This window comes from Collimonas sp. OK412, assembly GCF_900112135.1.
GTDB lineage: Bacteria > Pseudomonadota > Gammaproteobacteria > Burkholderiales > Burkholderiaceae_D > Collimonas > Collimonas rhizosphaerae.
The window spans coordinates 115,344-162,755 of the sequence record NZ_FOLC01000014.1; the positions used below are offsets into that span (position 1 = coordinate 115,344).

41 protein-coding genes (1 of these 41 cut by a window edge) are annotated in these 47,412 nt (G+C 59.8%); 16 read left to right on the top strand and 25 right to left on the bottom strand.

Annotated elements, in window-relative coordinates; all coding sequences use genetic code 11:
- On the top strand, positions 1-2 hold a 2-nt sliver of the coding sequence (locus BM062_RS25620) for a hypothetical protein (RefSeq protein ID WP_175501026.1). The gene continues 157 nt to the left of window position 1, outside the view; just 2 of its 159 coding nucleotides fall inside the window; the start codon falls outside the window, past its left edge; only part of the stop codon is in view: it crosses the left edge, with 2 bases visible at positions 1-2.
- Positions 3-617: 615 nt separating this feature from the next.
- Here BM062_RS25620 and BM062_RS15750 read toward each other — a convergent pair.
- Positions 618-1,658: an oxidoreductase gene (locus BM062_RS15750; RefSeq protein WP_092398497.1), complete on the bottom strand. Its 1,041-nt coding sequence runs from the start codon at positions 1,656-1,658 to the stop codon at positions 618-620.
- A gap of 169 nt (positions 1,659-1,827) precedes the next feature.
- Positions 1,828-2,190, bottom strand: a complete 363-nt coding sequence (locus BM062_RS15755) for a hypothetical protein (protein WP_092398499.1) — start codon at positions 2,188-2,190, stop codon at positions 1,828-1,830.
- Between the two features lie 187 nt (positions 2,191-2,377).
- On the opposite strand from BM062_RS15755, the gene BM062_RS15760 reads away from it, so the two are divergent.
- Positions 2,378-2,599 (top strand): hypothetical protein, encoded by a 222-nt coding sequence (locus tag BM062_RS15760; RefSeq protein WP_092398501.1) that lies wholly within the window; start codon positions 2,378-2,380, stop codon positions 2,597-2,599.
- Between the two features lie 99 nt (positions 2,600-2,698).
- Here BM062_RS15760 and BM062_RS15765 read toward each other — a convergent pair whose 3' ends face one another.
- Together BM062_RS15765 and BM062_RS15770 are read right to left on the bottom strand one after the other, a co-directional pair.
- A complete protein-coding gene (locus BM062_RS15765) occupies positions 2,699-2,947 on the bottom strand; it encodes a hypothetical protein (protein ID WP_092398503.1) in 249 nt (82 codons plus the stop codon).
- Positions 2,948-3,023: 76 nt separating this feature from the next.
- On the bottom strand, positions 3,024-3,704 hold the full coding sequence (locus tag BM062_RS15770; protein ID WP_175501028.1) for a 4'-phosphopantetheinyl transferase family protein: 681 nt from the start codon (positions 3,702-3,704) through the stop codon (positions 3,024-3,026).
- 551 nt (positions 3,705-4,255) lie between these two features.
- On the opposite strand from BM062_RS15770, the gene BM062_RS15775 reads away from it, so the two are divergent.
- The 7 genes from BM062_RS15775 (at position 4,256) to BM062_RS15805 (ending at position 13,484) form a co-directional block, all read left to right on the top strand.
- Entirely contained in the window at positions 4,256-5,941 is a 1,686-nt protein-coding gene (locus BM062_RS15775) for an MFS transporter (protein ID WP_092398507.1), read from the top strand.
- Between the two features lie 244 nt (positions 5,942-6,185).
- Positions 6,186-7,397 (top strand): formate-dependent phosphoribosylglycinamide formyltransferase, encoded by a 1,212-nt coding sequence (gene purT / locus BM062_RS15780; RefSeq protein WP_092398509.1) that lies wholly within the window; start codon positions 6,186-6,188, stop codon positions 7,395-7,397.
- Positions 7,398-7,508: 111 nt separating this feature from the next.
- On the top strand, positions 7,509-9,110 hold the full coding sequence (gene nadB, locus BM062_RS15785) for an L-aspartate oxidase (protein ID WP_092398511.1): 1,602 nt from the start codon (positions 7,509-7,511) through the stop codon (positions 9,108-9,110).
- 96 nt (positions 9,111-9,206) lie between these two features.
- On the top strand, positions 9,207-10,439 hold the full coding sequence (locus BM062_RS15790; protein ID WP_092398513.1) for an MFS transporter: 1,233 nt from the start codon (positions 9,207-9,209) through the stop codon (positions 10,437-10,439).
- Between the two features lie 80 nt (positions 10,440-10,519).
- Positions 10,520-11,833, top strand: coding sequence for an MFS transporter (locus BM062_RS15795; RefSeq protein WP_092398515.1), 1,314 nt, complete (start codon positions 10,520-10,522; stop codon positions 11,831-11,833).
- 43 nt (positions 11,834-11,876) lie between these two features.
- Entirely contained in the window at positions 11,877-13,169 is a 1,293-nt protein-coding gene (locus tag BM062_RS15800) for a M20/M25/M40 family metallo-hydrolase (protein WP_371326594.1), read from the top strand.
- Between the two features lie 117 nt (positions 13,170-13,286).
- On the top strand, positions 13,287-13,484 hold the full coding sequence (locus BM062_RS15805) for a hypothetical protein (protein ID WP_092398517.1): 198 nt from the start codon (positions 13,287-13,289) through the stop codon (positions 13,482-13,484).
- A 55-nt stretch (positions 13,485-13,539) separates the two neighbouring features.
- On the opposite strand, the gene nadC is transcribed toward BM062_RS15805, so the two are convergent.
- On the bottom strand, positions 13,540-14,430 hold the full coding sequence (gene nadC / locus BM062_RS15810; RefSeq protein ID WP_092398519.1) for a carboxylating nicotinate-nucleotide diphosphorylase: 891 nt from the start codon (positions 14,428-14,430) through the stop codon (positions 13,540-13,542).
- Positions 14,427-15,578 carry a quinolinate synthase NadA gene (gene nadA / locus BM062_RS15815; protein ID WP_092398521.1) on the bottom strand — a complete coding sequence of 384 codons (1,152 nt, stop codon included), beginning with the start codon at positions 15,576-15,578 and terminating at the stop codon, positions 14,427-14,429. The genes nadC and nadA overlap by 4 nt, the downstream gene beginning before the upstream one ends.
- A gap of 264 nt (positions 15,579-15,842) precedes the next feature.
- On the opposite strand from nadA, the gene BM062_RS15820 reads away from it, so the two are divergent.
- Positions 15,843-16,400, top strand: coding sequence for a hypothetical protein (locus tag BM062_RS15820; protein WP_092398523.1), 558 nt, complete (start codon positions 15,843-15,845; stop codon positions 16,398-16,400).
- A gap of 95 nt (positions 16,401-16,495) precedes the next feature.
- On the opposite strand, the gene BM062_RS15825 is transcribed toward BM062_RS15820, so the two are convergent.
- Both BM062_RS15825 and bla read right to left on the bottom strand, forming a co-directional pair.
- A complete protein-coding gene (locus tag BM062_RS15825) occupies positions 16,496-18,097 on the bottom strand; it encodes an ABC-F family ATPase (protein ID WP_092398525.1) in 1,602 nt (533 codons plus the stop codon).
- 150 nt (positions 18,098-18,247) lie between these two features.
- A complete protein-coding gene (gene bla / locus BM062_RS15830; RefSeq protein WP_092398527.1) occupies positions 18,248-19,153 on the bottom strand; it encodes a class A beta-lactamase in 906 nt (301 codons plus the stop codon).
- 116 nt (positions 19,154-19,269) lie between these two features.
- Between bla and BM062_RS15835 the strand changes: the two genes are divergently transcribed.
- Positions 19,270-20,130, top strand: a complete 861-nt coding sequence (locus tag BM062_RS15835; RefSeq protein ID WP_092398529.1) for a LysR family transcriptional regulator — start codon at positions 19,270-19,272, stop codon at positions 20,128-20,130.
- A gap of 160 nt (positions 20,131-20,290) precedes the next feature.
- Here the strand turns inward: BM062_RS15835 and ldcA are convergent, their stop codons facing one another.
- From ldcA to BM062_RS15865, 6 genes are all read right to left on the bottom strand, one after another.
- On the bottom strand, positions 20,291-21,226 hold the full coding sequence (gene ldcA / locus BM062_RS15840; protein ID WP_092398531.1) for a muramoyltetrapeptide carboxypeptidase: 936 nt from the start codon (positions 21,224-21,226) through the stop codon (positions 20,291-20,293).
- Entirely contained in the window at positions 21,223-21,690 is a 468-nt protein-coding gene (gene tadA / locus BM062_RS15845) for a tRNA adenosine(34) deaminase TadA (protein ID WP_092398533.1), read from the bottom strand. The genes ldcA and tadA overlap by 4 nt, the downstream gene beginning before the upstream one ends.
- 24 nt (positions 21,691-21,714) lie before the next feature.
- Positions 21,715-22,164: a 6-carboxytetrahydropterin synthase QueD gene (gene queD / locus BM062_RS15850; RefSeq protein ID WP_092398535.1), complete on the bottom strand. Its 450-nt coding sequence runs from the start codon at positions 22,162-22,164 to the stop codon at positions 21,715-21,717.
- A gap of 28 nt (positions 22,165-22,192) precedes the next feature.
- Positions 22,193-22,828, bottom strand: coding sequence for a 7-carboxy-7-deazaguanine synthase (gene queE, locus BM062_RS15855; RefSeq protein WP_092398537.1), 636 nt, complete (start codon positions 22,826-22,828; stop codon positions 22,193-22,195).
- A 314-nt stretch (positions 22,829-23,142) separates the two neighbouring features.
- The gene (locus BM062_RS15860; RefSeq protein WP_092398539.1) at positions 23,143-23,742 is read right to left on the bottom strand and encodes a 2'-5' RNA ligase family protein; all 600 of its coding nucleotides are present in this window, start codon (positions 23,740-23,742) and stop codon (positions 23,143-23,145) included.
- Positions 23,743-23,818: 76 nt separating this feature from the next.
- Positions 23,819-24,862, bottom strand: coding sequence for a phospholipase A (locus tag BM062_RS15865; RefSeq protein WP_092398541.1), 1,044 nt, complete (start codon positions 24,860-24,862; stop codon positions 23,819-23,821).
- Between the two features lie 367 nt (positions 24,863-25,229).
- Between BM062_RS15865 and BM062_RS15870 the strand changes: the two genes are divergently transcribed.
- On the top strand, positions 25,230-25,955 hold the full coding sequence (locus BM062_RS15870; protein ID WP_092398543.1) for a DUF4386 domain-containing protein: 726 nt from the start codon (positions 25,230-25,232) through the stop codon (positions 25,953-25,955).
- Between the two features lie 6 nt (positions 25,956-25,961).
- On the opposite strand, the gene BM062_RS15875 is transcribed toward BM062_RS15870, so the two are convergent.
- The gene (locus BM062_RS15875) at positions 25,962-26,738 is read right to left on the bottom strand and encodes an NAD(P)H-dependent oxidoreductase (protein ID WP_092398545.1); all 777 of its coding nucleotides are present in this window, start codon (positions 26,736-26,738) and stop codon (positions 25,962-25,964) included.
- A gap of 86 nt (positions 26,739-26,824) precedes the next feature.
- Between BM062_RS15875 and BM062_RS15880 the strand changes: the two genes are divergently transcribed.
- Positions 26,825-27,718, top strand: coding sequence for a LysR family transcriptional regulator (locus BM062_RS15880; protein ID WP_092398547.1), 894 nt, complete (start codon positions 26,825-26,827; stop codon positions 27,716-27,718).
- 92 nt (positions 27,719-27,810) lie between these two features.
- Here the strand turns inward: BM062_RS15880 and BM062_RS15885 are convergent, their stop codons facing one another.
- The 4 genes from BM062_RS15885 to BM062_RS25945 all read right to left on the bottom strand — a co-directional run bounded on the left by BM062_RS15885 (position 27,811) and on the right by BM062_RS25945 (position 32,547).
- Positions 27,811-29,025 (bottom strand): DUF4382 domain-containing protein, encoded by a 1,215-nt coding sequence (locus BM062_RS15885; RefSeq protein ID WP_092398549.1) that lies wholly within the window; start codon positions 29,023-29,025, stop codon positions 27,811-27,813.
- Between the two features lie 190 nt (positions 29,026-29,215).
- The gene (locus BM062_RS15890; protein WP_254785098.1) at positions 29,216-29,554 is read right to left on the bottom strand and encodes a hypothetical protein; all 339 of its coding nucleotides are present in this window, start codon (positions 29,552-29,554) and stop codon (positions 29,216-29,218) included.
- 330 nt (positions 29,555-29,884) lie between these two features.
- Complete coding sequence (locus BM062_RS25625; protein ID WP_175501022.1) at positions 29,885-30,277, bottom strand: hypothetical protein; 393 nt, start codon at positions 30,275-30,277, stop codon at positions 29,885-29,887.
- 74 nt (positions 30,278-30,351) lie between these two features.
- Complete coding sequence (locus BM062_RS25945) at positions 30,352-32,547, bottom strand: beta strand repeat-containing protein (protein ID WP_092398551.1); 2,196 nt, start codon at positions 32,545-32,547, stop codon at positions 30,352-30,354.
- Here BM062_RS25945 and BM062_RS25150 point away from each other — a divergent pair.
- Entirely contained in the window at positions 32,524-32,865 is a 342-nt protein-coding gene (locus BM062_RS25150) for a hypothetical protein (RefSeq protein ID WP_139220070.1), read from the top strand. The genes BM062_RS25945 and BM062_RS25150 overlap by 24 nt on opposite strands.
- 211 nt (positions 32,866-33,076) lie before the next feature.
- Here BM062_RS25150 and BM062_RS15900 read toward each other — a convergent pair whose 3' ends face one another.
- Positions 33,077-34,792: a ShlB/FhaC/HecB family hemolysin secretion/activation protein gene (locus tag BM062_RS15900; protein ID WP_092398553.1), complete on the bottom strand. Its 1,716-nt coding sequence runs from the start codon at positions 34,790-34,792 to the stop codon at positions 33,077-33,079.
- Positions 34,785-40,082 carry a two-partner secretion domain-containing protein gene (locus BM062_RS15905; RefSeq protein ID WP_175501029.1) on the bottom strand — a complete coding sequence of 1,766 codons (5,298 nt, stop codon included), beginning with the start codon at positions 40,080-40,082 and terminating at the stop codon, positions 34,785-34,787. Before BM062_RS15905 ends, BM062_RS15900 begins: the two co-directional genes overlap by 8 nt.
- A 391-nt stretch (positions 40,083-40,473) precedes the next feature.
- On the opposite strand from BM062_RS15905, the gene BM062_RS15910 reads away from it, so the two are divergent.
- Positions 40,474-41,583, top strand: coding sequence for a helix-turn-helix domain-containing protein (locus BM062_RS15910; RefSeq protein ID WP_092398557.1), 1,110 nt, complete (start codon positions 40,474-40,476; stop codon positions 41,581-41,583).
- Between the two features lie 40 nt (positions 41,584-41,623).
- On the opposite strand, the gene BM062_RS15915 is transcribed toward BM062_RS15910, so the two are convergent.
- From BM062_RS15915 to guaB, 3 genes are all read right to left on the bottom strand, one after another.
- Positions 41,624-42,910 (bottom strand): MFS transporter, encoded by a 1,287-nt coding sequence (locus tag BM062_RS15915; RefSeq protein ID WP_092398559.1) that lies wholly within the window; start codon positions 42,908-42,910, stop codon positions 41,624-41,626.
- A gap of 245 nt (positions 42,911-43,155) precedes the next feature.
- The gene (guaA, locus tag BM062_RS15920; protein WP_092398561.1) at positions 43,156-44,736 is read right to left on the bottom strand and encodes a glutamine-hydrolyzing GMP synthase; all 1,581 of its coding nucleotides are present in this window, start codon (positions 44,734-44,736) and stop codon (positions 43,156-43,158) included.
- Between the two features lie 117 nt (positions 44,737-44,853).
- Positions 44,854-46,314 carry an IMP dehydrogenase gene (guaB, locus tag BM062_RS15925; RefSeq protein ID WP_092398563.1) on the bottom strand — a complete coding sequence of 487 codons (1,461 nt, stop codon included), beginning with the start codon at positions 46,312-46,314 and terminating at the stop codon, positions 44,854-44,856.
- A gap of 180 nt (positions 46,315-46,494) precedes the next feature.
- Here guaB and BM062_RS15930 point away from each other — a divergent pair, with 180 nt between their 5' ends.
- The gene (locus BM062_RS15930) at positions 46,495-47,028 is read left to right on the top strand and encodes a DUF4124 domain-containing protein (RefSeq protein WP_254785099.1); all 534 of its coding nucleotides are present in this window, start codon (positions 46,495-46,497) and stop codon (positions 47,026-47,028) included.
- Between the two features lie 104 nt (positions 47,029-47,132).
- On the opposite strand, the gene BM062_RS25950 is transcribed toward BM062_RS15930, so the two are convergent.
- Positions 47,133-47,412: transposase (locus tag BM062_RS25950; protein WP_254785100.1), on the bottom strand; the 280-nt coding region annotated here is incomplete at its 5' end.

Consider the following 47,412-nt stretch of genomic DNA (forward strand, 5'->3'; position numbering starts at 1 on the left):
GAGCCGCGGCAAGCTGTCACAGGCACGTGATAGTTAACGTCAAGAAGTGACAACAAATCGTCGCCGGCGCCTTGTCGTCAAGGGGCCGGGCTAGTCTCGCCTTTCTGATGGGCAAAAAAAAGCCCGCAGAGCCTTGCGGCGCGGGCTGAATCCAAACCATAGGGGGTTGGAGGAGACAAATCCACTATAAATTGAAATATGGCGCAGTGCAATATAGTAAAAATACGGTATCCAGACGCAAAAAACCTGCGACCGTGAGGTAAGCAGGCTTATTTATTCATACATTCATCAATACAGGAGAAGATTCCCGAAACCCAGTCCTATCTGGAAAGTGGCCCCGACGTGTAACGAATCTACTCTTGTATTGCCCCGTATCGCGTCAAGCGTTACAGGCAATTCATGGATTATACACAGATCTGCCAGTCAGCGCAAGCTAAAGTCTTATGCGGCGCATTTCCCACAAATGCAGCGGATAAAAAAAAGCCCGCTGACCTTTCGGTGCGGGCTTGAATCCAAACCTTAGGAGGTGTTGGAGGAGACAGGTGTAACTATATCCAGACGGTCCGCGGACAGCCAATTTATTTAACGCATATCAGTTATTCACATGGATGATAGCGTTACCATCCGGTCGCCACATAAGGCAGGCGACGCCCTTCCACAGCGCTTTGGCGCGCCAGTTCCAGGATTTCGGCAACGCTGACAGCCGCATCCGCCGTAACCGGAAACGGCACACCGTCCTGGATCGAGGCAGCCAGCGCGCGATAGAACTCGATATAAGCGCCGTCCAAGGTAGCCAGTTCGCCGCGCAGGTCAAGTTCACCTTCCACTTCCCTGATCAAGCCAGGCGGGTTTTGGGCCCAGCCCGGCTGCCCGGGACGCAAGCCGGCCTTGAGCTGGTCTTCCTGGCTGTCGAGCCCGGTTTTCAGGTAACTGCCGCGGCGGCCGTGGATCGTAAACCGCGGCGCCTCCAGGGCGCTCAGGGCACTGGCATGCAAGACTACCTGCTTGTCGGCATAGCCCAGCTGCAGGTGGACATAGTCCTCCGCCTTGGCCTGTTCGCGGTAGGCGCCGATAGTCGCGTTGACGCTTTGCGGAGCGCCAAACAAAGTCAGCGCCTGGTCGACCAAATGCGGCCCAAGGTCATACAACAGGCCGCCGCCATTCAAGGCATTCTCGCGCCAGCGTTGCCGTACCGCAGGCCGGAAACGATCGAAATGCGACTCGAAATGCGTGATCTGACCAAGCCGGCCGCTGGCGATCAGCGCTTGCACGGTGCGGAAATCGCCGTCCCAGCGCCGGTTATGGAACGGCGCCAGCAGCAGCTTGCTGTCGGCGGCCGTGCGCGCCAGGATGCGCGCCTCTTCTGCGCTCAGAGTGACCGGCTTGTCGACCACCACGTGCTTGCCGGCTGCCAGCGTACGCCGGGCGAATTCAAAATGGGTATCGTTCGGGGTAGCAATCACGATGCAGTCGAGCGCGCCATCGGCCAGCAAGGCGTCGAGATCGGCAACAATCCGCGCTTCCGGCCAGGCTTGGGCGGCAGCCTCGGCCTGGCTGCTGGCAATCGCGCTGACTGCGGTGCGGCCCGAGTGTCCGATCAGCGGCGCGTGGAAGGTGGCGCCGGCAAAGCCGTAGCCTAAAAGACCTATGTTCAGCATGGGTTTCTCTTTCAATTGCATGATGGACCGAAAGTTACCCACAGAAATTGTGGACAGTCCTGTGGATAACCATCAAGAATTTTAATCAAGTGTTTGATTTATATGATTTTTTGCTAAGCGCACAAACTTGATACCACGGGCATAACTTACGGCCCGCCGGTATCGCCGTTCAGGCCGCCGAAGAATCGATATCCGCCAGGGACTCCCGTCCTTTTTCGGTGATGTCGTAACCGTCGCCCGCCGGCCTGGCGCTGACATGCCCTTTCTTGCCGAGGAACATGGCGACGTCGGCCCCCAGCTTGGCGCCGGGATCGATGGCCACCGCGCGCAGGCCGTCTATGCAGTTCCTGATGAACAAGGTTTGCTGCCCTTTCTCGGTCAATGACAGGCCGCCGTTCTTTTCATATGCAATGTACTTCAGTCCCGCCAGGCGCTTGGTATTGCGTGCCACGCAAGCGCTCACCCTGCCGTGCGTTCCCTTGCGGATCTGCTCCAGGGCGTCATATTCATCTCTTGTCAAACCGTCGTTCATTACTGCTTCCTCTGTAGAATTTGCCATGCTGCGACCCTCATGGTACGCGCCGCAACGGATAGCGGCAATGGATAGCGGCCACGCGGGCGGACGCAGCGCCGGATGAACGCATCGATTGCTACAATCGTTAAATAAAATCTGGTATCGTTACCGCAGGTATTCCAACCTCGCGCACAAGGAGACATTTATGGATTTAACAGAAAAATTCGACGCCAAAGGCAAAGAAACAGGGAACGCCTATCATGTCGAGTGCTATAAAGACTCGATTGAAAGAGCCACCGCAAACGGCACCGTCGCCTCCCTGCCCGGGCGGGAAATCTACAAACTGGCGGATGGACGGGCGCTGACTCCGTACGCGGAAGGAAAATTTGTCATTGACCAGACTGGCGAAAAGATCGTGCGGGTCTGAGCCGCGTTAGCCGCTTGCCTTGATCGGCATCATGAAAGCCTGCGCACCGTGAGGACGCAGGCTTTTTCATTGGGCCAGCAGGATTGAATAGGAATCGCCCTACGCTCGTCCGCCCTCGCGCAGGGTCCGGATCAGCAGGTCCGCCATGATGTTGCCGTCGAACTCGCGGAAACCGCGCTGGTAAACCAGCGCGCCTATCGCGATCAGCCGGAACAACTCTTCCTCTGTCAGCTTGTAAGACAATTTTGCGATTTCGTTGGCAAACATCTGTACGATGTCGTCGTCGCTGGTGAGCGGTACCTGGCGACTTGCCCTACCCCACATCTCGATGATTTTCGCAGCCTTCATAGAAACCTCCGGAAGACTTTTTATTATAGATGCCGCGCCGCAAATATCCAGTACCGTGCGCCGGTTGCGGCAACTGTCAGAGCAGGCACAATGTGGCGATATTGCCGGGGAAATAACTATAGCGGATGCTGTACAGGCTGCCTTTGACGCATGAGGGCGACAAACTCGTCGCCAGTCTCAGCGTGAGACGGGATTGCTGTTGTTGCAACTCGCACACTTCCGCATCCAGGAAATCGAAATAACGGCCGACAAATGGATAGAGCGCCTTGAACAGGCTTTCCTTGGCCGAAAAAACCAGGCTCAGCCAATCTCCGAGAGCCAGGCCGGCGGCCTCGCCCATGGCCAGCTCCGGCGCTTTCATCAGGTGCTCATGCAACGGCTGCGCCGCCTCGTCGGTAAGGATCCGTTCAATATCGATTCCCAGTCCGCGCCAGTCCCGGGTACTGGCCGCCACCGCAATCGCCAGCCCGTCGCCATGGCTGATCGAACCCAGGTAGCCGGTTGGCCACAGCGGCGCCCGATGCTGGCCGACAGCGAGCGTCGCCTGGCTGTCGTGGCCGAGCTTTTGCAACGCTTCGCGAGCGCAAAACCTGCCGGCGGCGAACTCCACCTGGCGTTTCAGCACCGCGCGAGCCATGGTGTCGGGCAGGACTATGCCGCTGGCCTGCAGCCGCTCCAGCTGTCCGGCATCGACCGTATAGCGCAAGCCGGCCCGGCAAATGGAGTCCGGCATTTCCGGCAAAACAATCTCGGTCATTTCATCTGCTGGAATTTGCATGGGCTGGAGGGATTAAACGATTCTGGGCAGGCGGCAAAACATTATAGCGGCCGGAAAACGAAAAACCCGCGCACCTTGCGGCAGCGGGTTAATCCGGAGACAACAAAACTGGTGCCGGTGATCGAGGCTACCGGCCAACCTGCTGATGGCAAAACACTCTTCGAAAAACCCTGGCCGGGCTTTATAAGTGAGCACTAAATCAACACCTCGTATGCTACCCGCCTAAGATGACGGCGGTATGACTGCCCTATGACAATTGCCGGTTTTACCCATGCCAAGCAGCTGAAAAAAAAGCCCGTGAACCTTGCGGTCACGGGCTGAATCCAAACTCGGGGAGAGTTGTAGAAGACGTAGCCATTGTAGCGATTCCGGCAGGCCGGCACAGCTGTCATTGTTGACAGGTAGCAACTTTTCATTTCCAGCGTCCCTATCCCGTAAGTTTGTCGTAAGTTTCAAGCAAGTCCCGCGTAAGGTTTCGCCTGCACACTCCAAGACAGCTGTACCAAATATAAATAATCAAGGAGACCGGCATGGCCACAATACAACCTACCGCAGGCGGGCTGAAACCTGCTGCACGGGGCATCACACCGGAGGAGCGCAAAGTCATCTTTGCCTCGTCGCTGGGCACCGTATTCGAATGGTATGACTTTTACCTGTACGGCTCGCTGGCGGCCATCATCGCCAAGCAGTTCTTCTCCGGCACCGATCCAAACACCGGTTTCATCTTCGCCTTGCTGGCGTTTGCCGCGGGCTTTATCGTGCGTCCCTTCGGCGCGCTGGTGTTCGGCCGCCTGGGCGACATGATCGGCCGCAAATTCACCTTCCTGGTGACGATCCTGATCATGGGCGCCTCGACCTTCATTGTCGGCATCCTGCCAAACTACGCCACCATCGGCATTGCCGCCCCTATCATCCTGATCACCTTGCGCATCCTGCAAGGTCTGGCGCTGGGCGGCGAGTACGGTGGTGCGGCTACCTATGTCGCTGAACACGCGCCAGACGATAAGCGCGGCGCATTCACCTCCTGGATCCAGACTACCGCAACGCTGGGACTGTTCCTGTCGCTGCTGGTGATCCTGGGTGTCCGCAGCGCCGTCGGCGAAGAAGCATTTTCTTCATGGGGCTGGCGCATTCCTTTCCTGGTCTCGGTCATCTTGCTGGCGGTCTCGGTCTGGATCCGCCTGTCGATGAACGAATCGCCGGCTTTCGCCAAGATGAAGGCTGAAGGCAAGACTTCCAAGGCGCCGCTGACGGAAGCTTTCGGCCAATGGAAAAACCTGAAGCTGGTGATCCTGGCCCTGATCGGCCTGACTGCCGGCCAGGCCGTGGTCTGGTACACCGGCCAGTTCTATGCCCTGTTCTTCCTGACGCAGTCGCTGAAGGTCGACATGTCGACTGCCAACATCCTGATCGCGCTGGCCCTGCTGCTGGGCACACCGTTCTTCGTAATCTTCGGCACGCTGTCCGACAAGATCGGCCGCAAGCCGATCATCATGGCCGGCTGCCTGATTGCAGCGCTGACCTACTTCCCGATCTTTTCCGGCCTGACCCACTACGCCAACCCGGCGCTGGAAGCAGCGCTCAAGAGCGCACCGGTGATCGTCACTGCCGACCCTGCCACTTGCCAATTCCAGTTCAACCCTACCGGCACCAAGAAATTCACATCGTCTTGCGATATCGCCAAGGCCAAGCTGTCGGCGGCTTCGGTGAACTATGAAAACGTCGTCGGCGCTCCTGGTTCGGTTGCCACCATCAAGATCGGCGAAAAGATCCTGACTTCGTATGACGCCAAAGGCTTGTCGAAAGAAGATGCCGCGGCCAAGGACAAGGCATTCTCGGCGGAACTGGCCGGCGACATCAAAGGCGCAGGTTATCCAAGCAAAGCCGATCCGGATCAGATGAACAAGCCGATGGTGCTGTTGCTGCTGTTCATCCTGGTGCTCTACGTGACCATGGTGTACGGCCCGATTGCGGCGATGCTGGTGGAAATGTTCCCTACCCGCATCCGCTATACCTCGATGTCCATGCCTTACCACATCGGCAACGGCTGGTTCGGCGGTTTGCTGCCAACCACTGCCTTTGCGCTAGTGGCGTTCAAGGGCGACATCTACTACGGCCTGTGGTATCCGATCATCATCGCGGCAGCCACTTTCGTCATCGGCATGCTGTTTATCAAGGAAACCAAGGACTACGATATTTACCAAGCCGAGCGCTAATGAACGATATGGCATATGCTTACGGCTATGCCTGAGCAGCGCCGGAAGAGCCGCCAGATGATTCTGGCGGCTTTTTTCATTTTGCCAACTGTCCTTGCGTCCTGATATTTGCTATTGTCAGGCGCTGGCCAACGATAAAATATCCTCTTTGCGAATTTTTCACCGTCATCACCCACCTCACCCATCAACGACTAACAGCAAATTCGCGGCGCAGGGCAACCAGGCGCCGCAGCTCCTTTCCAATATGAAGACACCCACCAGAATCGGCACCCCGCTTTCCCCTTCCGCCACCAAGGTCATGCTGCTAGGCTCCGGCGAACTCGGCAAGGAAGTCATCATCTCGCTGCAGCGGCTCGGCGTCGAAGTGATTGCCGTTGACCGTTACCCGAACGCTCCCGGCCACCAGGTCGCGCACCGTTCACACGTGATCAACATGGCCGACGGCGCGGCGCTGGAAGCGTTGATTGCGCAAGAACAGCCTGACCTGGTCGTGCCGGAAATTGAAGCAATTGCCACCGAAACCCTGGTCGCGCTGGAAGCCGCCGGCAAGGTCACCGTGATACCCACCGCGCGCGCCGCCTGGCTGACCATGAACCGCGAAGGCATACGCCGCCTGGCTGGCGAGACGCTGGCGCTGGCGACTTCGCCCTACCGTTTCGCCAACAACCTGGACGAACTGAAAACCGCTTGCGCGGCGATCGGCTTTCCGTGCGTGATCAAGCCGGTCATGTCGTCCTCCGGCAAAGGCCAGTCGAAGCTCGACAGCGCCGATGAAATCGAAGCCGCCTGGGCTTATGCCGCCGCCGGCGGCCGGGTCGATTCGGGACGTGTCATCGTCGAGGGTTTCATCGATTTCGATTATGAGATCACGCTGCTGACGGTGCGCGCGCTGCAGCAGGACGGCAGCATCGCCACCCATTTCTGCGAACCGATCGGCCACATCCAGGTGCAAGGCGATTACGTCGAATCCTGGCAGCCGCATCCGATGCATCCGGAAGCGCTGCTCAAGGCGCGCGATATCGCCAAGAAAGTCACCGACAACCTGGGCGGCCTCGGCCTGTTCGGCGTCGAACTGTTCGTCAAGAACGAGATGGTCTGGTTCTCCGAAGTCAGCCCGCGTCCGCACGACACCGGCATGGTGACCATGGCCAGCCAGCAGCAAAGCGAATTCGAACTGCACGCCAAGGCGATCCTGGGCCTGCCGGTGAATGTCGCTTTGCGCAGCCCGGCGGCATCGGCGGTCATCTATGGCCAGCACGACGCCAAGGGCATCGCCTTTGAAGGCGTGGCCGATGCGCTGCGCGTGCCGGGCGTGGATATCCGCCTGTTCGGCAAGCCGGAATCTTTCGCCCGCCGGCGCATGGGCGTGGCGCTGGCCACCGCCGACGACGTCGAGACCGCGCGCATCAGGGCCAAACAGGCTGCCGCCAAAGTCAAACCGGTAATCGTGGAATAATTAACGGCACGGCAGCACGGTAGCAGAGGGTAGTAGAGACATCGCCCCAGATCCTGGGGCGATCCGGATTAAAACAATAAGGTCCCGTCAGGGCATAACCAAGCATCCACCATGAAATTCGATGTCGCCATCATCGGCAGCGGCCTGGCCGGCCTGTCGGTCGCGCTGCACCTTGCCGAGAACAACAAGGTTGCAGTCATCTCCAAACGCGCGCTGCTCGACGGCGCCAGCAACTGGGCCCAGGGCGGCATCGCCGCCGTGCTCGATTCCGGCGACAGCCACGAACAGCATATCAACGACACCCTGGTCGCCGGCGCCGGCCTGTGCGACGAAAGCGCCACCCGCTTCATCGTCGAAAACGGCCGCGCCGCCATCGAATGGCTGATAGAACAGGGCGTGCCCTTCACCCCCGATTCCAGCGCCGAGCTGGGCTTCCACCTGACGCGCGAAGGCGGCCACAGCCAGCGCCGCATCATCCATGCCGCCGATGCTACCGGCCATGCGGTGCAAGTGACGCTGGAACAAAAGGTGCGCGCCCATCCCAACATCACGCTGCTGGAAGATCACTACGCAATCGACCTGATCACCTCCAAGAAGGTAGCGACAGGCGATACGGCGCCGCGCTGCCTTGGCCTGTACGCCAAGAACGTCAAGACCGGCAAGGTGCTGACCCTGGCCGCCAACCACACGGTGCTGGCCACCGGCGGCGCCGGCAAGGTCTACCTGTACACCACCAATCCCGACAGCGCCACCGGCGACGGCATCGCCATGGCCTGGCGCGCCGGCTGCCGGGTCGCCAACATGGAATTCATCCAGTTCCATCCGACCTGCCTGTACCACCCGTACGCCAAATCGTTCCTGATCACCGAAGCGATACGCGGCGAAGGCGGCGTGCTCAAGCTGCCGGATACCGAAGGCGCCGACGCCGGCATGCGCTTCATGCCGGCCCACGACGAGCGTGCCGAACTGGCGCCGCGCGACGTGGTGGCGCGGGCGATCGACTTCGAGATGAAGAAGCGCGGCCTGGACCATGTCGACCTCGACATCACCCACAAGTCGCCGGAATTTCTGAAAGAACATTTCCCGACCATCTATGCGCGTTGCCTGGAACTCGGCATCGACATCACCAGGCAGGCGATCCCGGTGGTGCCGGCGGTCCACTTCACTTGCGGCGGCATCGTTACCGACCTGAACGGCCGCACCGACCTGCCCGGCTTGTATGCCGTTGGCGAAACCGCCTACACCGGCCTGCACGGCGCCAACCGCCTGGCCAGCAATTCACTGCTGGAATGCGTGGTGATCGGCCGCGCCACCGCCAAGTTCATCGCCCAGCAAGAAAAGCCGAAAGCTATCCCGCTGCCGGCCTGGGACGAAAGCCGCGTGACGGATGCCGACGAGGAAGTCGTGATCTCCCACAACTGGGACGAACTGCGCCGCTTCATGTGGAATTACGTCGGCATCGTGCGCACCAACAAACGCCTGGAGCGCGCCCAGCACCGGATCCGTTTGCTCAAGGAAGAAATCGATGAATACTATGCGCACTTCCGCATCAGCCGCGATTTGCTGGAGCTGCGCAACCTGGTGCAGGTGGCGTCGCTGATCGTCGAAAGCGCTTTGTCGCGCCATGAAAGCCGCGGCCTGCACTACAGCCAGGACTATCCGGAAACGCTGGCCAAGGCATTGCCTAGCGTGCTCACGCCGCAGCGCCGCTAGTCCATCCGCGCGCAGGCGAATTGCGCGCCAAGAAACGGGGTGTCCGCTGCCGGAAACGGCGCGACACTACCGTTCCCCAAGAAAACCACAAGAATCATGACGTCACCACTTCCGCACGCCCTTCCCCGTTCTTTGGTCGCCCTCACCTGGTCCAATCTTGCCGCGCAATCGGCCGAACAACTCAGCCTGGCGGCGACGCCCATCATGGCGGTGCTGATACTCGGCGCCGGACCGGGCGAAATCGGCACGCTGGCCGCGGTGCAATCGCTGCCGTTCCTGCTGCTGTCGATCCCGTTCGGCCTGCTGGCCGACCGCACCTCGCGCAAACGCCTGATGGTGACCGCCGAGGTGCTGCGCATGCTGGCCTTGCTGGGCGTGCTGGCGGCGCTCCTGTCGCATCACCTGTCGATCGGATTGCTGGCGGTGCTCGGCTTCATCGGCGCCGTCGGCACTGTCGGTTTCAGCGTCGCCGCCCCGGCCATCGTGCCGGCGCTGGTAGGACGCGAGCTGCTGGCGAAAGCCAACGGCCGGCTGGAACTGGCCCGCAGCGCTGCCTTTGCCGCCGGCCCCGCTCTCGGCGGCGCGCTGACTTCATGGGCCGGCGCCTCGACCGCGTTCGTGCTGGCGGCCATCCTGTCCGGCTCGGCCGTGGCGCTGCTGTTGCAGCTGCGCGAGCCGCAACGCGCACCGGCGGCGCCGCGCCATCCCCTGCTGGAGCTGCGCGACGGCGCCCACATGGTCTGGCGCGACAAGCTGCTGCGGCCGATCCTGCTGACCGCCGTGGCCTGGAACATCTCCTGGTTCGTGCTGCAGGCTGCCTATGTGCCCTATGCGGTACGCAAGCTCGGACTGAGCGCCAGCGCGGTCGGCATTACGCTTGGCGCGTATGGCGTCGGCATGATGGTGGGCGCCCTGCTGACGCCACGGATAGTGGCCAGGCTGCCGTTCGGCCGCGCAATCCAGATCGGCCCGGCGATCTCGGTGCTGGCCGCATCGACAATGGTGGCGACGCTTGCGGTTCCGAGCGGCATCCTGGCGGCCCTGTCGTTTTTCCTGTTCGGCGTTGGTCCGATCATCTGGGTCATCACCTCCACCACGCTGCGCCAGACAGTCACGCCGGGCGCCATGCTGGGACGGGTATCGGCGATTTTCCTGACGGTCAACACCGGCGCGCGGCCGATCGGCGCCGCTCTCGGCGGCCTGGTCGGCGCGCGCTGGGGCGAACCGGCCTGCCTGGTGCTGGCGCTGGCCGGCTTTGTGGTGCAGGCCTGGATCATTTTCGATTCCGAGGTGCGCGTGCTGGAGCGCCTGCCGGCGCCGCTGGCCTAGCTGGCCGAATCTGCAACAGTGTCGCTTCCGCCTCATCTCGGCTATGCTTGGATCTCAAACTAAAAAAATGAGGAGAAACGATGAGCGCAGCATCGCAGCAAATCACATCTGCCCCAGCACCGGCGCAGAACAGCGCCAGGCGCGTGATCTTCGCCAGTTTCATCGGCACCGCCATAGAATTCTACGATTTCTACGTCTACGCAACCGCGGCGGCGCTGGTCATCGGCCCGGTATTTTTCCCGCATGACTCGCCGACGGCGCAAGCGCTGTCAGCTTTCGTCACCTTCGGCATCGCGTTTATCGCACGGCCTGTCGGCGCTTTCCTGTTCGGCCATTTCGGCGACCGCATCGGACGCAAATCCACGCTGGTGCTTTCGCTGCTGGTGATGGGCGTCGCCACCACGCTGATCGGCTTCCTGCCGGGTTACGACTCTATCGGTGCGGCGGCGCCTGCCCTCCTGTGCGTGCTGCGTTTTGCCCAAGGCATAGGCTTGGGCGGCGAATGGGGCGGCGCGGCGCTGCTGGCGACCGAATATGCACCGCCGGGGAAACGCGGCAGGTACGGCATGTTCCCGCAGCTTGGCCCTTCCGTCGGTTTCCTGATGGCGAATGGCCTGTTCCTTGCCCTGGCCTTGAGCCTGTCGGATGAACAGTTCAAGAGCTGGGGCTGGCGCATCCCGTTCATTTTCAGCGCGGTGCTGGTGGTGCTGGGCTTGTATGTGCGGCTGAAGATCGCTGAAACGCCGGTATTTGCCGCGGCGCTGGAGAAGCGCGAACGCGTGAAGGTGCCGGCAGTCACCCTGTTCCGGCACCACTGGCGTCCGGTGATGCTGGGTTCGGTGGCAATGATTGTCTGCTACACCTTGTTCTATATTGCGACTGTGTTTTCGCTGTCTTACGGTGTCGGCACCCTGCATATCCCGCGCCAGGAATTCCTCGCGCTGCTGTGCCTGGCGGTAGTGTTCATGGCGCTGGCGACGCCATTCTCAGCCATCGCCAGCGACCGCTTCGGCCGGCGCCCAGTGCTGATCGCCGGCACGCTGGCAGCGATCGCCGCGGGCTTCACCATGCAGCCGCTGTTCGGCAGCGGCAACATGGTGGCGATCGCCTTGTTCCTGATCATCTTCCTGTTCCTGATGGGAGTGACCTTCGCGCCCATGGGAGCCTTGTTGCCGGAGCTGTTTCCCACCAGCGTACGGTATACCGGCGCCGGCGTGTCGTACAACATCGGCGGCATCCTGGGCGCATCGGTTGCACCTTATATCGCGCAACTGCTGGCGCAGCGCGGCGGCCTGGGGTATGTCGGCGCATACGTATCGGTGGCCGCGGCGCTCAGCCTGGGCGCGGTGCTGTGCATGCGCGAGACGCGCCACGACAGCCTGCAGCAGCCATAAAAAAACAAGCACGGATTTTCATTAAAACCAACGGAGACAGAAGTTGAAACAGCCATCCTTTTCCCTGAAAAAAAACTTGCTCGCCGCCGTGCTGTTCCCGGCGCTGGCCTTGAGCGCCGGCATGGCGCCGGCGGCCCCCGTGGCGCCGGTGTACGACCTGGCGCAAAAAGAAAAACCGGTAATGATGGACACCATGCGCGACCTGGTGAATATCGAATCGGGCAGCGGGGATCTTGAAGGTCTGGCCAAGATCGCCGCCCTGATCCGTGATCGCCTGACGAAACTGGGCGGCAAGGCTGAATTGCTGGACGCGCCGGAAATCTACCGGATGGGCGACACCCCGGAAAAGATCGGGCAGATCGTGCACGCGGTTTTCAAGGGCAACGGCAAGCGCAAGATCATGCTGATCGCGCACATGGACACGGTGTACCTGCGCGGCATGCTGAAAGACCAGCAATACCGGGTTGACGGCGATAAGGCTTACGGCCTCGGCATCGCCGACGACAAGCAAGGCGTCGCCACCATCCTGCATACCATCGCCATCCTGCAAAAAATCGGCTTCAAGGATTACGACACGCTGACGGTGCTGATTAACGGCGACGAGGAAATCAGTTCGCCCGGAGGCCGCAGCCTGCATACCAAGCTGGGCGCCGAACAGGACGCCGTGTTTTCCTACGAAGGCGGCGGCGCCCAAGGCCAGCTGCGGCTGGCGACCAGCGGCATCGCCGCGGCGTACCTGACGGTCGAGGGCAAGTCTTCACATGCCGGAGCGGCGCCGGAAAGAGGCGTCAACGCCTTGTATGAACTGTCTCACCAGGTGTTGCAGATGGATTCCTTGTCGCAACCGTGGCGCGGCTTGAAACTGAACTGGACCGTGGCGCAGGCCGGCACCAACCGCAACGTGATCCCGGCCAGCGCCAGCGCACAAGCCGATGCCCGCGCCTTGAAGATGAGCGACTTCGAGCAGTTGCAGGAACAGATGCAAGAACGCGTCAAGAAGCAGCTGATCCCGGACGCCAAGGTCCACCTGAAATTTGAAATGCGGCGGCCGCCGCTGGAAACCAATGCCGCTTCGCGCGCCGTTTCGGCTTACGGCCAAAAGATCTACCAGGAACTGGACTTGCCGATGACGATAGTAGATACGGCCAGCGGCGGCGGCACCGATGCCGCATTCGCCGCACTGAAATCGAAGGGAGCCGTAATTGAGGGAATGGGATTGACCGGCTATGGCGCGCATTCGAATGACGCCGAATACGTCTTGCTGAACAGCATCGTTCCGCGCCTGTACCTGTCGACGCGGCTGATCATGGATTTTGCCCAGGGTAAAGTCCAGTAGGACTGGCATACACGGCTGGGCAGGTTGTCCTGTCCAGCCATACGGCAATCACCTAAACGATACAAACCATGGATTGGAAGACTTGATCCTTGCACAAACTGGGATTACCATCTCGACATGGAAACAAGAGTCATCAAACTTGAAGAATTTGCCGGCGAAGCGCGTGATCGCCTGACGCGCATCGAAACACGCCTGGACCATATGGCCACCAAAGAAGATATGTCCAAGCTTGAGGCCACTCTTCTACGATGGTTTATCGGAACAGCCGTCTCTCTGACGGCCCTGGTGTTCGCTGCGGCAAAACTGATTCACTGAACGCAACGCTGCCGTTGCACGGCCAGTTCAATGCGTTTTATCCAATCTGGACGCTCTACCCAATAATCCGCAGCGAATAATCTGTCGCCCGGATATCCTTGGTCAGGCTGCCGATCGAAATCCGGTCGACGCCGGTTTCCGCGATAGCCCGCACCGTTTCCATATTGATGCCGCCGGAAGCTTCCAGCAGCGCCCTGCCGTCAGTCAGCTTGACGGCGTCGCGCATGGCGTCGAGGCTGAAGTTGTCGAGCAGGACCGAGTTGGCGCCCGCGCTCAATGCCTCGTCCAGCTGCACCAGGTTTTCCACCTCGATCTGGACCGTGACATCCGCATCCAGCTTGTGCGCCGCCTGCATCGCGGCGGAGATGCCGCCGGCTGCAGCGATATGGTTTTCCTTGATCAGGATGCCGTCGTACAGGGCCAGCCGCTGGTTATGGCCGCCGCCGACGCGCACCGCGTATTTCTGCGCCAGGCGCAGGCCGGGCAAGGTTTTACGGGTATCGAGGATATGCGCCTTGGTGTCGGCGATGGCATTGACGTAGATGCGCGTTGCGCTGGCTACGCCGGACAGCAGCTGCAGGAAATTCAAGGCGCCGCGCTCTGCGGTCAGCAAGGCCCGGGCCGGTGCATCGATCAGGCAGACCTGGCTGTCGGCGCTCATCAGGTCGCCTTCGGCATACGACCAGTCGATACGGATGCGTTCATCCAGCTGCCGCATTACTGCTTCGAACCATGGCGCGCCGCACAGCACAGCTTGCTCGCGCACGATCACGCGCGCCTTGACCATCTGTTGCTCCGGGACCAGCTTGCCGGTCAAGTCACCGCTGCCGACATCTTCGGCGATTGCAGTGCGGATGTTGTTATCGAACGCCGTTTGCAGCGCCGCATCAAACGGTGCGAAACGATTCTCTAAGTTGCTGACTGATTTGCTGTTGGAAGTACTCATGCGGGACCGATTCCTGAAAACAGTTTTTGTTCTTGCGCCAGATCGCCGGATGGGCGCACGTTGGCTTTGCGCTGGGCGGCGAAATCCAGCATGCGGTCGATGCAGACCACCGCCTTGCGGCCGGTTTCAGCGTCGACCTGGATTTCATTGCCGCCGAACTCCAGCACGTCGGCCAGGTTCTGCAAGCCGTTCATCGCCATCCATGGGCAATGCGCGCAGCTCTTGCAGGTCGCGCTGTTACCGGCGGTTGGCGCATCGATAAAGCGTTTGCCGGGCGCAGCCATGCGCATCTTGTGCAGGATGCCGTTGTCGGTGGCGACGATGAATTCGTCGGCGTCCAGGCTCTGGGCGGCGGCGATCAGCTGGGTGGTGGAGCCGACCACATCGGCCTGCGCCACCACGGCTTCCGGCGATTCGGGATGCACCAGTATCTTGGCGTTCGGATGCTGCTGGCGCAGCAGCGCCAGTTCGACGCCCTTGAACTCGTCGTGCACCAGGCACGAACCCTGCCACAGCAGCATGTCGGCGCCGGTCTGTTTCTGTATATAGCCGCCCAGATGCTTGTCCGGCGCCCACAGGATTTTTTTACCTTGCGCGTGCAGGTGGGCGACGATGTCGAGGCCGATGGACGAAGTCACCATCCAGTCGGCGCGCGCCTTGACCGCGGCACTCGTGTTGGCGTACACCACCACGGTACGGTCGGGATGCGCATCGCAAAAAGCGGAAAATTCGTCCGCCGGGCAGCCGAGGTCAAGCGAACAGGTGGCGTCCAGGTCAGGCATCAGCACGCGCTTGTGCGGGCTCAGGATTTTCGAGGTCTCGCCCATGAATTTGACGCCGGCCACTACCAGCGTCTTGGCTGGATGATCGCGGCCGAAGCGCGCCATTTCCAGCGAATCGGAAACGCAGCCACCTGTCTCTTCTGCCAGGTCCTGTAAATCGCCGTCGACGTAATAATGTGCGACCAGCACGGCTTGCCGTTCTTTCAGCAAGCGCTTGATGCGCTCCTTGAGCGCGATTTTCTGGTCAGGGGTGGGAGTTTCAGGGACGCGAGCCCAGGCATGAGCGGTACAACTGGTACCTGCGCTGCTGCCTAGGTCCATTTGCGGCCGCTCGAATTCAACGGTTTTGATGGCGTGGGTTTGCATGGCTACGATGGGTGTGAGAGGGTCATGAGCTGCGGTAATACGCAATGATACGACAGAAGGCGCAACAAGGCATTTTGCAGCAACGCGCTGTGGGATTATCAAGAGGGAATTTCTACCGTCAACCTTGACATTGCGTGTGAGCATTAGCTTATTGCAAGCAGGAATGAACTCCCGTACTATGATTTAACAATTGTCATAAAAAAAATCTGCCGGGCTCAATGTCCGAGCATTTTGTTGCATGCAATATAAGAACACAGGGACAACATGATAATTTTCGACAAGACAGAACGTGGCCGTACCGAAATAGCCACACGCGGCCAGAGCGTGGCGCCACGGCTGCGGACACTGTTATTGCTGGTAGACGGCAAGACCAGCAGCGACGAGTTGCTGCGGAAGGTGGCCGGACTGGGGCTGGGCCAGGAACACCTGGACGAGTTGCTGCAGGCCGGCCTGATCCAGGCCAGCGCCGATAGCGGCAATACTGGCAATCCCGGCAACAGCGCCGCCGCTGTCGAGGCGCCGCCAGTGAAAAACGTGCCGCCGCCCGCCGCCCCCCTATCAGCCGAGCAGGTGCTGCCGCCGGGACAAACCCAGTTCGAGGCGATTTATCATTTCTACAACGATACGATCAAGAGCATGATCGGCTTGCGCGGTTACGGCCTGCAGCTGAAAGTCGAACGCGCCAGCAGCATCCAGGATTTCCGCGACCTGCGCCAGCAATACCTGGAGGCGGTGCTCAAGGCCAAGGGCGAAGAAATCGCCCGCAGCCTGCGCGGCCGGCTGGACCAGCTGCTGTATCTGGGCGAACGGCCGCAGCAGTAAACGGCGCAGCGAAAAAAAAAGCGTGGCAGGTTGACTCTGCCACGCTTTTTCACATCTGCCATGGCGCAGAAATTCCCGCGCCATGGTTGATTGATTTACTCGATGCCCTGGCTGGTCAGGTAATCCTCGTACGAACCCTGGAAATCGACCACTTCGTTTTCCTTGACTTCCAATACGCGGGTGGCCAGCGACGACACGAACTCGCGGTCATGCGAGACGAAGATCAAAGTGCCGGCATATTTTTCCAGCGCGATGTTGAGCGACTCGATCGATTCCATGTCCATATGGTTGGTCGGTTCGTCCAGCAGCAGCACGTTGTGGCGGCCCAGCATCAGCTTGCCGTACATCATGCGGCCCTTCTCGCCGCCGGACAGCACCTTGACCGACTTCTTGACGTCGTCGCCGCTGAACAGCAGGCGGCCCAGGCTGGAACGCACGGCCTGGTCGTCGTCGCCTTCCTGGGTCCATTGGCCCATCCAGTCGGTGAGCGTCTTGTCGGTCGCGAAATCTTCCGTCGGATCCTGCGGCATGTAGCCGACATTGGCGTTTTCCGCCCACTTCACCAGGCCGCTGTCGGCCGCCAGGCCGGCGATGTCGCTGCCGCCGATGCTGCGCAACAACGTGGTTTTACCGGCGCCGTTGGCGCCGATGATGGCGATTTTTTCACCGGCTTCAACCATGATGTTGAAGCTCTTGAAAATCGGCCGGTCATAAGTCTTGCTGATGCTTTGCACTTCGACCGCCAGCCGATGCAGTTTCTTCTCGCCGTCGAAACGCACGAAAGGATTGGCGCGGCTCGATGGCTTGACGTCCTCGACCTTGATCTTTTCAATCTGCTTGGCGCGCGATGTCGCCTGGCGCGCCTTCGATTTGTTGGCCGAGAAACGACGGACGAAATCCTGCAGTTCGGCGACCTTGTCCTTGGCCTTGGCATTCGCCGACAGCTGCTGCGCACGCGCTTGCGAGGAAGCCAGCATGTATTCGTCGTAGTTGCCGGGATAGACCTTCAAGGTGCCGTAGTCCATGTCGGCCATGTGGGTGCACACCTGGTTCAGGAAGTGGCGATCATGGGAAATGATGATCATGGTCGAATTGCGCTGGTTCAGCACATCTTCCAGCCAGCGGATGGTATTGATGTCGAGGTTGTTGGTCGGTTCATCGAGCAGCAGGATATCCGGATTCGAAAACAGCGCCTGCGCCAGCAGCACGCGCAGTTTCCAGCCCGGCGCGACATTGCTCATCGGGCCCTGGTGCTGCTCGATCGCCACGCCTACGCCCAGCAGCAGTTCGCCGGCGCGCGCTTCAGCGGTATAGCCGTCGTACTCGGCAAACTTGGCTTCCAGGTCGGCCGCTTTCATGTAATCGTCGTCGGTAGCTTCCGGATTGGCGTAGATCGCGTCGCGCTCAGCCATGGCCGCCCACATTTCGGTATGCCCCATCATCACGACATCGAGCACGCGCATTTCCTCGAATGCGAACTGGTCCTGGCGCAATTTGCCCAGGCGCTCGTTCGGATCGAGCATCACGTTGCCGCCCGACGGCTCCAGGTCGCCGCCCAGGATCTTCATGAAAGTCGACTTGCCGCAGCCGTTGGCGCCGATCAGGCCATAGCGGTTGCCATCGCCGAATTTGACGGAAATGTTTTCAAACAGCGGCTTGGGGCCGAACTGCATCGTGATATTTGCTGTGGACAACATCTTAGATTTGGTCTTTTCTTAATTGAATCATGGGGTTAGATAGTGGCGGCATTATACAGTATCCACATTTGTGCACTGCATGAACCGGCATAAAACCAACGCCTGCCACCACTATTTCCATGAATCCGGGCAGATTTCCAATCCGTCGCCTTATTTCGCCGCCACGGATGCCGCCAGGCGCCCGACTTCCGCCAAGGCCGCATTACGCGTGGCTTCCGAGGCCTTGGTCGCGGTCAGGTAGCTGGCTACCAGCAGCGGTGCGCGATCGGGTGGAAACAGTATGCCGATATCGTTAGTGCTGCCATAGGCGCCTGAGCCAGTCTTGTCGCCTACCCGCCAGCCGGCCGGCAGCAATGCGCGCAGGCGCTTGTCGCCAGTCTTGTTGGCAAGCAGCCAGGTTGTCAATTGTTTGCGCGAATCGGCAGACAATGCATTTCCTATCAGCAACTGGTGCATGGTGGACAGCATCGCGCCCGGCGAAGTGGTGTCGCGCGGATCGCCGGGAGTGGCCTGGTTGAGGTCTGGCTCGATACGGTCGAGCCGAGTCGCCTTGTCGCCCAGGGAGCGTACGTAGGCCGTCAGTCGAGCGGGGCCGCCAAAGCTGTGCAGCAGCAGGTTGGCGGCGGTATTGTCGCTCAAGGTGAGGGTTGCTTCGCACAGCTCCGCTATCGACATGCCGCCGCCGACATGTTTCTCGGTGACAGGGGAATACGGAACCAGCTCGGCGGCTTCGTAACGGATGCGCCGCGCTAGCTGTTCCTGTCCCTGGTCCACGCGTTTCAGCGTCAGTCCCGCCGCCAGCAGCTTGAAGGTGCTGCACATCGGAAACCGTTCGTCGCCGCGATAGGCATGGCTTTGTCCGGTAAGGGTATCGAGGATGGCGACACCCAGGCGTCCCCCGCTTCTGATTTCTATCTGGCGCAGTTGGCGGGCGATCGGATCGGCAACCGGCTTCGCCGTGCTGGCAGTCGAGGCCCAGGATTTCTGTGTGTAGCCGCTTAAGACCAGCGCTCCGAAAGCTGCCCCCAGGTTGCCGGCAAACTGGCGTCGTTTCATACTTCCCCTCAGAATTTGATGAACAAGGCATCAACGATAACGTTGGCCAGGCTATCACTCAAGCTACAATATCGAAGGCAAGACATAAGAAAAACTAGCTCAAACGGAGAAATGACATGCACCTCCCCTTGAATTCCTTGCGCGCTTTCGAAGTCTCGGCACGCCTGCTCAGCTTTACCCGTGCGGCCTCCGAGCTCAACGTTACGCAAGCCGCGATCAGCCAGCAGGTAAAAAATCTCGAAGAAAGAATGGGAGTACAGCTGTTCCGCCGCCTGCCGCGCGGGCTGGCATTGACCGACGAGGGCATCGCCCTGCTGCCGGTGCTGGCGGAATCGTTCGGGCGCATCGGCGCCGTGCTGCAGCAGTTCGGCGATGGCCGCCGGCTGCGCGAGGTGCTGACCGTGGGCGCTGTGGGCACATTCGCCGTCGGCTGGCTGATCCCGCGCCTGCGCGATTTCCAGCAAGCCCACCCGTTCGTCGATTTCCGCCTGTTCACCAACAACAACCGGGTCGACATCGCCGGCGAAGGCCTGGACTACGCCATCCGTTTCGGCGACGGCGCCTGGCACTCGACAGAAGCCGAAGAGCTGCTGGCCGCGCCGCTGGCGCCGATGTGCTCGCCAGCGGTCGCATCTTTCCTGCGCGATCCGGCCGACCTCGCCGGACAGGTATTGCTGCGCTCCTACCGCACCGACGAATGGGCCGCCTGGTTCGCCGCAGCCGACCTGCCCTGCCCGCTGCTCAGAGGCACCGTGTTCGACTCCTCGCTCACCATGGCCGAAGCCGCAGCCCAAGGCGCCGGCGTAGCGCTGCTGCCGACCCGCATGTTCGCCCGCGAACTGCAGCACGGCCGCCTGACCCGCCCGTTCGACATCGAGATCGCCACTGGCAGCTACTGGCTGACCCGCCTCAAGTCAAAACAAACCACCCCCGCGATGCAAGCCTTCCGAGAATGGCTGCTCGCCGCCACCAGCTAAATTAGGGTCAGAGTCAAATTAATTTCAAAGCAAGTGCCAGCTGCCCGCGGTAACGCCAGAGCTAATTAGAGCTAATTAGGGTCAGAGTCAAATTAATTTGGAAGCAGGTGCTTGCGGCGACACCAACGGTCTTCGGGCCAGGCACGCTGATTGGGGGAGATCAGGACGCGAGCGTGAGCGGATTCTGGATAGTCAGCTGGAAGCCGCTTGCATCCGCCAGCAATTGCGCCTGCGCGCCGACCGGCAAAGACACCTTGTCACGGATGTGGCCAAACGGCAAACCGGTCAGTATCGGCGCCGATACGTGGGTGCGCAGGTAAGCCAGCATGGCGTCGAAATCATAGCCGTTGTCATGCTCGGCCAGCCGGTAGTTGGAAAAATCGCCCAGCACGATCGCCCGCTGCCGTTCCAGGATGCCCGCGTACTGCAACTGCAGCATCATGCGTTCGATGCGATACGGATGCTCGCCGATATCTTCCAGGAACAGGATGCCACCGTCGACCTGCGGCAAATAGGAGGTGCCGACCAGATGGTTCAGCATCGCCAGGTTGCCGCCCCACAGGGTGCCGCTGGCGTTGACGGCCGGATTGCCAGCGGCGCTGACTTGCAATACCTGTTCCGGCTGCCGCAGGCATTGCCAGAAATGCGACATCGTAAATTCGCTCAGCTCAGCCTCGCCGAAATCGCTGCACAGCATCGGCCCGGCAAGGCTTGGCGCGCCGGTCTGCGCCAGCAGGGCCAGGTGCAGCGCGGTGACATCGCTATGGCCGACAAATATCTTCTTGCTGGCGGCCAGGCGCGGCAGGTCCAGCAGCGGCAGCAAGCGCGACATGCCATAGCTGCCGCGTATCGCCAGCACGATCTGCACCTGCGGATTATCGATCGCTTCGTAGATCTGCCCTACCCGCGCAGCGTCAGAGCCGCCGAAACGCAGGTACTTGGCGGCCGGATCGTAATAGTCATAGACCACGCAACCCTGGCTTTGCAAGGCAAGGATGCCGCGCGCCAGCGCTGCTTCGTCGGAGGCATAGCCGCCAGGTGCGATCAGCGCGACGCCGATGGATTGTTTTGAAGGTGCTTGGACAGGTTCGGTCACGATTGTTTTTGTTGGGCTTGCCGGCGTTCGGCGAAAAATTCTTTGAGTAGTGTGCCACATTCCTCAGCCATCACGCCAGCCGTCAGCTCGGTGTGATGGTTCAGTCTCTCCTGTTCGAACAGGTTGAGCACCGAACCGCAGGCGCCGGTCTTCGGGTCGCTGGCGCCAAACACCACCCGCGCCAGCCGGGCATGCAGCATGGCGCCGGCGCACATCGCGCATGGCTCCAGGGTGACGTACATTTCGCAACCGGGCAGGCGGTAATTGCCGAGGATGGTGGCCGCCGCGCGCAGCGCCATGATTTCCGCATGCGCTGTGGGATCGTGGTTGCCGATCGGCTGGTTGAAACCGGTAGCGATGACCTGCCCTTCTTTCACGATCAGCGCGCCTACCGGCACTTCGCCCAAAGCCCAGGCATTGCGCGCCTGGGAAATCGCTTGCTGCATATAGATGGCGTCACGCATAGGCACTCAGGGAAGCAATATCTATCAACGGTCTTCTGAAATCTCGGCCCAGCAATTGGGCGTTTCGTGCAGCACCAGTTTCTGCAGGTGCAAGCCGGTGCCGTAGTGGTCCTTGTAGGCGGCCTTGAGGATATCGTAGGCGGTGCGCGCGAGGTTTTCCACCGTCGGAATACGGTCGATGATGACGGTCTTGTGATCCGGCAGCGTCGCCAGGAACTCGCGCACCGCCGTGTCTTTTTCGTAGACCAGGAAAGCATGGTCCCAGACATCCACCAGATGCTGTTTTGCCAGCGTCTTGATATCGGAGAAATCCATGATCATGCCATTGTCGGAACTGCCTTCGACTTCAATCACCGCGCCCACCAAAGTGATTTCGAGCGTATAGCGATGGCCGTGCAGGTTGCGGCACTGGCTCTTGTGGTCGGGGATCCGGTGGCCGGCGTCGAATTCCAGTTTGCGGGTGATGGTAAGCATAGGTAAAAAGGTTCTTTATAAAATCTGTTCAGGGAATCTGCAGCAGCTTGTGGGTTTGCAGGCTCAGCTTCCATTTCGGGTTGCGCTTGCAAGTCTCAATTGCCAGTTCCAGATTGTGCGCCAGTTGCGGGCCATCCATGGCCTGCACATAGAAATGTTCGAAATCAAGCGATTCGTATGCGGCCAGCGATTGGCCGGCTTGCGGGATCACCACTTTCAGCTCATTGCCCTTGCGCAGCTTCAGCACCGAACCCATCTTTGGGCTGACGCAGATCCAGTCTATGCCTGGCGGCGGCTGCAGCGTGCCATTGGTTTCGATGGCGATTTCAAAACCGGCCGCGTGCATGCTGTCGACCAATGCCGTATCCAGTTGCAGCAAGGGCTCGCCGCCGGTAAACACCACGAACTTGCTGGCGGCGTATGTATCCGGCCAGAGCGCATTGATGGTGCTGGCCAGCGCCTCGCTATCCTTGAACTTGCCGCCGCCGACACCGTCGGTGCCGACAAAATCGGTATCGCAGAACTGGCAGACCGCGGTGCTGCGATCTTCTTCGCGGCCAGTCCACAGGTTGCAGCCGCTGAAGCGGCAAAACACCGCAGGACGGCCGGCATGGGTGCCTTCGCCTTGCAATGTGTAGAAAATTTCCTTGATGCTGTAGGTCACGGTGCTTCTCGCATATGTTTGTCAGCCTCTGATTCGCCAGCCGCAGCGAAGCCGCATGAATATCGGGCCAGACACTGTCAATACTCGCAGTTTTCCGTCGTTTTCACTATCAAAAACGACGATTTTTTGCTGGTGTGGGAGATAGGTCGATGTGCGGGGACGCCGCACTCCTGCCGCAGATCCATGCGCAGATGCCGACCCAGCCCGCTATTTTAGCGTAGAACGGCCATTCCCGCGACGCGTCGGCAGTATCGGGACGGTGAAACGTTGCATTTTTGGCAGCCACGATCCCTGCCGGACAGAACTTTGCGGCATCAGGATGAGAGCGCCCAGCGCGCCAGCTGTATGTGGCGGGTCTGGCCAAGCAGGCTATGCACCAGGACAAATTCGTGCGCGGTCCAGCCGATGGTTTCAATCACCTTTGCCGGAACCAGGCGATTGTCGTACAGCAGGGTGACATGAGGCGTGTAGTGCGGATTGGCTTTGCCGAACCCGGCTTTTTCCAGCGCCCTGCCAAGCGTTTCCTGGAATTTCGCCAGGGCGGCGAGGCCATCGCCGCCCAGCAGGACTAAAGGGCGTTTGCGCGGCCGGCCGTGGAAACTCGCCGCGCGGTCGAACGCGACATCGAACGGCGCCGCCCTGATGCTGTCCGCCGCCGTCATCGCCGCCTTGACAGCGCCTTGCGGCAGGCCCAGGTAATCGCCCAGGTGGCTCAAGGTGACATGCAAACGTGCGATCCCGATTGGCTTGCCTGTCACGCCAAACTCGTCGCGCAGCAATCCCCGCTGCCGTACGATGGCGGCCGCCGCATCCGGAGCCGGGACGATAGCGAAGAACAAGCGATCGGTCGGCTGCGGCGGCGCCTCGAAGCCCGGCAAGAAAAGCTGTCCGGGCACGTGATGGATGCGTTTCATGAAATGCGCTGCTTCCGTTGAAAAAGGGGATATCAGTTTACGCCTTTTTCACACCAGGGAAGTGGGACCGGCCGCATCAGAAGTCGATCAGAAAGCCCGCACCGATGGATTTTTGCGAATAGTTGTAGTCGATCAGGCTTTCGCCGTAACCGGAAAACAGATGCAGGTATCCCTTTAAATTGGTCGTGACCGGAAACGCCCAGCCGGCCTCGAGCGCGCCGTGCCCGGTCTGGAAATTGCGGCGTGCAGTCATCGAATACTCATAACCGTTCTGGCGGTAACTGGCGCGCACGTCGCCGTGGCCCATGTAGTCAACGATATCGATGTTGTCGTTGTTGGCTTTTGCATTGTCGAGGCGTTTCCAGATCCTTGCCGACAGTGCCAGGTTGCCGTATTCGGCGCCCAGTTCAGTATAGAAACGGTTCCAGCTGCGAGACAAGGTAGAGGATTGGCCGTTGGACTGGTGCACCAGCCCGAAATTGAGATAGCGGAAGTTGAAGTCGCCGATCTTCATGCTCAATGGCAGCGTCGCAATCAGTTCAGGCTGGTAATTCGTTTCGCGAAACGGACTGGAGTCGGCCCGGTTGTATGCCTGCCAAAAACTTTGCTGGGTGTAGGCCAGCCACAGGTCGACCGGGCTGCCGGCGACGTTTTCCGCCATCTTCATCTTGAAACTGAGCTGGTAAGTCAACTCTGTATGCTGCGGCTTGAGTCCGTTGGCATCGCTGGCGAATGGCGCGTTGTTGGCGGAGGTGCTGTAATTGGCCAGCAATACATAATTATTCAGATAGGATTTGAGGGCAAACACGCCGCGTTTGGAACTGGGATCAAGTTCCCAGCTCTGCACCGTACGCGAAATCGGCGACTCGCTCGGCTCGCTTGCGTTCTGGGCCGCGGCCAGGGCCGGCGGCGATGCAGGTGCAGCTAGGGGAACAACGGCTGCAGCGGGAACCGGCGCATCGGCGGCGGCCTTGGCCAGGGCATCGAAGCAGTCCAGGCGCGCGCTGGCGTCGCCCAATACGGAGCAGCGCGCCAGTTGCTGCTCCAGCTCAGCCGCATGCAGCAGCGCCGGCGACATGCAGCTCAAGGAAAAAACGATTGTCTTGATGTTTTTTTTCATGATGGATTTTAAAAATACGAAACTGCCCCGCCCCGCCAACCGTGGCGGGCATGGGGAATCAAAGCATGTGCGCTATTGCTAAATTGTCGCGCTCGCTCGAGAACACGTTTTCCGGTCGTAGCAAAAAACAAAAAAGCCCGCATTCATGTGGGCTTTTGAGCGTTTCTCATCTTCGCATATTAGCAAATGCCGGACGCCAGATTATTTCCGCTCTGTATTCGCTGCAAAAACGCTTAGAATCGACCGCATTGGCTAACGATCCCGCAAAAGCCCGCTTTCATGCGGGCTTCGACGTTTTTTTGAACTGCGGATAAGGCAGATTTTCACCGGGCTCTATCGGGCCCTCACTGCAGCGAGCGAAACTGTCATGACAAATAGAACCATCGAAGCTGCCCCGCAAATGTACGCGCGCATGGGCGGCGTGCTGTACCTGGCAATCATAGTGCTGGGCGGACTCGCCGAGGGATTCGTCATGAACCGGCTGGTCATGCCGGGCGACGCCGCGGCAACGGCGCATAACATCTTGGCCTCGCCGCTGCTGTGGCGCCTCGGCGTCGCCGGCAACCTGATCGTACCCTTATGCGCCGTTGCGCTGACGTGGGTGTTTTATCTGCTGCTCAGGCCGGTAAGCAAGCGTTTGGTCCTTCTTTCCGTATTTTTCAACCTGGTGTCTCTCGCGGTCGAGGCCGTCAGCAAGCTGTTTCTCCTTTTGGTCGAACCCATATTGGGGAATGCCGGCTACCTGAAAGCCTTTGAACCGAGGCAGCTGCAAGTCCTCGCGGACCTTGCCCTTGCCTCGCATGGCATTGCCTTTAACATCGCCCTGATATTTTTTGGCTGCGGGTGCCTTGTCGATGGCTACCTGATTTTCAGGTCGGGTTACTTACCCAAGGCAGTAGGCATATTGATGCAACTTGCCGGTCTGGCTTACCTGACTGCCTGTCTTTCCGCACTTTTCACCCCGGCGTTTGCAGAACTGATAACGCCCGCCATCCTGGTTCTGCCATTGGTCGGCGAATCGTCATTGTGCCTATGGCTTCTTGCAAAGGGAGTAAATATCGCCAAGTGGAACGAGCGAATAAGCGCAGGCTAAGCCAGCTTATGCAGTATGCGCGGCAAACCCCGTCAGATCCGGCGCGACATCCGGCCGCAACGTGAGCTCAGGGATGTTGTACGCGCCGGAATTTTGCGGGCGGAATGGTATCGGTGCAGTCTTCCAGAGATCGTCAAGACGCTGGCCGAGCGCATCGCGGATCTTCGCAAATCGTGCGTCGTCAGTCCGCCCTGTGCGATAGACCACGAACGGCGGCAAGACGTCAAAACCAGGGTAATACAGCACCCCATGGTGGATGGGGAACAAAACATCGTCTATTGGGCCATTGATGCCCCGTGCGCTGTAATGCGATTCCCAGCCACCCGTAGTAACGATCAGCATGGCACGTTTCCCCGCCAGCGTGCCTTCTCCATAGCGGTCGCCCCAGCGTGCATCGGAGTGTTCTCCAATACCGTATGCAAAGCCGTAGGCATAGACACGCTCTACCCAACCCTTGAGGATCGCCGGCATCGAGAACCACCACAGAGGGAACTGCAAGATGACAGCATCGGCCCAGCGCAGCTTGTCTTGTTCGAGCGCGATATCCTTGCTCTGCAAGCCATGTTCGAACGCACGCCTGGAGTCAAGCGACGGATCGAAGCGTGCATTTGCGTGCCGATCCGTGCTGTCGTCGGCGTCGAGCGATGCTTTCCATTTCATGGCATACAGGTCTGAAACCTGGACGACATGCCCGGCATCCTCAAGGTGTTTCACCGAGAAGTTTTTCAGCGAGCCGTTCAAGGACTTTGGTTCGGGATGGGCGTAGACGAGAAGAACATTCATGGTTGCGCTTTCAATGATGAGGAGCAAGCAGCTTAGGCTCCGCTCAGGTATATTGAAAATGAATTCTCAATATTCCAGGTATTACTATGAATAATCTCAGACGACTCGACCTGAACCTGCTGGTAACGCTGGATGTCCTGCTTTCGGAACACAACGTGACCCGTGCGGCGCAACGCCTGAATTTTTCCCAGCCATCGATAAGCGTTCATCTCGCTAAACTGCGGGATATCTTCGGAGACCCGCTGCTGCTGCCTGGGCCAAGGGGAATGCGGCCCACCGCGAGAGCCGACGAGTTGCGCGAACCATTGCGACAGGCACTGGACGCACTTGCGCACGCGGTGTCGCCTGCCAGCCATTTTGATCCGGCCAAGGCCAGTCATACCTGGCGCGTCGCCGCCACCGACTATGGCGAATCGACGATCGTACTGCCCGCCCTGGGCGGCTTGCGCTCGGCGGCGCCTGGCACCCGGCTGGCGGTGCTTGAACTTGTTCCGCCCCGCATAGCCAGGCAAGCGGAACAGGGCGAGATCGATCTTGCTTTTCATACCAGCGAAGGCGCTCCGCCGGGCTTGCGGCGCCGGGCGCTCTTTACCGAGCGATATGTCCTGGCGGGGCGCGTAGGTCATCCGCGTTTGAAAAAGCGTCCAACGCTTTCTCAATTCTGCAAGCTCGATCACGTGATCGTATCGCCGGATGGCGGGGGATTCCATGGCGTCACCGATGAAGCGCTGGCGGAGGCCGGCCTGGCGCGCCGCGTAGTGCTTTCCGTTCCGCATTTCCTGTTTGTCGGGTCCGTGCTGGCGAGCACTGACATGGTGGCGATGCTGCCCGCGCGCCTGGTCCGCGACGCCAGCGAGCTGCAGGTTGTCGAGCCGCCTGTCGAGGTGCCAGGCTACGAGATGGCCATGCTTTGGCATGAACGCTGCCATCGCGACCCCGCGCATCAATGGCTGCGCGAGTACATCGCGAATTCGGTGTGATCCGGCACATCACCTCGCCGAAGTGACAATATGCAATCTCGACAAACAGCGCACACTTTTCAAAAGTGTGCGCTGGGTTCCGGCAGGAACGATTAAGGCGTCAGCGTGAAGTTGATAGCAGGCTGGTTACCCGTCGTGACGTTTACCGATAGATTTGATTGAGTTACATAACCATTCGCCGAGGCTTCAACTACATACTTGCCGGTGCCTGGAGTGGTGTTTGGCTGCGTTGCAAACATGATCGGCAACGCCGCACTATATTGGCCAAGCTGCGGCGCCACGGTGGGCAGGTTTGACAATGCATATGCGCCACTTGCCACATCAACGCCCTGATATTTGATTGTCACCGTAGGGCCGGCCGAGAAGCTTTGCTTTGCCGCTACATAGGCAATTTCCGTTGCGCTAACCGGATTTAACACTACCGTGCCGCTAATAGCGCCTGGAGGCGTGGCGGCTGCTTGCAAATCGATAGGCGTGCTATTGCTGCTGACTACGACCGTGCTGGTGGTGCTGGCAACCGGCACCGCGGCAATGACCGCGGTTGCACGGTTGTCCGCAGTAAGCACGACGTCATAGTTGCCCGGCACAAGACGTGCGAGGAAAAATTCTCCCGTCGTGGCATTGGGCACCGTGGAACGCACTACGACACCGTTCTGCTGCGCAGACACCATGACGTGATTATTCAGCAAGGCAGGGTTGATGAAACCGTCGATGCCATTCACAACCGTGGGAATCACGGTGATCACCGGTTTCAATGCGTATTTTCCGTTACCCTTGGTCACGACGGATTTGCAGGCATCGAAGTCGAGTACCAGGTCAGTGCGTTGCCCAGATGCGACGTCAAATTGATTAATCAGCTTGATGCCGCTTTGCACCGCACTTGGCGTATCGAGTGAAATTTCCGTGCTTGTGCCAGATGGAATCACCGAGTTGGCGAGGCCAGCTCCGGTGTTTGGATCAAGCACCAGGCGCAGCTGCGTGTAGTGGCCCGCCGTCAAAGGTGTTTGACCCAAATCTTCCAGAGCGCCATTGGTCAGATTAAGAAGGTTGATTTTGCGTGCAGGGGTCAACGTGATATCGGCCCAGCCAGCATCGTTTTCGTTGGCAGTTGCGCTTTGATGCACGCGCACTTTGTTAACGGTGACATTGACCGCATCAAATCCACAGGACGGCGCATCGGTCATCGCCACGCCCAACGTCCCGGTCCCAGCCGCCGGGGCTCCATCGCCGCCGCCGCCGCAGGACGCGAGCAATACAACTGTCGACACCGCGCCGAATGAGCATAGCGTACGTAAAGAATTTTTCATTTTATGTCTCCTTGTAATTATGGATATACGGCGTATTGAGCGCCGCTCAGAATGTAGCTTCAGTAGCAACAATTCTTATATAACCACAAACAGAGCCACTGAGTTACCGAGGCAAAAAGGACATTATTTACAGAGCTGGATGCACTGCATGGCTCCTCGTCTAATCAATCTTTCAGTGCCACGCAAATTTTTATTGCGGCGCTTTGACAAGCGTATGCGCCTTTCCTTTATTCGTTTTTTTGTGGGCCAAACCCTTTTGATTCGCGCGGTCCGCTGAACGTTGCAGGCCCTTGTCACGATCCGCCGCATTAGCTCCATTAGTGTTTTTCATCCCCTCACTACTGATGTGCTGTGACGAGGCGCCACCGAAATGTGTGCCGCCCCCGCCACGAGCAAAAGTGGTGACGCTAGCACTGGTCGGAAGTATGGCGGCGCCGATTATGCATGCATTTTTAAACATGTTCTTTCCTCTTTTATAGAATTGAATTGCCTTATGCATGGCTTCGAATAAGCGAGAAATATCAAGCATGCACATTATTGACACTACAACTCCATTAGTACTCCAATTCGATGAAAAGTTGACGTCTTATGCGCATTAGATGTATCGAATTGTTTCATAACGATACTCTTCCGATATCAAGCACTACTCATATTTCCTAGCCTGATGGCGATAAAACCCGGTATTACAGACGCCGACTTGTAAACCATTGTGAATAGCTACAAGCCGTTTACAAATGCCAACAACCGCGTTAGTCAATATGCCAAAATGAGCGCGATTTAATTAAAGGTCCATCATTCAAGTAAAAGGAAAAGAAATATGAAGAAGCTTTTTGCACTATCCGCTTTTATCGTATTAACCTTACAAGGTTGTGCTGTCTATGGACCAGACTACCCCGATGCCGTAGTGGCCCCGCAAGGCCGCGCACAAGGCGGCCCTGGCAATGGTTTTTGCCCGCCAGGACAAGCAAAAAAGGGGAATTGCTAAAAAAACATTAATGACGATCGCCCCGCTGGAATCAATACCGAGCCATAAAGCAAAAAAGCCCGCAGCAAGCTCACTGGATTTGCTGCCAGCGTTGCTGGCGATATTGGTGGTCGCCGCAGGGCCGATGAAGCGTGCTACATCAGTGCCGCCTGATGATCGATAGACATTGAGCCTTGCGTATGGCTCAAAGTACCGGCACCAGTGGCGATCTCGCCCTTGATCCGTACGCCAGCGCGCAAGGGCCACCTTCATGCAGAGGGTGCCCATACTTGGCGTCCCCCCCCCCAAAAAAAAAGCGCCATCGTCTAACAACGATGGCGCCGTCCTCTGTACCGCAAGGATTATGGCGGAGACAAATTGATCGTCACGGAACCGTTGCCCCCCGCAACATTGCCAACGCTGGCGGCTCCATTGCTGGAAACGGCATAGCTTGCGCCACTGGGGCCGATACTGCCTCCGCCGCCGCCGCCGCCCTGCCCCCCGGGAACGGTGCCGCCGCCGCCGCCACCGCCGTAGCCACCCCCGCCGCCTCCACCGTTACCACCCCCGCCGCCAGCTCCACCGCCGCCGTTACCGGTACCGCTGCCGCCGTTGCTGCCGTTGCCGCCGCTGGCTCCTCCGGCGCCGCCATTGCCTGATCCGCCGGCTACCCCGCCGTTAACCGCGCTGCCGCCCGTACCACCGTTACCCCCTCCACCACCAGCCGGAGGGCCACCCGCGGTTCCTGCGCCATTACCAGAACCGCCGCCATTTCCGCCAAACTGTCGGAAGAAGGGGGCGACTCCCGTCCCGCCGCCACCGCCGCCAGCGACGATCTGATTGATGGACCCAGCGTCGAAATTGCTCGAACCGCCGCCACCGCCGCCGTTGATGCCGCCGCCGCCACCGCCGCCAACGGACAGGGTATAGCTCGTTCCCGGAACAACCGTCAACGCCGTCGTCACGACACCGCCATTGCCTCCTCCGCCACCGTTGCTGCCGCCACCGCCGCCGCCGGTGACAACGACTTGGATCGTATGAATTCCCGAGGGGACAATCCAGGTATAAACGCCTGGCGTGGTGAAGCTCAACGGCTCCACCGTGAATGCGACCGAGCCGCTGATACCGCCTACCGTGGCTGAAATATTGGCTGCACCGATGGAAACCCCACTGGCGAGACCGGTGCTGGACACAGTGGCGACCGCCGTGTTGTCGGAAGCCCAAATTGCCGTTGCGGTGAGATCCGGAGTAGAACCGTCCGAGTACGTACCAGTGGCAGTGAATTGCTGCGCCAGGCCTGCAACAACTGTCGAACCGATAGGCGTCACCGCAATCGACACCAAGGTTACCGGCGTCACGGTGAACGCTACGGCCGCCGAGGTGATGCCGCCGAACGCCGCTGTGATATTGCTGCTTCCGGTAGCAATGGTCGTCGCTACACCGTTCGAAGTTGCGGCATTGCTGATCGTTGCGACGAAAGGAAGGCTAGACGCCCATGTGACTTGGGTGGTCAGCACCTGCGTCGTGTTGTCCGAGTAGGTACCCGTGGCGACAAACGATTGCGTCAAGCCTAAGGCGACGCTGGCTGTTCCCGGTGTGACGGCAATCGAACTCAACGTGGCGGCAGTTACATTCAACGGCACAGCCGCCGAAGTGATCGCCCCCATCGTCGCCGTGATGTTGCTCGTACCCGCCGCAACCGTGGTGGCCAGCCCATTGGAACCCGATGCGTTGCTGATCGTCGCCACAGTCGCAGCGCTCGACGACCATGTCACTTGGGTGGTCAGCACCTGCGTGCTGTTGTCGGAGTAAGTCCCGATGGCCGTAAACGCTTGCGTTGTTCCAAGCGGCGCATTGGGTGCGGTTGGATTGACGGAGATGGACACAAGTGTCGCGGCATTGACCTTCACTGCTGCCGTGGCAGTAATGGTTCCGCACAGGCTGGCTGTTCGGCAGCTTGCGGTGATGACCGTGTCACCAGCAGTGAGCGCAGTCGCAAGACCTTTGCCGTCGACCGTTGCGACCAATGCATTGGAAGAGCTCCAGGCCAGATCCGCACTGATGTCCTGCTTGGTTGTGTTTGTGAACACGCCCGTGGCGACCAGTTGCTGCGTGGTGCCGGCAGCGATGGTTGCGGACGCGGGAGAGATGGTCAGGCTGGAGACGGTGGCCGGCGTCACGGTAATCCCCGCCGAGCCGGTCTTGCCGCCCAGACTGGCACTGATGGTTGCCGTACCCTGGGACGTAGCACTCACGGTGCCGGTCGTTCCGCCGACAGTGGCAACCTGGGTGTTCGAGGAAGTCCAGGCAACTTGGGCGCTGACATCCGCATGACTGCTGTCACTGTAAACTCCAGTGGCGACGAGCTGGACCGTGGTTCCTGCCGCAAGGCTCGGATTTGTCGGGGTGACCTCGATGGACTGGAGGGTCTTGGACTGTGCTGTGGAAGCACTTCCTGCGTCGCCGCCGCCTCCACCGCACCCGGCCAAGGCTAACAAGCCAACCAGGACCAGATATTTCAGGTATCGGAGAAGATGAAAAACGTTCGGTATCTGCATTTGAAACTCCCTTGTTTTTTGTTTCCAACTGGCATTATTTTTATAGTTACAAGGGAGTCTAAGTGGCCTTTTTTCACCGGCTTGACCGTGCGTCACAGTTTTGCAAAATATTTCTGTTTTCTGCCGTATATGTCGGTGCTAAACTTTCCAGCATTGCATGAGAGCACTGCACAATCAGCTCTGCAGCTCAAAAGGCAAAACTATGGCGACGCAATGGATAACGAAAAAATCAATAGTGCCCTTCAAGTGCCACCGCTCTCTGAAACTGCCCGTCATTTCGCCGCCTACCCAGCGTCAATCGGCGCGCCCCCGAAATAAATAGGCGGTTAAAAATATTTCTGCGGAGCGGATTTCTGTAGAAAATGCATGACACTCATACTGGACACAACAAAGAAAAAAGCCCACATTGCTGCGGGCCCTTTTAGATATTGATGCTGGCTGCCGAACTTGCCTCTCCACTGCAAAGTATCGAGAAATCTAAGAAGTACGACGAGAATAATGCAACACCTTGATGAGATCGCAATCCCGCTTAGAATGCCCGGCTGAGTTCGACCCATGCGCGGACCGAAGCGGTACTTCCCACCAGCACTGGAACCGAGCCGATACGCGCAGCAAGGTAGGCTTTGGCGCTCCACTGGTTCGGCCCGGCCCAGTTTAGTCCCACACCCGCCCCGCTCAGGGTTGCGCTGTTCGGCCCCGCCGCCCAAGTGTTCTTGTTGACCGTCACATGCGCACTGTCCGCAAAAGCCACCGCCTGCCACTGCCCACCCGAGGCCGCGCCAAGGTCATGCCGCAATTCGAGCGTCCCCAGATATCCGATATCGCCCGACATCGCACCCACGTCGTAGGCTCGCACCGAATAGGGCCCGCCCACTGTCATCTTTTGCGACGCATCCAGATTCGCGTTCGCCCATTGTCCGGAGAAGGACAGATACACCCCATCCCTCGGACTCAGGCTTTGCAGACGGGCCAGGTTCAGGTTCCATTTCGTGAATCGGCCCTGGGTGCTCGCGCTTGCCGCATCGGCCAACTGCGCTTGCGCGTTATCGAAGCCGACCCGCCCCGCCGTCAAGCCCACGCTCCAGGTGCTGACGGCGCCAGACAGCAGCCCGTCGCGCGCATCCCCGGCAACGCTCAGCGTCCAGTTACCCAGGTGCCGGTCGGTGTCAATCGCGCTGGCGTCGACATGGTCGCGCAGTTGCAACTGGTCATACTGAATCTGGCCGTAGAGGTTGACATCCCGGCTGCGCACCAGCGGTTGTTTGGCCCACAGGCTTTCCACCTGCGCCGTGCCATGCGCATCGAGCGACGACAGCGGTCCGCCCAAACGGTAGTGCAGCGCCGAATACGAGCCACCGATGCGGGTGCCTTGGCCGCTCACCAGCGTGTCGTAGGCGAGTCGTCCGTAGTTCATCCCGCTGCCCGAACTGAGGCCGCTCACGCTCAGGATATCGCCGTGATGCAGCGGATCGATCACATTCACCGTGCCGCCGAGGCGCGCCCTGCCGGTATACCGATTGCCGTTGTTGTCCAGCGCCACATTGCCCATGACTGCCGGTACCGGCCGGGCGTTCACCAGCAGATCCGAGGTCCCGACGCTCTCGCCCGGCGTCAATGTCGCATTGACCGCGACACCAGGAATATCGGACAACAGCAATAGCGCGCGGTCCATGTCCGCCTGGCTGATGACCTGCCCGCCTTGCAACGGCGACAGCGTCGCCGCTAACAAGGGATCGTTCACCCGGCTGCTATTGTCGAGCCTGATCTTGCCGTAGCGTGCTTCGATGACTTCGATGTCCACCACGCCATCTTGGATGCCCTGTGCCGGGATGATCGCCCGTGCCAGCGGATAGCCGTGGCTGTGGTAAAAATCGGTGATGCGCGCGACCACTTTACCTAGCTCACCCAGAGTCAAGGTCTTGCCTTCCACGTCCGCCACCAAGGCGTGCAGGGTCGAGGTATCGAACTGGGTATTGCCGGCGATCCGGATGGTCTGCACCAGGAACGGCGCGCTCGACGGCAGCTTGGCGCCGCCTTGCGCTTCGATGGTCAGCCCGGTCCCGGTGGATGAAGGCGCCGGCGGCATGACCGGTTGATTCTGCTTCAGAATATCACCTGCGCCAGGAATGACAGGGGCCGCCGCCTGCGCGGCCAATGGCGAAAAAACCACCAGCAATGCCGCCAGCAGTGGAGTCACAGTGTATTGCGAGGGTTGTTTATGATTCATTTCAGATATCTTATTCATTCACGTTGACGATATTGTTCGGCAGCTTCATGCCGCCATTCACGATGTGCAATGCCGGCCCCGTACCGCCGATCGTCGTCATGGCATTCGCCACTGCGCCGTTGTCCATGACAGGCGTGGATGCCGTGCCTGTAGCGCTGCTGGAGAGCTGTGTCACCACAATGGTTGTTGATGGATTAAATGCGTCAGAAGCCGCACCCGTCTGATACGAGAGGACGCCTGACTCCAGTTGCGCCATGGCGTTCAGCACCGGTGCCGATGGCAAAACAGGACTGTTTCCTGTGCTGCTCGTACCTGGCGTTGGTATTGGCGTCGGCATCGGTGCCCCCGCAATAGTAAATTTATTACCCGCATAGCCTATCGCGTAGCCGAGTGGATTTGCCAAACTTCCCTGGCCAATGGCATAGGATCCAGCAGTCTCCCCTGATGCACGTACCAGGGTTCCTGTAAATGAATTGATTGCATCGCCAAGCAGTAAACCTGTTGCGGTGTAGCTCAACGTCGGGTCTGCGCTTCCATATGCTTTGCTCGACGCGTTGGCCGTCACAATCACGGTAGGCACGAATGCGAACAAAAAGGTTTGACCGGAAGCTGGAAGCGTGACGCCGGGAGTACTGCCGCCTGCATAGTTGACGTTAAAAAAGTGACTGCTCGTATCCATGCCGCCAAATGTATCCCCGGCCACATTCGTCGAATATATCCGCGTCTTGTTTGCCGTAATGGGGCTGGCCGAGCCCGAATTATTGACAAAATTACCGCCGATGGCGGCCAGTTCGACATTACCCGTACCGGCATTGATGCTGGCCCCTACACCCAAAGTGATGCTCGGCGTACCTGCCAGGCGGTCAGCAGAAATCGCACCGGGAGCGCCGGCCACGGCGGTGAAATTGCTGTTAGCCGTAGTGATGCTGGAATTCAGGTTGATGTTGCGCCCGGCTTCCAGGGTAAACGCACCGCCGCCTGCACCTGCCACATTGATCGCCGCGTTCACGGTGATGTCGTTGCTCGCTTGCAGCGTCACGGCCGTGCCCGCCGCGAGTGTGGCACTCAGGGCTGACGGGTTGAAACTCATGCTCGAACCCGTACCGGTGGCGAACCCCAGGTCACCGGGCGTGCCGATCAGTACCTGTCCGGCACCTGCCGCGTAATGCGAACTCGCCACCAGATAGTTGCCGTTGGCAAGCGCCATGATATTGCCGCCGCCTTCGCCGCCGCTGCCAACGTAGTCGTTGGCTGTGGTGCCGACCAAGCTGTTGCTGGCCGATACCACGCCGGAAACGCCGCTAGTGCCATTGCCGTAGGTCGCCGCGCCCTTGTTACCGCTCCAGTTGCCGCTGGCCACTACGTAGTTGCCGTTGGCAAACGCGTAGATACCGGTATTGCCCACATAGTCGCCTGCCGTCGAGCCGACCAGGCTGTTGCTGGCTGATACCGCGCCGGAAACGCCACTGGTGCCGCTGCCGAAGGTCGCCGCGCCCATGCCGCCGTTCCAGTTGCTGCTGCTCACCACGTAGTTGCCGTTGGCAAGCGCGGTGACGCGGCCGCTGCCAACGTAATCGCTGGCCGTCGAGCCGACCAGGCTGTTGCCGGCCGATACCACGCCGACAACGCCGCTAGTGCCGCTGCCGAAGCTCGCCGCGCCCTTGTTGCCGTTCCAGTTGGCGCTGCTCACCACGTAGTTGCCGTTGGCAAGCGCGGTGACGCGGCCGCTGCCAACGTAATCGCTGGCCGTCGAGCCGACCAGGCTGTTGCCGGCCGATACCACGCCGACAACGCCGCTAGTGCCGCTGCCGAAGCTCGCCGCGCCCTTGTTGCCGTTCCAGTTGGCGCTGCTCACCACGTAGTTGCCGTTGGCAAGCGCGGTGATACCGCCGCTGCCAACGTAGTCGCCCGCCGTCGAGCCGACCAGGCTGTTGCCGGCCGCTACCGCGCCGGCAACGCCGCTGGTGCCGTTGCCGAAGGTCGCCGCGCCTATGGCGCCGTTCCAGTAGCTGCTGCTCACCACATAATTGCCATTGCTAAGCAAGGTGATGCCGCCGCGGCCAACGCGGTCGTACGCCGTCGAGCCGACCAGACTGTTGCCGGCCGATACCGCACCGGAAACGCCGCTGGTGCCGCTGCCGAAGGTCGCCGCGCCCCTCTGGCCGTTCCAGTAGCTGCTGCGCACCACATAGTTACCGTTGGCAAGCACGGTGATGCCGTCGATGCCAACGGAGTCGTTGACCGTCGAGCCGACCAGGCTGTTGCTGGCCGATACCGCGCCGGAAACGCCGCTGTTGCCGCTGCCGAAGGTCGCCGCACCCATGCCGCCGTTCCAGTTGCTGCTGCGCACCACATAGTTACCGTTGGCAAGCACGGTGATGCCGTCGATGCCAACGGAGTCGTTGACCGTCGAGCCGACCAGGCTGTTGCTGGCCGATACCGCGCCGGAAACGCCGCTGTTGCCGCTGCCGAAGGTCGCCGCACCCATGCCGCCGTTCCAGTTGCTGCTGCGCACCACATAGTTACCGTTGGCAAGCGCGGTGATGCCGTCGCCGCCAACGGAGTCGCCGGCCGTCGAGCCGACCAAGCTGTTGCTGGCTGATACCGCGCCGGAAACGCCACTGCTGCCGCTGCCGAAGGTCGCCGCGCCCATCCCGCCGTTCCAGTTGCTGCTGCGCACCACATAGTTGCCATTCGTAAGCGCGGTGATGCCGTCGCCGCCGACGTAGTCGTACGCCGTCGAGCCGACCAGGCTGTTGCTGGCCGATACGGCGCCGACAACGCCGCTGGTGCCGCTGCCGAAGGTCACCGCCCCCATGCCGCCGTTCCAGTTGCTGCTGCTCACCACGTAGTTGCCGTTGGCAAGCGCGGTGATGCCGTCGCTGCCGACGGAGTCGTACGCCGTCGATCCGACCAGGCTGTTGCTAGCCGATACCGCGCCGACAACGCCGCTGGTGCCGCTGCCGAAGGTCGCCGCCCCCATGCCGCCGTTCCAGCCGCTGCTGCTCACCACATAGTTGCCGTTGGCAAGCGCGGTGATGCCGTCGTTGCCGATGGAGGCGCCGGCCGTCGAGCCGACCAGGCTGTTGCCGGCCGATACCGCGCCGACAACGCCGCTGGTGCCGCTGCCGAAGGTCACCGCGCCCCTGTTGCCGTTCCAGTTGCTGCTGTCCACCACATAATTGCCATTGCTAAGCAAGGTGATGCCGCCACTGCCCACATAGTCGCCCGCCGTCGAGCCGACCAGGCTGTTGCTGGCCGATATCGCGCCGGAAACGCCGCTGCTGCCGCTGCCGAAGGTCACCGCCCCCATGTTGCCATGCCAGTTGCGGCTGCCCACCACGTAGTTGCCGTTGGCAAGCGTGATGATGCCGCGGTTGCCAACGCGGTCGCCTGCCGTTGAGCCGACCAGGCTGTTGCCGGCCGATACCGCGCCGGAAACGCCGCTGGTGCTGCTGCCGAAGGTCGCCGCCCCCATGTTGCCGTTCCAGTTGCGGCTGTTCACTACGTAGTTGCCGTTGGCAAGTGCGATGATGCCGTAACTGCCCACAGAGTCGTTAGCGTGACTACCCGTCAGGGCAGAAATGAGCGCGCCCGTGTTGGTATCGAACAAATAGACCGCTCCGGCATTGCTGCCGCCCAAGCTATCCCCGTAGCTGGTGATAACAACCTTGCCATTTCCCTGAAATACACCATTCACGGTCGTGCCCAGCAAAGTGGACTGGCTGCCAAACGCGTTCCCAGCCGCCGCATGCGGATCAAGCAACGCGAAGGCAGCGGGGCCGGCGCTTGCCGAAATGATGATGTTGGCCGGATCGAGCAATAGCGTGCCGCCGACACCCGCATCGGCCTGACCGGCGTAGTTCAAGCTGCCCTTGCTCGACACTTCAATGCGGCCGGCTTGATTGGCGCTGATGCTGCCGTAGTAATCGGTCTGCTGCTCCGACCAGACCACGACTTGCCCATTGCCGCCATCGGCCTTGAGGGCAGTGGCGCCGTTGAGAGTGGTAGTTTGCGCATTGACCAGGTTCGGGTTGGTCCCGTGGAAATCGCCGCCGACGCGGATCAGGCCGCCTTTTGTCGTGCCTGATGCATCCAGCGTCGCCGCCGCCAGCGTGACGCGGTTGCCCAGCGCGTCAATGGTGCCACCTTGCTGGCCTGTCGCTTCGATCTTGGCGGAACTGAACAAGCTGTTGTCGCCTTGCAGATGAACGCTGCCGCCTGTCGCCGTGCCGTTGGCTTGCAAATGCGCCGCCGAGGTGGCGACGATGGCGTCGGAGGCATGGTAGTTGATGGCCCCGCCATTGCCCGCAGTGCCGCTGGCATTCGCCGTGCCGGCATCAAGAATGGCACGGGCATTGATGGCGATATTGCCGCCTTGCTTGCCGGAAGCGTCGAGCGTGCCGCCCTGTGTGACGTAATCGCCTTCAAGACGGATCACGCCGCCCTCAGCGCTGACACCTTTGGCTTCGATCACGCCAGTGTTGTTCACTACGCTGGCCAGCAGCGCGTCCTTGGCGCCCGCGCTCATGACGACCAGTCCGCCGTCGGCCCGGATCAAGCCGCCGTTTTCGGCAAGGCTGTCCAGCACGCTTTGATTGACCCGCATGTTCACCAGGCTATTGCCGCTGAAGGTCAAGGTGGCCGCACTGCCCGCGCCGAGCGCTACGCTGCCCAGCTGCGCCACGATCACACCCTGGTTGCTGACATGATTGCCCAGCAACGCCACGTAGCCGCCGGCCGCCGCGTTGATCGTACCTTGATTGACCACGCTGCCCGTGCCATTGCCGCTGAATAGGCGCTGGTTGCCGCTCAGGCTGGCTTCGTTCAGGTCCAGGGTCGATGCAACCAGCCCGCCGACATTGACTTGCGCGCCTTGCCCGAACAGGACGCCGTTCGGATTGATCAGATACACCTGGCCGTTGGCGTTGAGGTGGCCGAGGACTTGCGTGCCCTGGGTGTCGAAGATGCGGTTGACCGCAATCGCGCTGGCCGATGGCTGCACGAAATTCACCGTCTCCTGCGGCGCAATATTGAAACCTTTCCAGGTCAGCGACAGGTTCTGGCTCGATTGCGTGACGGTGGTGGTAGCGCCGGACTGGGAAATGCTGCCCGCACCTGACACCAATTGTCCGCCGACCGGCGCTGCCTGCGCCAGCGATGCGCTCAGCGCCAGGGCAGCCGCGATCAGCTTGCGGCGCGATCCCTTGCCCCTGCCGCGTGCCGTTTCCGCCACTGCGACCCAGCCGTTCAATACCTGGCTCCAGACCAGGCGGTATATGTGATTCATCGATCCGTGGCGTTTCATGCGGTCAGTCCTTCTTTTGTGGGTATTTTGTAGAACCCGCTGCGCAAAACAGCCCCTTCCCTGCATCGGGAAAAATCTGGATTACGGAGAGCGGGAGTAAAAAGCTGTGGTCAGCTATTTGGTGGCGAACTGACGCGATCAACTAGCGTTCCCAGGAACGCGCGACGGTATGGATGCATGATTTCCCCTTGTTTTTTGTTGCCATAGAGCATTGTTTTTATTGTTATAAGCGAGTATAAGCAGCCTTTTTTTGCCGGCTTGACCGTGCGTCACAGTTTTACAAAATATTTCTGTTTTCTGCCGTGATATGTCGGTGCTAAACTTTCCAGCATTGCATGAGAGCACTGCACAATCAGCTCTGCAGCTCAAAAGGCAACACTATGGCGACGCAATGAATAACGAAAACATCACTAGTGCCCTGCAAGTGCCGCCGCTCTCCGAAACTACCCGTCATTACGCTGCCTACCCAGCGTCAACCGGCACGCCCCCGGTCCTGGCGAATTACCGCACTGTCCATGCGCCTGCCATCGTTCATAGTCACTTCACCGTAGAGCGCGAACCGCAGCAACGGCAGTTGCTGGCCTGGCGTGACCGGGTCGGCCACATCATCGATGTGCTGCCCTCGCTGCATCAGATTGAGAAACCGTTCCACGCTTCAATTGACCGCTATTCGGTCGGTAAACTGGCTTTTACCGACTGCCGCTCTGATGCGTTGTTACTGGAGCGTTCGGTGGCACGCATCTCCACGGACAGCATCCGTGACTATGTTTTTCAGGTGTTTATGGAAGGTGGCGTCGAATCCGACGCAGGGACCTACGCGCAACGCCGCAGTTCGCCATCCGTGGCACGCATGATTGCACTGGACATGAATCAGCCGGTGCGGATGCAACGCCATGCCTGCCGGGTGCTGACGCTCTCTGTTCCGCGCTCACTGGTGGAAATGAACGTCCCTGACGCAGAAGCCATACATGGCCGTGTCATTCACGACATCACTCCGCTGACCCGGCTACTCGTCGAACATATTGCGTCGCTGAATCAGAATCTGGGGGTGATCAGCGCGAGCGAAGCGGACAGTGCCTTGCACGCCAGCATCCACCTGCTGGCCGCGGCTTTTGGCAAACAGGCAGGCCTGACCGGCAATGCGCGCGCTGCCGCACGCGCTGCCATATCCGGTCAGGTACGACGCTATATCCAGGCGAACCTGCATCAAGCAGAACTCTCTCCAGAAAGCTTGCTGAATACGCTGCAACTGCCGCGCGGCACCTTGTATCGTCTGTTCGCGCATGAGGGTGGTCTTGGTGCCTACATTCGCAACCGTCGACTGCGCGCGGCGGCGGATGAACTGGTCCGCTATCCGGATCTGGCGGTGATGGATATTGCTTACGGCCTGGGCTTCAAAAGCGCTTCGGATTTTACCCGCGCTTTTCGCCGGGCCTACGACATGGCGCCGCAAGATTTGCGCGCACAAGCGTTTGAATTACGACGCACCAGAAGCAAATAAACCTGCCTGAATGACGGGAGATGGTGCAAAACCCGCGCTGTCAGCGATCTTCAACCGTCTCGGGAAACCAGATCAAGGCGAACAGGCTGATACATAGTGCGGCAAGCAGATACCATGCGGGAGCCATTGGATTTCCAGTGACACCCATCAGCCAGGTCACGATAAATGGCGAAAAGCCGCCGAATATCGTTACACCAAAACTATAAATCATCGACATCCCGGTTGCCCGATGATGACGTGGAAAAGCTTCCAGCATCATCACCGCGCTTGCACCGCCATTGGTTAATGCCACGGCGGCGTAGCCTCCGATAATGAATAATGAGAGCAGTACTCCCGCGCCATGCGTCAATACAAGGAAAGCGGGGTAAGTCAACACGATGCAAGCGATCAGTGTCAGGTATTGGATCGGCTTGCGGCGGCGTTGCCGGTCGGCGACGCGAGCCAGTATCGGATTGCCGACGAAAATCACAGCACCAGCCAGGCAAGCCGTGAGCAGGCTGATGGTGGACGACAGATGCAGGGTCGTGATCAGGTAGGTCGGCATATAGAACACCATGATGTAAATGCTGGCCGTGGGTGCCGCCATCAACAATATCCCGAACCACAGCGTACGGGAGCGTTGCGCGAACACACTCGTCACGGTGGGCCGATGCTGTGCTCCCATCCCGGCCTCGCTCATGTGACGACGGACATACCACCCGACCGGCCCGACCAGCATTCCCAGTATGAAGGGGATGCGCCAGCCCCAGTCTTGCATCGCTTCACGGGTAAGCAGTGCTGTGGTGACAGCCCCGACCAGCGCTCCGGCAAGCGCCGATGCCCCCTGGCTGCCGGCGCGCCAGCTGACCATATAGCATCGTTGATTTTTGTCCGCCAACTCCATCAACATGGCCGAGGCAGCGCCGATCTCCCCTCCCGCCGCCAGCCCCTGCAGGAGCCTTGCCAATACAATTAACACCGTGGCCGTCACGCCGATCGATGCGTAAGACGGTGTGAACGCGATGATCCCGGTGCCCAGCGTCATCAGCACGATGGAGAAAAGCAGCCCCGCCTTGCGCCCCTTGTGGTCGGCCAGGTTGCCGATGACGATCGCTCCCAGCGGACGCATGAGGAATCCGGCGCCAAATGTGGCGAGCGCCATCAACAGAGATGAGAGAGGGTTACTCGACGGAAAATAAAGTTTGCCGATGATCACAGCGGAAAAGCTGTACACCGTAAAGTCATACATTATCAAACCGTTGCCGATGGCGGCGGCCACGATGATGCGCTTTGTCTGCGCCGCAGTGGGCGCGGTTTGTATCGGGATGGACGGAGAAGCGGTCGTCATTTTTGTATGTATCCCTGATGGAAAAGTGCTAAAAACACAATGTTTACATTTCCTGCTCAGCTTATCTGGTTTCAGTCCCAAAGTGCGTCATTTTGCGTCAGCGCGTTGTAGCCAATTTCCTCGCGTCCCCTGCGATTATCATCGGCTTGCCAATCAATGCGGAGCCATAAAGCAAAAAAGCCCGCATTTATGCGGGCTTTGGAGCATTTTCTGCCTTTGAATACTAGCGAGTGCCAGACATCAGATCACTCCCACTCGATAGTCGCCGGCGGCTTGCCTGAAATATCATAAACCACGCGATTGATGCCGCGCACTTCATTGATGATGCGATTCGACACCCGCCCCAGCAACTCATGTGGCAGGTGCGCCCAATGCGCAGTCATGAAATCCTGGGTCTGCACCGCACGCAAGGCCACCACGTATTCATAAGTACGGCCATCGCCCATCACGCCGACCGACTTGACCGGCAGGAAAACCGCAAACGCCTGGCTGGTCTTGTCGTACCAGGTTTCGTCCTGGTCGTCCGTCGTGTTGCGCAGCTCTTCGATGAAGATGGCGTCGGCGCGGCGCAACAGGTCGGCGAATTCTTTCTTGACTTCGCCCAGGATGCGCACGCCCAGGCCCGGGCCCGGGAATGGATGGCGATACACCATCGCATGCGGCAAGCCAAGCGCGACGCCCAGCTTGCGTACTTCATCCTTGAACAGTTCGCGCAGCGGTTCCAGCAACTGCAGGTTCAGGGTTTCCGGCAGGCCGCCGACATTGTGGTGGCTCTTGATCGTGTGCGCGGCGTTCTTGCCCTTGCCGGCGCTTTCGATGACGTCCGGGTAGATCGTGCCTTGCGCCAGCCATTTTGCATTCTTCAGCTTGGCCGATTCAACCTGGAATACTTCGACGAATTCGCGGCCGATGATCTTGCGCTTGGCTTCCGGATCGGTAACGCCGGCCAGGTGGCCCATGAACTGCGCGGTGGCGTCGACATGGATCACCTTGACGCCGAGGTTCTGGGCGAACATCTCCATCACCATCTTGCCTTCGTCCAGGCGCAGCAGGCCGTGGTCGACGAAGACGCAGGTCAGCTGGTCGCCGATGGCGCGGTGGATCAGGGCGGCGGCGACACTGCTGTCGACGCCGCCGGACAAGCCCAGGATCACCTCGTCGCTACCAACTTGCTTGCGGATCGATTCGACCGCTTCGGCGATGTAGTCCGGCATGTTCCAGTCCGGCTTGCAGCCGCAGATATCGATCACGAAGCGGCTCAGGATCGCTTCGCCCTTGACCGTGTGGGTGACTTCCGGGTGGAACTGCACCGCATAGAAGCGGCGCTCGTCGTCAGCCATGCCGGCGATCGGGCAGTTCGGCGTCGACGCCATCAGTTTGAAACCAGGCGGCATGTGGTCGACCTTGTCGCCATGGCTCATCCAGACTTTCAGCATGGAATGCGATTCCGGCGTCACGAAATCGCTGATGCCTTCCAGCAGCGCGCTGTGGCCGCGGGCCCGCACTTCGGCGTAGCCGAATTCGCGCACCTTGCCCATCTCGACCTTGCCGCCCAGCTGCTCAGCCATGGTTTGCATGCCGTAGCAGATGCCGAATACCGGCACACCCAATTCGAACACCGCTTGCGGCGCACGCGGGGTGTCGCCGTCAGTGACGCTGTTCGGACCGCCCGACAGGATGATGCCGGAAGCACCGTAGCTGCGAACGAATTCATCGGACACATCGTAGGGAAACACTTCGGAAAACACGCCTGCGTCGCGCACGCGGCGCGCGATCAGTTGGGTAACCTGGGAGCCGAAATCGAGGATGAGGATTTTTGAGTGCATGGTGGATGCCTGGTAGCTGATTTAGCAAAAAATGAGAATCTTTAAACTGCACGCGCCACCGGCGGTATCCCCGCAGGTGGCGCGTTCCTGGACTAGATCAAGGTGCAGATCCAACTATCAGTCGGTGCGATAGTTAGGCGCTTCCTTGGTAATCTGGACGTCATGGACATGCGACTCGCGCATGCCGGCTGAGGTGATTTCCACGAACTCGGCTTTTTCGCGCAGTTCGTCGATAGTCGCGCAACCGCAATAACCCATGGAAGAACGCACGCCGCCGATCAGCTGGTACAGGATGGTCAGGACGCTGCCCTTGTACGGCACCCGGCCTTCAATGCCTTCCGGCACGAACTTGTCAGCCTTGTTGGCCGAATCCTGGAAGTAGCGGTCGGCCGAACCATCCGACATCGCGCCCAGGCTGCCCATGCCGCGATACGACTTGTAGCTGCGGCCCTGGAACAGGATCACTTCGCCCGGCGCTTCTTCGGTACCGGCAAACATGCTGCCCATCATCACGGTCGATGCGCCGGCGGCCAGCGCCTTGGCGATGTCGCCCGAAAAACGGATGCCGCCGTCGGCGATGCATGGAATGCCTGTGCCCTTGAGCGCCTGCGCCACATTGGCGATAGCGGAAATCTGCGGCACGCCGACGCCAGCCACGATACGCGTGGTGCAGATCGAGCCAGGACCGATGCCGACCTTGACGCCGTCGGCGCCATGGTCAGCCAGCGCCTTGGCAGCGGCTGCGGTAGCGATATTGCCGCCGATGACTTCCACCTGCGGGAAATTCTGCTTGACCCATTTGACGCGGTCCAGCACGCCCTTGGAGTGGCCGTGCGCGGTATCGACCACGATGACGTCAACGCCAGCCTTTACCAGCAGCTCGATGCGTTCTTCGTTATCGGCGCCGACGCCGACCGCGGCGCCAACCCGCAGCTTGCCCTGGCCATCCTTGGAAGCCAGCGGGTGCGATGTCGATTTCTGGATATCCTTGACCGTGATCAGGCCGCGCAGCTCGAAAGCGTCGTTGACCACCATCACGCGTTCCAGGCGGTGCTTGTTCATCAGGCGCTTGGCTTCCGACAGGTCGGCGCCGTCCTTGACGTAGACCAGCTTCTCGCGCGGCGTCATCTTGGCGCTAACTTCCGCATCCAGCTCTTCTTCAAAACGCAGGTCGCGGTTGGTGATGATGCCGACCAGGCGATTGCCGTCGACTACCGGGAAACCGCTGATGCCATGCTGTTCCGACAAGGCGATCACTTCACGGATGCGCATGTTCGGCGGAATCGTGATCGGGTCGCGCACCACGCCGGATTCGAAACGCTTGACCTTGGATACTTCGCGCGCCTGCTCCTGCGCAGTCAGGTTCTTGTGGATGATGCCGATGCCGCCCTCTTGCGCCATGGCGATCGCCAGGCGCGCTTCGGTCACGGTGTCCATCGCAGCCGACAGCAACGGAATGTTGATATCGATATTGCGGGTCAGGCGTGTTTTGAGGGTGGTGTCTTTGGGGAGGACGTCCGAATAAGCGGGGACTAACAGCACGTCATCGAACGTGAGTGCTTTCTGAAGTAGACGCATAGTTTTTCCTATAGGCGCAAAAGCGAATTATACAGAAAACCGGACAAGTCGCCTAACGTTGCGCAATTTTAGCCACAACCGGGGAAATATTTCCACAAAGCACTACCGATCAATTGACACGGCTAGTGAAACATGGCGAAATCTGCGCTCAATCTACTTCTATCGCCTCAAGGAACAGCAATGAATGCAATCCGCCTGAAACACGCCTTTTCCGCCACCGCAGCGCTGGTCCTGCTCAGCCTCGCGACTTCCGCCCTGGCGCAATTCGTGTGGCTGGACGAAAAAGGCGTGAAGCAGTATTCAGACTTGCCGCCGCCGCCCTCGGTGCCGAACAAGCGCATCCTGAAAACACCGGGCCAGAGCCTGCCGCGCGGCACTACAGAAGAAACCGGAACTGCCGCTGCCGCCGATGCTGATGCCAGCGCCGACAGCAAGCCGGACGCAAAAGCGCAGCCGACCATTGCTGAACAAAACGCCGCATTCCGGAAACGCAAGACCGAACAGGCCGAAAAGAACAAGAAAGCCGAGCAGGAAGCCAAGCTAGCCTCCAACAAGGCAGAAAACTGCGCCCGAGCCCGCGCCAACCAGCGCACCCTGGACTCTGGCGCGCGCATCGCCCAAACCGACAGTAGCGGCCAGCGTTCATACATGAACGATCAGCAGCGGGCACAGCAAAACGCACAGAATCGAGAAACCTTGAGCGAATGCCAATAAGCAGAAAACTGCAAAAGCCCGCGATTCAGCGGGCTTCAGGTTGCTGACGAACCCACCATTTTTTGGTGGGTTTTATTTTTTGTGGGTCGAATTAAGGCGTGGGCTTAAAAAACAGGCGATCGGCAGAAGAAAGCGTCATGCAAGAGGAAATGGCGCATCAAGGCGTATGTGCGGTCGAAATGGACGTTTAAAGAAGCTAAAAGCCGCGCCAGCAGCAGCGCGATCTTCTTCATATTCTGGCAAGCAGCCCCCAGCAGACATTGCTCGGCAAGCTTGCGCAAGCCACGCATCTTTGCGTAGCGATGACCATGCAATTGCTTGGCGTCGGCGAAGCTGCGTTCCACCGTTTCCTTGCGTCGCGCGTAAATACGCTTGCCCCATTCG

Coding starts and splice junctions, on each gene's coding strand:
- BM062_RS15880 (WP_092398547.1), top strand. CDS start 26,825: ATGAATAATCTCAGACGACTCGACCTGAACCTGCTGGTAACGCTGGAT.
- BM062_RS25150 (WP_139220070.1), top strand. CDS start 32,524: ATGAAAAACGTTCGGTATCTGCATTTGAAACTCCCTTGTTTTTTGTTT.
- BM062_RS15865 (WP_092398541.1), bottom strand. CDS start 24,862: ATGAAAAAAAACATCAAGACAATCGTTTTTTCCTTGAGCTGCATGTCG.
- nadC (WP_092398519.1), bottom strand. CDS start 14,430: ATGAGTACTTCCAACAGCAAATCAGTCAGCAACTTAGAGAATCGTTTC.
- BM062_RS15825 (WP_092398525.1), bottom strand. CDS start 18,097: ATGTTGTCCACAGCAAATATCACGATGCAGTTCGGCCCCAAGCCGCTG.
- BM062_RS15890 (WP_254785098.1), bottom strand. CDS start 29,554: ATGCTTGATATTTCTCGCTTATTCGAAGCCATGCATAAGGCAATTCAA.
- BM062_RS15875 (WP_092398545.1), bottom strand. CDS start 26,738: ATGAATGTTCTTCTCGTCTACGCCCATCCCGAACCAAAGTCCTTGAAC.
- BM062_RS15770 (WP_175501028.1), bottom strand. CDS start 3,704: ATGACCGAGATTGTTTTGCCGGAAATGCCGGACTCCATTTGCCGGGCC.
- BM062_RS15795 (WP_092398515.1), top strand. CDS start 10,520: ATGAGCGCAGCATCGCAGCAAATCACATCTGCCCCAGCACCGGCGCAG.
- BM062_RS15790 (WP_092398513.1), top strand. CDS start 9,207: ATGACGTCACCACTTCCGCACGCCCTTCCCCGTTCTTTGGTCGCCCTC.
- BM062_RS15885 (WP_092398549.1), bottom strand. CDS start 29,025: ATGAAAAATTCTTTACGTACGCTATGCTCATTCGGCGCGGTGTCGACA.
- BM062_RS15930 (WP_254785099.1), top strand. CDS start 46,495: ATGAATGCAATCCGCCTGAAACACGCCTTTTCCGCCACCGCAGCGCTG.
- BM062_RS15765 (WP_092398503.1), bottom strand. CDS start 2,947: ATGAAGGCTGCGAAAATCATCGAGATGTGGGGTAGGGCAAGTCGCCAG.
- BM062_RS25945 (WP_092398551.1), bottom strand. CDS start 32,547: ATGCAGATACCGAACGTTTTTCATCTTCTCCGATACCTGAAATATCTG.
- purT (WP_092398509.1), top strand. CDS start 6,186: ATGAAGACACCCACCAGAATCGGCACCCCGCTTTCCCCTTCCGCCACC.
- nadB (WP_092398511.1), top strand. CDS start 7,509: ATGAAATTCGATGTCGCCATCATCGGCAGCGGCCTGGCCGGCCTGTCG.
- BM062_RS15905 (WP_175501029.1), bottom strand. CDS start 40,082: ATGAAACGCCACGGATCGATGAATCACATATACCGCCTGGTCTGGAGC.
- BM062_RS15915 (WP_092398559.1), bottom strand. CDS start 42,910: ATGACGACCGCTTCTCCGTCCATCCCGATACAAACCGCGCCCACTGCG.
- BM062_RS15805 (WP_092398517.1), top strand. CDS start 13,287: ATGGAAACAAGAGTCATCAAACTTGAAGAATTTGCCGGCGAAGCGCGT.
- BM062_RS15820 (WP_092398523.1), top strand. CDS start 15,843: ATGATAATTTTCGACAAGACAGAACGTGGCCGTACCGAAATAGCCACA.
- BM062_RS15870 (WP_092398543.1), top strand. CDS start 25,230: ATGACAAATAGAACCATCGAAGCTGCCCCGCAAATGTACGCGCGCATG.
- BM062_RS15775 (WP_092398507.1), top strand. CDS start 4,256: ATGGCCACAATACAACCTACCGCAGGCGGGCTGAAACCTGCTGCACGG.
- guaA (WP_092398561.1), bottom strand. CDS start 44,736: ATGCACTCAAAAATCCTCATCCTCGATTTCGGCTCCCAGGTTACCCAA.
- BM062_RS15910 (WP_092398557.1), top strand. CDS start 40,474: ATGAATAACGAAAACATCACTAGTGCCCTGCAAGTGCCGCCGCTCTCC.
- queD (WP_092398535.1), bottom strand. CDS start 22,164: ATGCTTACCATCACCCGCAAACTGGAATTCGACGCCGGCCACCGGATC.
- BM062_RS15900 (WP_092398553.1), bottom strand. CDS start 34,792: ATGAATAAGATATCTGAAATGAATCATAAACAACCCTCGCAATACACT.
- nadA (WP_092398521.1), bottom strand. CDS start 15,578: ATGCAAACCCACGCCATCAAAACCGTTGAATTCGAGCGGCCGCAAATG.
- BM062_RS15760 (WP_092398501.1), top strand. CDS start 2,378: ATGGATTTAACAGAAAAATTCGACGCCAAAGGCAAAGAAACAGGGAAC.
- BM062_RS15750 (WP_092398497.1), bottom strand. CDS start 1,658: ATGCTGAACATAGGTCTTTTAGGCTACGGCTTTGCCGGCGCCACCTTC.
- bla (WP_092398527.1), bottom strand. CDS start 19,153: ATGAAACGACGCCAGTTTGCCGGCAACCTGGGGGCAGCTTTCGGAGCG.
- guaB (WP_092398563.1), bottom strand. CDS start 46,314: ATGCGTCTACTTCAGAAAGCACTCACGTTCGATGACGTGCTGTTAGTC.
- BM062_RS25625 (WP_175501022.1), bottom strand. CDS start 30,277: ATGGGCACCCTCTGCATGAAGGTGGCCCTTGCGCGCTGGCGTACGGAT.
- tadA (WP_092398533.1), bottom strand. CDS start 21,690: ATGCGTGACGCCATCTATATGCAGCAAGCGATTTCCCAGGCGCGCAAT.
- BM062_RS15860 (WP_092398539.1), bottom strand. CDS start 23,742: ATGAAACGCATCCATCACGTGCCCGGACAGCTTTTCTTGCCGGGCTTC.
- BM062_RS15835 (WP_092398529.1), top strand. CDS start 19,270: ATGCACCTCCCCTTGAATTCCTTGCGCGCTTTCGAAGTCTCGGCACGC.
- BM062_RS15755 (WP_092398499.1), bottom strand. CDS start 2,190: ATGAACGACGGTTTGACAAGAGATGAATATGACGCCCTGGAGCAGATC.